Genomic DNA, 54,145 nt, shown 5'->3' on the forward strand with positions numbered 1-54,145 from the left:
CGGCAGGCCGTCGGGTTCGAGCACCGCCTCGGCCGAGGCAACGTCGAAAGCGTCGGGCGATTCCGCTGCGTCGGCATGGGAGGCCGCCGACGCCAGGGCGAGCCACAGGCACAAGGCGGCGAGCAGCAGGCGGCAGAGGCCGCCGGCGGTTACGCTAGGGAAGCCAGCCGAGGTTGCGGGCCTCGAACACAGCTTCCGATTTGTTGTGCACATCCAGCTTGCCGTAGATATTGCGGATATGGGTTTGGACAGTCGAGGCCGAGACTCCCATCTGCACACCGACTTCGACATAGGTGAAACCACGAGAGACCAGGTCGAGCACCTCGAACTCGCGCGGCGACAGGCGCTCGGGCACGACCGTCGGCGTGCCAGCCGCCTTGGCCGCGGCCTGTTCCCTGGGCGCGCCGCCCGAGTGCGCCTGCCAGCGGCGCAGCAGCTTGCGCGCGATGACCGGCGACATCGGCGAGCCGCCGGCGCGCAGGTGGCGGATGTGGGTGGCGAGGTCGGCCTCGGTGCCGTCCTTCAGCAGGTAGCCGCTGGCGCCGGCCTCGAAGGCCTGGACCATGTTGGCCTCGTCGCCGAAGATCGAAAGCACCATCACCGCGCAGGCCGGCTGCATGTTGCGGCACTGGCTGATCACCTGCAGCCCGGGGCGGTCGGGCAGGCCGAGGTCCACCAGCAGCACGTCGATCGGGTTGTCGACCAGCCAGCGCAGGATGTCGCTGGCGTTGGAGGCGCTGTAGGCCAGGCTCAGGGACGGGTCTGCGTCGACCACGCGCGAGATGCGCTCGCGCATGCCGGTGTCGTCTTCGACGAGGGCGACCTGTGTTTCCGCAGTCATGCGTGGACCGGGCCCGGAAAGAAGCTGCATGCGCTCATGCATGGCGTGGTGACAGGGCGCATGGGGGAAAAGACCTGGGTTGCTGATGCCGCAAAGGGTAGGGGGCTGCCCGCTCGCTGCCCATCCTATATACGGGGGAGGCGGCCTACCGCTTTCGGTGGCCTATGGGATGTCTTGCCGGTTGCCGCCCTGGCCAGCCGCCCTGCCACGAGCGCGATGTGCCCGACCAGCTCCAGAGGCGACTCGACCTCGAAATCGTGCGGCAGGCAGCCCAGCCACACGGCCAGCGCATCGAGCGAATTGGCCGCGGTGGCGATGCGGGTGGAACCGTCGCCGACAGCCTGCGGCGTGCCGCCGACCCAGCCGAGATAGGGCTCCAGCGCCTCGACGGGTGCATGCACCACGATCTGCGCATGGTGCAGGTAGGGCGACACCTTCAGTGCGTGCTCCATGTAGGCGGCCACGTCGCCATGGGGCAGCCGGCGCGGCGTGAAGCGCTCGCCGGTGGGCACGGGCTCGACGATGCGGTCGAGGCGGAAGGTGCGCCAGTCCTCGCGCGCCACGTCCCACGCTAGCAGGTACCAGCGCCGGCCCGTCTGCACCACGCGATGCGGCTGCGCCGTGCGCTCGGTGAGGGCGTCGTGGTGGTCGCGGTAGCCGAAGCGCAGTTCGAGCCGGTCGGTGCAGGCTTCGGCGAGGAAGGACACGGCCTTCAGGCGCACGGGCGATTTGTCGTGCATCACCGGCACCACCGATGAGCGGACGCTGTCGAGCCGGCGGCGCAGGCGCGGCGGCATCAGCTGTTCGAGCTTGGCCAGCGCGCGCATCGAGGCGTTCTCGATGTCGCCCGAGGCGCCCACCGGGTTGCCCAGGCCGAGCGCGACGGCGATGGCTTCTTCGTCCTCGAGCAGCAGCGGCGGCATCGCGGTGCCAGCGCCGAGCCGGTAGCCGCCGGCCACGCCCGAGGTGGAATCGACCGTGTACCCCAGGCTGCGCAGGCGGTCGACGTCGCGGCGCAGGGTGCGCTCGGTGATCTCGAGCCGGGCGGCGAGGTCGGCGCCCGTCCAGGAGCGTTGCGCCTGGAACAGGGAGAGAAGCCGGATCAGGCGTGCGGTGGCGGAAAGCATGCGCGCATCATGCCTTTGATCGAGGACAGAATCTGTCCGCAATGGGTCGTAGCCTCGGTTCTTCTCTCAACCACCTCCGCACCGCGGAACACAGGACGAAGACCCATGAAGAAGACGTACAACGGCAGCTGCCATTGCGGCAAGGTCCGCTTCCAGGCCCTGATCGATCTCGCCGAAGGCACGGGCAAGTGCAATTGCTCGATCTGCACCAAGACCCGCGCATGGGGCGCGATCGTGAAGCCGGATGCCTTCACGCTGCTTTCGGGGGAGGAGGACCTGTCGCTGTACCAGTTCAACTCGCACAGCACCGAGTGGCTGTTCTGCAGGAACTGCGGCGTGCGTTCGTTCGGGCGCGGCAACGTGCCCGAGATCGGTGGCGCCTATGTGAGCGTCGCGGTGAACTGCCTGGACGACGTGACGCTGGAGGAACTGTCGACGGCGCCCGTCCGGTACATGGACGGGCGCAACAACAACTGGTTCGAGGCGCCGGCCGAGACGCGCTACCTCTGAGCGAGGCGGGTCGGCCGGCGGGTTGCTGCCTTCTTACTTGCGGCGGCGGGTTGCCGGCGCGGCGCCCGGTGCCGAGGTCTGCGAGGGAGCGGCACCGCCGTCCACGCCCAGACGACCGCCGCCGCCCAGGCCCTGGCCGCGCACCGTCTGCGCCTTGTAGTTGCGCAGCGAGCGGACCATCTGGTTGAAGGCGTCCATGAAGGCCGCCGCGATCACCTTGCCCTGCGGCGTGCGGGTGTAGCCGCCGATGCCACCGGCGGCGGAGAGGCCGCCCAGGCCGGCGAAGCCCGCGAAGTCGGTCTTGGAAGCACTGCCTTCGGCGGCTGCGACCTGCACGCCCGAACGGTTGTCGATCAGCGTCAGGAGGGCGCTGGCTTCCTTGGTCTGCAGGCTCGCGCCGAGGCTGGCGATGGCGCGGCCGCGGCCGCCGCCCACCAGGCCGCCGAGCGCGCCGCCCAGGCCGCCGGCATCGCTGTTGCTGAACACGATCTCGGGCGACAGGCCGTAGTCGGAAGCGACCATCTGGCCGCGGCCGAAGTTGCTGCCGCCGCGCATTTCGCCCGACTGCATCAGCGCGCGCTCGCGCGTCATCGCGTTCATGCCGGCTGCGCTGCGCTCGACCACCACGAAGCAGTTCGACTGCTGCACCAGCAGGCGCAGCAGGTTGGCCGTGGGAGGCAGCTTGTACTCGCCGGTGAGGATGGTGTACCAGCCCGCGTTCACGTTCTCGATCAGCGAGACCGTGCCCAGCGGCGAATCGCAGCGCTCGAGCTGGCTGCTTTCGCCGGAGGTCGCGGCGCCGGCGGCGCTGCCGGTGGCCACGGTCTTGGCCGACTGGCTACCCATTTGCATGTCCATGGTCTGGCAACCCGAAAGGGCCAGCAGGCCGGCGAGTGCGCTTGCGAGAGAAAGTTTAGAAAAAGCCATGTCCCGATCTGTCAAGTGAAAAGAATGCGGCGCCCGTTGCGGACGTCACTTGTCAAGATCGAAGATGGATCTGCCCTGGCCTGTATGACCTCCCGATTCGACGCGCCGCCGGCGACCGCGCGACGATACGACCCAAGATTCAGGCACGCCAGTGCCGAAAGTCATGTGCATTCACGCGCGGCCCGGCCGTGTGTTTTCCACCGCGCGGGCGGCGGCGTATCGGCCGGACTCCGAAGTGTGGGAGGTGCGGGCCGCAGCAGCCCCTGTCCTCGATCGCCCGGCCGCGACGTCGGGCAGGCGCACTGCGCTTGGGGGACGGGCGGGTGGGGCGCGGCGATTCTATTACTCTGGAAACTTTTAGGAACACCGTGAAACAACGAGAGCTTCCGTACCAATGGCTCAGGAGGGAAAAGCCGCGGGATGCGCTGTCCCGAAAGTTACATTCGGGCCTTCACTTCCAGGAGTTTCAGATGGCGACCAAGAAGAACATCGTTGGAGAAGCAGCCGCGGAACTGACCCGCCAGCAGGTGCAACAGGCCCTGGCCATTGCGGGAGCTTCGAACTTCAGCGCAGCGGCCGACCCGGCTTTCGTCGGCTCCATCCTGGTGGCCCTGGCAGTCAACACGAACTCGGTGAGCGCGACCATCGACAGCGCCAAGGACCGGACCAGCGCGGTGATCAAGCACTGAAAGAAACGGCCTGCCTCAGCGCGTGTAGTCGCCGCTGGCCTCGGGCTGGAAGAGCACTGCGGTCACACGTGCAGAGCGCTCGATGCCGTTGGGCATGCGCCAGCAGGCGAGCGCCCCGGTCTTCACCCCCAGCAGGCCGATGCCGACGGGCGACAGCACCGATACGAAGCCAGCGCCCGGCTGCGAGTCGCCGGGATAGCACAGCGTGATCTGCTGGCGCTGGCCCGTGGCCGGGTCCTCGATCTCGACCTGGGAATTCATCGTCACGAGGTCCGGCGGGACTTCGCGCGATGGCAGCACGTCCGCCGCGTCGAGCAGTTCGGCGAGTGCCGGTGGGAACTGGTGATCCGCCAGTTTGCCGAGGCGGACGAAGTCGAGTTCGGTGAGCGTGCGCTCCCCGTGAATGGTGGCAAGCATGAAGCACTCCAGTTGAGTGCGGCGCCGTCAGGAACGAAGGAAATGAACGGCGACGCGGCCGCGCGGCGGGTGCCCGGCGGTCAATGGTTCGCGCATCAGAAGGAAGGGTAGCGGACCGCCGGGCTCAGGAAAGTGCGCAGGTGCGTCGGTAGGCCGCCATCGTCGCCACGGCACCGGTACGCGCTGCTTCGAGCGCAGCGTGCTTGCGGGAGTGGAACGAACGGGCCATCCGCACGAGTGTAGGGATGCACCACGAGCCCATCAAGCAATGGCCCCGCATGTACTGCCGTTAAGCGCGGCGGACATGGGCTCATCGCGTTCCAGCCGCGCTAGCCGGTTTCACGGCGTGCCTGTGCGGCGGATCGGAATCAGCAGGTCGGTGCGAAGCTCGGCCTGCGAGACCTGCCGCGGCGAGTTCAGGTAGTGCTCCAGTGTTGGCCGGTCGTCGGGCTCGTAGCCGCTGGCGGGCAGCCAGCGGATGTAGAGGGCGCGCACGGCAGCGTTGATCTGCGAGTACGGGCCCGCGAGCCGATGCGCCGCGTAGCAGCCGCCGGGAATGTCGAGCATCTCGACTTCGGGGACTTCCGGCCAGGCATCGGGAGAGTCGACGGCGGCGTAGTACCTGAAGCCGATGCTGCCCTCCGGCTCGTCGAAAGACGCTCCCCAGCGGTCCGTGATGCGGGCCGTGCCGGCGTGCTGGCGCAACCGCCGATGAGTGTGAGGGATGGTCGAGAACGGCCCCTGGTGCCGCAGCGCATGCAGCCGTCGCGTCGGGTGTTCGACGATGCGCACGGCTGGCGCGGCGACGCCGTCATCGGGTTGAGGCAACGCATCGACATCGAGAATCGCCCGCACCATCTTTTGCTGGAATGCGCGCGGCGACTGTCCGGTGAACTGGCCGAAGGCGCGCGTGAAGGCCTGCGGGCTTTCGTAGCCCACGGCCAGCGCGACCTGCGTGATGCTCTGGTCGCCGGCTTCCAGCAGCCGGGTGGCGAGCGCCAGTCGTACGCGCCGCACTGTGGCCGCCACGGTTTCTCCGGCCACGCTCGCATAGACGCGGTGGAAGTGGAAGGGCGAGAAGTGCGCGAGCCGCGCGAGGTCTTCGAGCCGGTGCTCGGCCATCGGATCGGCAACGATGGCCGCGACGGCGCGCGCCACGCGGGCGCGGTAGTCCTGCTCGATCCGGCGGCTGCTTTCCATGCGCGCGAGTGTGCGCCTTTCGTGCGAGGGGCACTTAGCCGACTTTGCTCACATGGGTCAGCGGAGCAACCAAAGAAAAAGCCCGCTGTCCGTAAAGACAGCGGGCTCTTCAGAGGCCTTGCGGCTTGATGGTGGCTCCTCGACCTGGGCTCGAACCAGGGACCTACGGATTAACAGTCCGGCGCTCTACCGACTGAGCTATCGAGGAACAAGCCTTAAATTATATGCAATGGATTTGCCGATCTCGGCGCTTCGACTGCATTTTTTGCATCGATGCGACGATTGCCTGCAAGAAACACCGCGCACCACTTCAAATGAAATGCCCCGCTACCTTGTGGGTAGCGGGGCATCCAGAGGCCTTGCGGCTTTGTGGTGGCTCCTCGACCTGGGCTCGAACCAGGGACCTACGGATTAACAGTCCGGCGCTCTACCGACTGAGCTATCGAGGAACAAGCCTTAGATTATAGCGTCATTTTTCATGACTTTCGGCAACGCGTTCAAAGTGCAACGCTCAGCCCCAGACGCAGCGTGCGCGGCGCGCCAGGGAACAGGTAGACATGCCCGAACTGGTAGGGCGATTCCTTCCAGTAGCGGCGATCGAACAGGTTGTCGACCGACAGCGTCCAGCTCGCGTTCGCGCCGCGCAGCTTCGTGTCGTAGCGCAGCACGGCATCGACGCGCGTCCACGAGGGCAGCGTGATCGAGCCATCAGGCAGCACGTTGCGGCGGCCTTCGTACGAGAGCTGTCCCGCAACCTCGAGGCCCGGCACCGATGCGAAGCGGTAGGCGGTCTGCGCGCGCAGCACCTGCTTGGGCACGTTCGTGGGCGACTCGCCGTTGAGCGCCGGATTGGCCGTGCTCCCGCGCCGCTTCGCATCGATCAGCGTCACGCTGCCACCGATGCGCCAAGGCCCCTGGTTCCACTGCGCACCCGCTTCGAGACCACGATGCACCGCCTTGCCGTCGTTGCGCACCTCGCACAAGCCGCTGCACAGGTCCATGTTGGTCAGCGGCCGCGAGATGTCGAACCATGCGAGCTGCCAGTTGAAGGCGTCGTTGCCGCCCTTGAGGCCAAGCTCCCACTGACGCGAGCGCAGCGCGGGCAGGGCCTGCCCCGCGTTGCTGTACTGCGAGATCCTGTTCGGCACCACCTGCGACTCGACTCCCCGCCCCCAGCTCGCATAGGCCAGCAGCCCCGGCTGGAAAGCGTAGCTCGCCGCTATCCATGGCGTGGTCACGTCCTGCTTGTAGCCGGTCGGATTCGAGCCGTCGTTGCCGATGCTGCTGCGGTCGAGCCGCGTATGGCGCGCGCCGAGCCACGTGGTGAAGCGCTCGTTCCAGCGGATCGCGTCCTGCACCGAGAACTCGGTCGATCGCTCGTCCCGGTTGGTCTGCGGCGTGGTGGCATCCGGAGCCGGCGGCACGACGGCCGTGCCCCAGATGTTGCCGGTGCCCGCGTAGTTGTAGGCCTGGTTGTCGAAGCGATTGCGCACGCGGCTCTGCATCAGCCCGAAGCCGAGTTCGTGCCTCACGCTGCCCGTCGTCACGTTGCCTTTCAGATTGATGCTGCCGGCCGTCAGCGTGCGGCGCTCGTTGTCGCTGCGGAAGTCGTAGACGTCGAAGGTGCCATCGGAGCAGTAGCGGTCGTAGTTGCCTTCGGCGCCGCAGCCGAAGGCATAGGCCAGTCGGTCGTCGCTCTTCAGCCGCTGCTGGCCGATCTGCGCGCTCCAGCGCCAGTCGGCGTTCAGCGCCTGGCTGAAGCGCAGCGTGCCCGTCAGCGCCTTGAACACCGAGGGCTGCGACCACGGCTGGTTGTTGAGGTTGATGCGCGGATCCACCGGCGCCGGCAGCACGCTGCCCAGCAGGCTGTAGCCGTTCTGGCTGGGCTGCGTCTTGCGGCTTTGCTCGATCTCGAACTCCAGCACCGAGTCGCGCGTGATGCGCCAGTCGGCTGCGAGCGAGAACAGGTTGCGGTTGCCGTCGAGGTTGTGCGTCAGCGGCTTGAGGTTTTCGCTCGCCACGTTGATGCGGTAGCCGAACTGCCTGTTCTCGCCGAAGCGCCCCCCGAGGTCGATGGCGCCCAGCAGGCTGCCGCGGCTTGAAGTCTCGATGCGCACCGTGCGCAGGTCCTGCTCGGTGGGCCGCTTCACGACGTAGTTGACCAGCCCGCCCGGCGCGCTGGTGCCGGCCTGTATGCCGCTGGTGCCGCGCAGAATCTCGACGCGCTCCTTGTTGTCGAGCGGAATCGATGTCTCGGCGCTGATCGGCAGGCCCTCGCGCCGGTAGTTGAAGCGGTTGTCGAGCACGAAGCCGCGCACCGTGAGGTAGTCCCAGTAGCCCGCCGAGTTGTAGGCGTCGGTCACCGAGGCGTCGAATTGCGTGAGGTCAGCGAGCCGTCGCGCGCCGCTGGCCTGCAGTTGCTGGCTGTCGATCACCGTGGCCGAGATCGGCAGCTCGCGCAGCGGCACGTCGCCGAAGCCGCTCACGTCGGCCTGCGACGCGGCCGTGCCTTCGCTGACGGTGATCTCCGGCAGCGCGGATTGCTGCTGCGCATGCGCTGAACATGCCGCCGCAAAGAGCATGGCTGCCAGCGCACGCGAGACGGGAGACAGCCGATGCCGGCCGGAAGAATCGAAGGGAAGCTCTGTCTTTTTCATTCTGTTCATTTGCCCGCAGCGGCATCGATGGCGGCGATCCATTGTGCAGCCGTGGCTTCCGGGTCGTCGGCCGCGACGAGCGCGCGCACCACGGCGACGGAGCCCACGCCGGTCGCCAGCACCTCCGGCAGCCGCACCGCATCGATGCCGCCGATGCCGACCTGCGGATAGCCGCGCAGCAGCCGCGCATAGGCGCCCAGCCGCGCCACGCCCTGCGGCGCGGTCGCCATCTTCTTGAGCGTGGTCGGGTACACCGCGCCCATGGCGATGTAGCTCGGGCTTACCTTGTCGGCGCGCACCATCTCCGCATAGCCGTGGGTGCTGACGCCAAGACGCAGGCCGGAGGCGCGCAGCCGGTCGAGGTCTTCGGGCGAGAGCGCGTCGAGATCCTCCTGGCCCAGATGGATGCCATAGGCGCCGGCCGCGATGGCCACCTGCCAGTGGTCATTGATGAAGAGCAGCGCGCCGGTACCTCGCACCGCCTCGACGGCCGCCTGCACCTCGCGTTCGATGGCGGCGCCGTCGTCCGACTTGAATCGCAGCTGCACCGTCGGCACACCCGCGCGCGCCATGCGGCCGACCCATTGGGCATCGGGCAGCACGGCATAGAGGCCGAGCCGCTCGGGGCAGGGCGGAAACGCGTCGTCGCGCGCGGTGGGCGGAAAGGGGCGCATGCCGAAGTCCTCCGGCGCGTCGGGCCACAACGCAGCATCGAAGCTGCTCAGGCGCTTTGTCTGCGCGGTCCATGCGAGGGCCAGGCATTCGGCGTCGATCTCGATGAAGCCGAGTGCGGAACACGCGCGCTTGGCGCCGCGATACACCGGATCGTCGGAAGAGAAGCTGGGCGCGCTCACCGGCGCCGACGTGATCGCGCCGAAGCGCAATCCGTGCGCAGCGACGATGGCCTGCGCGATGGCGCCGGAGTCGAATGTGGTGCTCATGATTCGTGGTGCCAGAAAGGCGTGCCGAGCACGGGCGTGCTGGGTTGCGCGGCCTCCTGCGCGGCCATGGCGCCGGCGCGATGCGCGCTGCGCCCGGCCTGCACCGCGTCGGCGAAGGCGCCGGCCATCGCGACCGGGTCCTGCGCCAGCGCGACGGCGGTGTTGAGCAGCACGCCGTCGTATCCCCACTCCATCACCTGGCAGGCGTGCGAAGGCAGGCCCAGGCCAGCATCCACCAGCATCGGCACCTTGAGGCGGTCGCGCAGCACCTGCAGCGCGTAGGGGTTGACCGGTCCGCGGCCGGTGCCGATGGGCGCGGCCCAAGGCATCACCGCCTGGCAGCCGACGTCGACCAGGCGCTGGCACAGCACGAGGTCCTCGGTGCAGTAGGGCAGTACCTTGAAGCCCTCGCGGATCAACTGCGAGGCCGCGTCGACCAGGTTCAGCGTGTCGGGCTGCAGCGTGTAGTCGTCGCCGATCAGCTCCAGCTTGATCCACGGCGTGTCGAACAGCTCGCGCGCCATCTGCGCGGTGGCGACCACCTCCTGAATGCTGTGGCAGCCGGCGGTGTTGGGCAATACCGACACCGCGAGCTTGCGCAGCAGCTCCCAGAAGCCGTTGCCGAGCTCGCTGTTGCCCGAGCCCTGGCTGGCCGTCTGCCGGCGCAGCGAGGCAGTGAGCATCGCAGGCTTCGCGCGCTTCACGGCGGCTTCGAGCAGGTCGGGCGAGGGGTAGCGCGCGGTGCCCAGCAGCAGGCGGCTGTGGAAGGTCTCGCCGTAGAGCACCAAGGGGTCGTTCGGGGTCGTCATTTCTGTTGTCTCCATCAATCAGCCGCCCGTCACGGGGCGGATCACTTCGACGCGGTCTTCGGGTTTCAGCGCGCGCGTGGCGTAGGCCGAGCGCGGCACGAATTCGCGGTTCACGGCCACCGCGAAGGGCGGCGTGGCCTGCAGCGCGGCCAGCGCGTCGGTCAGCATCGCCTGGTCGGGCAGGGTGAAGGGCTTGTCGTTGATCAGGATGTTCATCGTCATGTGTCTCGGGTCTCCATGCCGAAGCTCTCCGCAAGAGGCGAGCGGCCCTGCGTCAGAACCTCCATCGCCGCGTCGAGCATCGCGGGCGCGATCATGAAACCGTGGCGGTACAGGCCGTTGATCTGCAGCACGCGCGGTTGCGGCAGGCGCAGGGCAGGGAGGTTGTCGGGCAGCGTGGGCCGGCACTGCGTCGCGATCTCGACGATGCGCGCCTCGGCGAAGCCGCTGTGCACCGCATACGCGGCACTCAGCAGTTCGAGCGTGGAGCGCACGCTGGCGGGCGACATGTCGTCCGACTCGATCTCGGTCGCGCCGATCACGAACAGGTTGCCCGGCTTGGGCGCGATGTAGAGCGGGTAGCGCGGATGCACGAGGCGCGTCGGTCGCTTCAGGCTCACCTCGGGCGCATGCACGCGGATCACCTCGCCGCGCACACCACGAAGAGCATTCCACTGCGGACGGGCGCCGAGGCCGCGGCAGTCGATTACCCAGTCGGGCTGGCCTGTCGTTCCGGGCGAGAAGTCCGAAGGCGTACGCGGCGATTGCCAGTGCAGCGTGACGAGAGGGCTGCTCTCGAGCGTGGCGAGCAGCGAGGCCAGCAGCGCGCGGTTGTCGAGCTGGCCTTCGCCCGGAAGGAACAGGCCCTGAGCGAAGCGCTGGCCCAGCGAGGGCTCCAGCGTGGCGATCGCGCGGGCGTCGACGGATTGCATCGGCGCCAGCTCGGGCACCTGCGCACCGGTGTTCGCGAGCACGCGGGCGAGCCGCGTTGCTTCGGCCGCGTCCTGCCGATGCCAGAGCACCAGCGTGCCTTCGCGCTGGAAGAACACGGGCTGTGCCAGCGGCGCGAGCAGCTCCGGCCAGCGCGCGAGCGCGTGCTGCCCCATGCGCACGACAGACACCGGTGCGACGGCCGATTCGGCCAGCGGCGCCAGCATCGCGGCGGCCACGCGCGCGGCAGCGCCTTCGGCCTCGGCGCTGCCGGCCTCGAACACATCGACCTTGCACCCGGTCTGCGCCAGCGTCACCGCCATCAGCCGGCCCATGAGGCCTGCGCCGAGGATGGCGACCGAGTCGAAAGGAAGGCTCATGCCAGGGCTCCTTCGCGTCGCCGATAATTTTCGGCATGACCCAAGAGCCCACTCAGCGCTACGCACGCGTGCTTTCCGTCGCCGGTTCCGACAGCGGTGGCGGCGCCGGCATCCAGGCCGATCTCAAGACCTTCGCCGCCCTGGGCTGCTACGGCATGACGGCCATCACCGCGCTCACCGCGCAGAACACACTGGGCGTCTCGGGTATCCACGGCGTGCCGCCCGATTTCCTCAGGGCGCAGATCCAGGCCGTGGTCGAAGACATCGGTGTCGATGCCGTCAAGCTCGGCATGTTGCATGCGCCCGAGGTGGTCGAAGTGGTGGCCTGGGCCATCGACCGCTACCAGCTGAAGAACGTGGTGCTCGACCCCGTGATGGTCGCCACCAGCGGCGACCGCCTGATCGCTGCCGAGACGGTGCAGGTGCTGGTGCGTGAGCTGTTCCCGCGCGCCGTGGTCGTCACGCCCAATCTCGACGAAGCCGCCTTGCTGGTCGGCCGTGCCATCGAAGGCGTGGATGCACTCGACGGCGCGGCCGACGAACTGCTGGCGCTCGGCGCGAAGGCCGTGCTGCTCAAAGGCGGCCATCTGCCGGGCAACGAAGTGGTCGACGTGCTGCTGCAGGCCGGCGGCGAACGCAAGCGACTGGCCTCCGGCCGCATCGAAAGCCGCAACCTGCACGGCACCGGATGCACGCTGTCGTCTGCCATTGCCGCGCACCTTGCGCTGGGCGCGACGCTGCCCGAGGCGGTCGAGAGGGCGCGCGCCTACATCCTCGGCGCGATGGCTGCAGGTGCAGACGTGAAGATCGGCGCGGGTCATGGCCCGCTCAACCACGGCTTTGCGCCAGTGCCGACGCACCGGCTGCCGTTGAAGGCCGGCTGAGCCAGGCCAGCGCGAAAGTCGCGGCCAGTGTCGGCAGCGCGGAGCCGAACTGCGGCGCCCACTTGGCAAGCGCGTGATATGCGGCGATGCCCGCGATCCAGATCAGTGCCGCGCCGAAGTCGATCTTGCGCCGCGCGCCTTGCGGCGATACCGCCTCGCCGCTGCCCAGCCGGCCGATGATCACCCCATACAGCGGCACGAATACCGAGCTCAACAGCAGCAGGAAGGGCTCCAGCGTGTGCATCGGCAGCACCAGCGCCAGCGCGATGCACAGGGCAGCCAGCAGCAGGCCCCAGCGCTTCACGCTCCAGCGCGGCAGCAGGCTGTGCGTGGAGACCGAGCCCGAGTAGACGTCGCCGTACGCGTTGTCTAGCTCGTCGATGAGGATGAGGCCCAGCGCCACCAGGCCGCCCTGGGCCAGCAGTAGCGCGGTGACGAGGCCCGTGCCCGGTTCGGCCACGCTCACCACCATCACGCCCAGCGCATAGCACCAGACGTTCGCGACCGCGTAGCCGATCCAGGTGCCGCCGAATGCGCCGCCGAGGCCGCCGGAGCTGCGCTTGCCGTGCCGCGCATAGTCCGCCACCAGCGGCAGCCACGACACCGGCATCGCGATCACCAGGTCGAGCGCACTGAACATGCCCATCGTGCCGTCGCCGGGGCGCGCCCAGAAGGCGTCCAGCCCCTTGGCCTGCAGTTGCGCCGCGAACTGCCACGTGAGCCACAGCAGCGACAGCACCACCAGCGGCAGCCCGAACCGGCTCACGAAGCGCCGCACCAGCTTCACCATCGAGCCGGCGAGCAGCGCCAGCAGCACCGCGCCCCACAGCAACGTCGTCAGCACGCCGCCCCAGAAGCTGCCCAGCGCCGGCCCCACCACCGTCTGGCCGATGGCCTGCGTGCCTTCGCGCATCACCACGAGTTCGAAGGTGGTCCAGCCCACCAGCTGCACGATGTTGAGCAGCACCGGCAGCCGCGCGAAGGCACTGCCGTAGGTGGCGTGCATGAGGCCGGCGCTCGCCAGGCCGCTCTGGCAGCCCAGCCGCGCGGTCCAGGCCAGCAGGCCCGCGCCGATGCAGGAGCCGAGCACGATGGCGATCGCTGCGTCGCGCGTGCCCGCGGCCGGCACCAGGTAGGCGCCGATCTGCATCACAAGCAGGCCCACGCCGAGGCTGAACCAGAGTGAGGCATGGTCCTGCCAGCCGAACACGCGCCGCGAGGCGGGCAGAGGCGTCAGCGCCTCGTTCGAGACGCCAGCGGCATCGTTGTTCTTGTCGTCGTGTGCCATCCGTTTGCTCCAGTGCAAAAGGTTTGGCAGGTGGGCGAGGCCCCAGTGGCGCGGCTTTCACGCGAGAAGGCGCGAGAGGCCACCGGACCAGCTTCCCTGCGCGAGGATTACCTCAATCAGGTTCAAAGGGACTTTCTCAGCCGGACGGCAAGCCGCCCAACACCCCTAGCAAGTACGCCGCGGCAAACCCGTGGCGCGGAGCCGATTTTATGCGGGGCCGGGAAGCCGCGACGCCAGGCATGCCTTTGCGGGCAGGGAAAACCCTCGGCATGCGGATGCGCGGCGCGAGAATCGACCGCCGAGGAAAACGACGGCAGAAGAAACGGGAGCGCATGCCGATAAGCGTGCAGAAACAAGAAATGAAGAGGAGCTTGCATGGTCGATGAGGATTTCAAGGGCACCCGCCTCAGGCGGTTCAGGGTCGACGTGGGGACCATCATCTGCGCGGTGGCGCTGGTGCAGTCGCTGCTCCTGGTGGCCTTCGGCTACTGGGCCGCCGAGAGGCTGGTGTCGAGGCTCGGCACCGCCGCGCACAAGATCAACCACGACCGGGTCGAGGACAGCGTGCTTGCCTTCCTCGCGAAGACCGAGGCGGCGATCCGTGCGATCGCCGATTCACCCAGCGTCCACGTGTGCGGGGAGGACGGCGAGCAGACCGCCGAGATGCTCTGGACGCTGCTGGAGCAGACGCCGGAAATCGACAGCATCAACGTGGCCACCGACCACGGCCACGTGCTGATGGCGGTGCGCTACCCGGTGCCGGCCATCCGCCAGGTGCTGCGCGCCGACGGATTCAGCACCGAGACCTGGCACTACAAGGACTCGCCGGACCGGGACGGCGGCGACGCGAAGCAGCGTTTTGCGACAACATCGATCTCGGCCTACCGCAGCGACTTCGATCCCGAGAAGCGCACCTGGTACCTGGAGGCCATGAAGGCGAAAGGACCGGTGTGGACCCAGCCATTCATGATGAGCGACTCGCAGGAACTGGCCGTCGGGCACGCGCGGCCTTCGGCGCGCGCCGACGACGAAGGGCACACGCGGGGACTCGTGGTCGATGCCAACGTGTCGCTGGGGCATCTGTCCAGGCTCGTGGGCGCCTTCGGTGCGCAGGGCCATGGCGAGAGCGCCCTGATGAGTTCGGACCACCATGTGATCGCGCGCAGCGACCATCCCGATCCGGTGCGCGAGCTGGAATCGCCAGACAGCGGCGTGCTCGGCGCCATCCATGCGCACATGCTCTCGGTCAGCACGGCAGGCGGGGCCGACGACCAGGCCTTCTCCATCGAGCACGAAGGCAGTCGCTACCTCGTGCAGACCTCGCACCTGCCGCACACCCGGTGGCAGCTCGTGAGCTGGGAGCCCGAGGAGCTGCTGCTCGGTGGCCTGCAGCGCTCGGTGCTCTGGTCGCTGGCGCTGACGGTCAGCTTCCTGGCGCTGGCGCTCATCATTTCGCTGCGGTTGTCGAAGCTGGTGACCGGGCCCATAGAGAACCTCTCGCGCGTCGCGCGCCGCATCGGGCGGCTGGAACTCGACGATCTGCCGATCGAGCCGAGCCGGGTGCTCGAGGTGCAGCACCTCAACCAGGCGCTGGACGAATCCGCGCGCAGCCTCAAGGCCTTCAGCAAGTTCGTGCCGGTGGACATCATCCGGCAACTCGTCGCGGAAGGGCACGCGCTGGGGCCGAGCGGCTCGCCGAAGCGCATCACCGCGATGTTCACCGACGTGGAGGGCTTCACCAGCATCTCGGAGTCGATGCCGGCCGAGGTGCTCGTGCGCCAGCTCACCGAGTACTTCAATCTCGCCGCCGGCATCTTCGCGCGTCACGGCGGCGTGATCGACAAGTTCATGGGCGACGGCATCATGGTGCTGTGGGGCGCACCCACCGAACTCGAGGATGCTGAGTACCGCGCCTGCCTGGCGGCGATCGAGCTGCATGCCGAGATGAACGCGCTCAACGAGAAGTGGCGCGCCGAGGGTCTGCAGGAGTTCCGCACGCGCGTGGGCATCCACACCGGCCATGTGATCGCGGGCGTGCTCGGCTCGAGCAACCGCCTGTCGTACACCGCCATCGGCGACGCGATCAATGCGGCGAGCCGCATCGAGGGCGCCAACAAGGAGCTGGGCACGCGCACGCTGATCTCCGAAGCCACCTTCGAGGGGCTGGGCGGCCGGCTCGCCACGCGCCGTATCGAAGAGCTCGCGGAGCTGCGCGGGCGGCAGACGCGGATGGCGCTGTACGAGGTGCTGGGACCTAAACCTTCCTGATCCGGCGCGCGAAGGCTTCGAGCCCGTCGATGGTGATCTGGATATGGCGCTCGAAGCTGCTGTCCAGCGGCACCGTCGTGCCGTTGTCCCAGCGCAGGATGAAGGCCTTGTTGGCCAGCTGCGCGAGGTTGCGCGTGAGCACCGGGTGGTCGAGCGGGCGGATCGTGTGCACGCGTTCGCGCAGCTCCTCGGCCCAGGCCTGGGTGTTGTCGGCGGGCAGGGGCGAGAACTCCATCGTCAGGAAGCCCAGCATCGCGGCGACCACGCAGTTGTAGGCCTCCAGCAGCGCTTCGTCTTCGAAGCCGGCGTCGGCCAGCGTGGCGAGGATGCCTTCGACCAGCTCCATCGGCAGGCTGCCGTTGGACACCAGCTGCGCGCCCAGCAGCTGCGCCACGTTCGGATGGCGCCGTACGGTGGCGCGGCAGCGGCGGAAGAGTTCGGCGATCCAGTCCTTCCAGACGAGCTTGCCGGGCGGCGGCGCGACCTCGGCCATGACCAGCGCCGCCACTTCGGCCAGCAGTGCCTCGCGCGTGCTCACGTGCCAGTGCACCGTGGCCGGGTAGACGTCGAGCCGGGCCGCCACCTCGCGCATGCTGAAGGCGCCCAGGCCGAATTCGTCGATCTGCGCGAGCGCCTCCTCGGCGATGCGCTGCTTCGTCAGGCCACCGCCGCCGGAGGGGCGGCCGGCCGTGCGGGGTTTCGGTGACTTGGGGGGCGATTGCTTCGTCATGGTTGCAGCCATTGTGCGGCAGTCGGGTTGACTGTATAAACAAAATAAATTGAGCATCGAACAATAAATCGCGCTGCATGCGACGGGCGCACACCCTACGAAGGACATTGCCATGGCGCACGCCGACATCGACCAGGCCCTCGCAGCAGCGCACCTGCGCTTCACCGAAGGCAATCCCGCCAGCATGCGCCAGTTCGAGGAACAGGCGCGCTACATGCCCGGTGCCAACAGCCGCTCGGTGCTGTTCTACGCGCCGTTCCCGCTGACCATCGCGAAAGGCGAGGGCGCGACGCTGTGGGACGCCGACGGCCACCGCTATGCCGACTTCATCGCCGAGTACACGGCCGGCGTCTACGGCCATTCGGCGCCAGAGATCCGGGAGGCCGTCGCCGAGGCGATGAACAGCGGCATCAACCTCACAGGCCACAACCTGCTCGAAGGCCGGCTCGCCAGGCTCATCTGCGAGCGCTTTCCGCAGATCGAGCAACTGCGCTTCACCAACTCCGGCACCGAGGCGAACCTGATGGCGCTGACGGCGGCGCTGCACTTCACCGGCCGCCGCAAGCTCGTCGTGTTTTCGGGCGGCTATCACGGCGGCGTGCTTGGCTTCGGCGCCAAGCCGCTGCCGACGACCGTGCCCTTCGACTTCCTGGTGCTGCCCTACAACGACGAGCGGACCGCGCGCGAGCAGATCGACAGGCACGGCCCCGAGATCGCCGCCGTGTTGCTGGAGCCGATGCAGGGCGCGAGCGGATGCATTCCGGGCCGGCTGGAGTTCCTGCAGGCGCTGCGCGAATCAGCCACCCGCGTCGGCGCGCTGCTGATCTTCGACGAGGTGATGACTTCGCGCCTCGCGCCGCACGGGCTGGCGAACAAGCTGGGCATCCGCTCCGACCTGACCACGCTGGGCAAGTACATCGGCGGCGGCATGTCCTTCGGCGCCTTCGGCGGACGTGCCGACGTGATGGCGCTGTTCGATCCGCGCACCGGGCCGCTGGCCCATTCGGGCACCTTCAACAACAACGTGCTGACGATGGCGGCCGGCCATGCGGGGCTCACGAAGCTGTTCACGCCGGAGGCCGCGGGCGCACTGGCAGCGCGTGGCGATGCGATGCGGCAGCGGCTGAACACGCTGTGCGCAAGCGAGGGCGTCGCGATGCAGTTCACCGGCATCGGCTCGCTGATGAACGCGCATTTCGTGGGCGGCGAGGTGCGCAGCACCGACGACCTGGCACCGGTCGACGCCCGCCTGCGGCAACTGCTCTTCTTCCACCTGCTGAGCGAGGGCATCTACACCTCGCCGCGCGGCTTCGTCGTGCTGTCGCTGCCGCTGACCGATGCGGACATCGACCGCTACGTGGCCGCCATCGGCAGCTTCATCGGCGAATACCGGGTGCTGCTGCCCGGTGCCGCCAGGAACTAGCGGGAGCCGGCCACGCCCAGCAGCTCGTGCAGGCGGGTGCTGGTGGTCGTGTACTGCAGCGGAACGGCCTTGCCGGGGAACACGATGGCCGTGGCACCCCAGGCGGCCAGCGTGGCTTCATGGAAGCCGCAGACGATGAGTTTCTTCTTGCCCGGATAGGTGTTGATGTCGCCCACCGCGAACACGCCGCGTTCGCGGGTTTCGTACTTCTCTGTGTCCACTGGCACCTGCTTGCGCTCCAGCTCCAGCCCCCAGTCGGCGATGGGGCCGAGGCGCGGCGAGATGCCCAGGCAGGCGACCAGCGCGTCCAGCGGCAGTTCAAGCGTGGTCGCGTCGGGCGTGGTGATCTGGAGCTGCTTGCCGTCGAAGGCCGTGGGCTGGCCGACCTGGAAGGCCATCTTGCTCGCGGCCACGAGGGCGCGCATGGCCGAAACGGTGGCTTCCTCTGCCTGGAAGCCGTCGCGCCGGTGCACCAGCGTGACCTGCTTGGCGATGGCGGTGAGCGCGATGGCGGTTTCGAGCGCGATGTCGTCGCCACCGTTGACCACCACCGTCTGCCCGGCGAAGCGGTCCAGCGAATCGGGGTGATAGAAGAGCGAGGAGCCCTCGAATTGCGCGATGCCTTCGACCGCGATGCGCTTGGGCACGAAGGCGCCGACACCGGCCGCGATGAACACCGTTTTGGCGAGGAATGATTTGCCCGCCGAAGTGGTGAGAAGCAGCCGCCCATCGGCCTCGCGCGCCAGGGTGGAAACCTGTTCGCCGAAATGGAATTGCGGCTTGAACGGTGACACCTGCTGCAGCAGCGACTGCGCCAGGTCGCGCCCGCTGGTCACGGGCGTGCCGGGGATGTCGTAGATGGGCTTGTCGCCATACAGCGCCACGCACTGGCCGCCGGCGGCGGGCAGTGCATCGACGATGTGGCAGGAGATTTCGAGCAGGCCCAGCTGGAAGGCCTGGAACAGCCCCACGGGGCCGGCGCCGACGATCAGCGCGTCGGTCTCGATCGGGGAAACGGCAGGGGCGGCGGGCTGGTTCAGCGCACCAGCTCCCCGATCTTGTCCGTCTTGTCCTTCCACTCCTCGGCGTCGGGCAGGGCGGGCTTGCGCTTGGTGATGCTCTTCCAGCCGTCGGCCTGGGCCAGCTCGGCGTTGATCTTGATGAAGGCGATCTGGTTGGCCGGCAGGTCTTCCTCGGCGTAGATCGCGTTGACCGGGCACTCGGGGATGCAGACCGCGCAGTCGATGCACTCGTCCGGGTCGATCACCAGCATGTTGGGACCTTCGCGGAAGCAGTCGACGGGGCAAACGTCCACGCAGTCGGTGTATTTGCAACGGATGCAGGCTTCGGAGACGACGTGGGTCATTTGTTTTCTGGCGTCAGTGGTGAGGTCGGGGGAAACCCGGGATTTTAGGCCTTTGCGGCGGAGGGCTGCACGAGCACGGCAGCGGCGGTCTTGTGGGAGGCCGTATCGACCAGCACCAGCGAGCCCAGGGCGCGCGATTGCGTGAAGGGCAGCACCGCCAGCGGCTGCTGCAGCGCCAGCACCACGTCGCCGATGGCGTTGGCCTCGATCTGCGTCGCGGGCTCCGATTCGAGCGTGGTGATGTTCACGCGGTCGACGATGCGCGCGACCTTGGCCTTCACCCAGCGGTGGCCCTGCAGCGCCCAGTAGACGCGTCCCGCGACCAGCGGCTCGTCGTCGAGCCAGGCCACGGTGGCGGTGATCTCGCGCACCGGCTCGAAGGCGCTGGGCGCCAGCAGCCAGTCGCCGCGCGAGACGTCGACCTCGCGGTCCAGCACGATGCCGGCGCTGTGGCCCGCATGCACCGCCTTCGGCTGGCGCGTGTGGCTCAGTACTTGGGCGACGGTGGCGGTCTGGTTGCTCGGCAGCACGGTCACGCGCTGGCCCGGCTCCACGTGGCCCGAGGCGACTCGGCCCCAGAACACGCGGCGGCCCTGCGAGGTGTCGGCCGACGACGAGAACTTCTCGACCCACTGCACCGGGAAGGCGAAGGGCACGGCCTCGTCCTGCGCCGTCACCGGCAGCTCTTCGAGCAGCTCGAGCAGGCTGGGGCCTTCGTAGCCGACCCAGTCGGCATGGCGCGTGGCCACGTTCCAGCCCTTGAGCGCGGAGATCGGCACGATGGCCGCGACTTTCACGCCGGCCGCTTCGGCAAAGGCGTTCAGCGCGGTCGAGATGCGTTCGAAGGCCAGGCCTGCATCGCCGATGGCGTCCAGCTTGTTGATGGCGAACACGATCGACTGCACGCGCAGCAGGTTGCACAGCAGCGTGTGGCGGCGCGTCTGCGGCAGCAGCTCGCGCTTGACCACGGTGCCGTCTTCCACCTCGGCGGCCCAGGCCAGCTTGGTCGCGTCGACCAGCACCACCGCGGCGTCGGCGGCGGAGGCGGCCGTGACCATGTTGCGCGTGTACTGCTCATGGCCGGGCGCGTCGCCGATGATGAACTTGCGCCTGGCGGTCGAGAAGTAGCGGTACGCCACGTCGATGGTGATACCCTGTTCGCGCTCGGCCGAAAGGCCGTCTGTCAGCAGGGCCAGGTCCGTCTCGCCGCCGCGCTGCACGCCGGCGAGCTGGTCCTGCAGCACGGTCTTGCTGTCGACCAGCAGGCGGCCGATCAGCGTGCTCTTGCCATCGTCGACGGAGCCGCAGGTGATGAAGCGCAGGGCGGTGCCGGTGTCGCCGTGGACTTCGGCGGGCGAGGCGTTTGAAATGACAGCAGCATTCATTGAGTGATTCTCCAATTCGTGGAACACCGCGGAACCGGCTCTGCCGGGCCGCTGGTGTTGCCCCCTTCGAGGGGGTGGGCGTAGCGACACGAAGTGCGCGAAGCCTGGGGGTGGGTCAGAAGTACCCGTCTTTCTTGCGCTTCTCCATGGAAGCTTCCGAAGTCATGTCGTCCATGCGGGTGGCGCCGCGCTCGCTCACGTCGACCGACAGCGTCTCGAGCACCACGTCGCTCGCGTCGGCCGCCAGGCTTTCCACCGGGCAGGTGGTGGTGATGTCGCCCACGGTGCGGAAGCGGACGTCGCGCACCTGCACCGTCTCGCCGTCGCGAGCGGGGGTCAGCCCGGTCACCGGCACCAGCAGGCCGCGGCGCTCCACCACTTCGCGCTTGTGCGTGTAGTAGATCGAGGGCAGGCCGACTTCCTCGCGGGCGATGTACTGCCACACGTCGAGTTCGGTCCAGTTCGAGATCGGGAACACGCGGAAGTGCTCGCCCGGGGCCAGGCGCGTGTTGAACAGCGTCCACAGCTCGGGGCGCTGGTCCTTGGGCTGCCACTGGCCGAAGCTGTCGCGGTGCGAGAAGATGCGCTCCTTGGCGCGCGCCTTTTCCTCGTCGCGGCGGGCGCCGCCGATCAGCGCGTCGAAGCGGAATTCTTCGATGGCTTCGAGCAACGTCACCGACTGGTGCGCGTTGCGCGATTCGCCCGGGTGGGCCAGGCGCACGGTGCCGCGCTTCATCGAGTCTTCGACGCTGCGCACGATGAGTTCTGCGCCCAGTTCCTTCGCGCGGCGGTCGCGGTACTCCGTGACCTCGGGGAAGTTGTGGCCGGTGTCGATCATCAGCAGCGGGTAGGGAATGCGGCCGACGCCGAAAGCCTTCTCCGCGCACTTCAGCAGCACCAGCGAGTCCTTGCCGCCCGAAAACAGCAGGGTGGGGCGCTCGAAGGCGGCCGCCACTTCGCGCAGGATGAAGATGGTTTCTTCCTCCAGCGCGTCGAGGTGCGTGTTGGACAGGTGCGCCGGCGGCAGCAGCAGTTCGGTTTCGGTACGTGCGTTCATCGGAGATGGGGCTGAATGCGGTAGGTCGGTGCGGTGCAGGGGCTCAGTGCGCGAGATGCAGTCCGCACTCGCGGTTGTCTTCGCCCTTGGTCGGGTCGACGTAGTCGAAGTTGTTGGGCAGGCCGTGCTTCACGCAGTACTCGTGCAGGTCCTTGGAAGACCAGTGCAGCAGCGGCGCGACCTTGATCAGGCCGTCGGGGTTGATGCTGACCGGGTCCATCTGCGCACGCACGGCTGTGTCGGTGGCGCGCAACGCGGTGAACCACACCTTCGGCGCCGTCTCGCGCAGGGCGCGCGCGAAGGGCTCCAGCTTCACCTCTTCGGTGAAGGCGGCGTGGCGCGGGTCGTCCAGCGCGGGTGTCGGGCCTTCCACCGCCTCGCGATGGGCGCGCGAGCGGCGCGGCAGGTAGATGTGCAGGTCCAGGCCCAGCTGCTTCGTCACTTCGTCGGCGAAGCGGTAGGTGGCCTCGGTGTTGTAGCCGTTGTCCATCCACACCACCGGCACGTCGCGCTTCACCTGCGTGACCAGGTGCAGGATCACCGCCTCGAAGGGCCGGAAGTTGGTGGTGACGATGGCCGGCTGGCCCAGGCCGAGTGCCCAGTCCACCAAGCCCTGCGCGTTGCGGCCGAGTTCGGCGTTGATGCGTTCGATGTCGATGCTCATGTGCGGTGCTTTCCTGCGCTCTCAGTTGCCGGCCGCGAAGTGCGGCGCGGTCTTTACCGCGTCGCCCTGGTAGAAGGAAGCGAAGCGGTCGAACTGGCGCTGCGCGTCGGTGGCGTCCACGCCTTCCTTGAGCACGGCGCTGGAGAAGCCGGTGCGCTCCATCTGCACGAGCTGGTCGATCAGCACGTCGCCGGTGGCGCGGATGTCGCCGGTGAAGCCCAGGCGGCGGCGCAGCAGGAAGGCCTGGCTGTAGGCGCGGCCGTCGGTGAACTTCGGAAAGTGCAGGTCGATGCGCTCGATGTCGGCCAGGCACTCCTCGATGGCGAGCGGGTCGGCGTCGTTGGCCAGCTGCAGCACCTTCGGGTCGCCGTCGTCGACGTGCTCTTCCGCCGAGAGAATGTTCAGGGTCTTCTTCATGCTGCTTCCTCCACCTTGAAACGTGCACCGTTGGCGGCGGCCTTGAACGCGTCGTGGCCGACGCGGCGCAGCGTGTCGATGAAGTTCTCGCCGCTTTCGCGGGTGTCGCGGTAGGTGTTGAGCACGGCCTCGATCACGCCGGGCACTTCTGCCGCCGAGAACGAGGGGCCGACCACCTTGCCGGCCTGCGGCGTGCCGCTGAGTGCGGAGCCGTCGGAGCCGCCGAGGGTGACCTGGTACCACTCCTTGCCGTCCTTGTCGACGCCGAGGATGCCGATGTGGCCGCTGTGGTGGTGGCCGCACGAGTTGATGCAGCCGCTGATGTGCAGGTCGATCTCGCCCAGGTCGTCGAGCTCGTCGAGGTCCTGGTAGCGCTCGGTGATGGCTTCGGCCACCGGAATGGAGCGTGCGTTGGCCAGCGCGCAGAAGTCGCCGCCGGGGCAGGCGATCATGTCCGTCAGCAGGTGCACATTGGCGCTGGCGAAGCCAGCGGCGCGGGCTGCGATCCACAGCGCGTGCAGGTCTTCGGCATGCACCCAGGGCAGCAGCACGTTCTGGTCGTGCGTCACGCGGGCTTCGCCGGCCGAGAAGCGGTCGGCGAGCTCGGCGATGGTGTCGAGCTGGTCGGCCGAGGCGTCGCCCGGCGCCTGCTTCAGGCGCTTGAACGACAGCGTCACGGCGCGCAGGGCCGGGTTCTTGTGCGGCGCCACGTTGCGCGCCAGCCAGCGGGCGAACTGCACGTCGTCGGCGGCGTGGTGGCGCAGCTCGGCGTCGGTCTTCTCGGCGCTCTGCAGCACGCGGGTGGCGAGCGCGGGCGGCACGAAGGATGCGGCCACGCGGTCGTACTCTTCCTGCGTGATGGTGTGCGGCGCGCCGTCGTGCTCGAGGATCTGCTTGTACTCGGCCTCGACATCGTCGATGTAGCGCTGCCCCTCGGCCTTCACCAGGATCTTGATGCGAGCCTTGTAGATGTTGTCGCGCCGGCCGTAGCGGTTGTAGACGCGGATCACGGCCTCGAGGTAGTTCATGATCTGCTGCCACGGCAGGAACTCGCGCAGCACCGTGCCCACGATGGGCGTGCGGCCCATGCCGCCGCCCACCTGCACGCGGAAACCGATCTCGCCGGCTTCATTCTTCACCACGTGCAGGCCCACGTCGTGCCAGCCGGTGGCGGCGCGGTCCTCGGTGGCGCCGGTGATGGCGATCTTGAACTTGCGCGGCAGGAACGCGAACTCGGGGTGCAGCGTGCTCCACTGGCGCATGATTTCCGCGAAGGGGCGCGGATCGGCCACCTCGTCGACGGCGATGCCGGCGCGCTCGTCGCTCGTGATGTTGCGGATGCAGTTGCCGCTGGTCTGGATGCCGTGCATGTCGACCGAAGCCAGCAAGTCCATCACGTCGGCCGACTTGGCCAGCGGAATCCAGTTGTACTGGACGTTCTGGCGGGTCGTGAAGTGGGCGTAGTGGGTGGGCAGCTTGTGGCTGCCGAGCAGGCCCTGCGTCTCGATGGCCTTCTTGTAGACCTCCGCCTCGGGCTCGTCGTATTCGCGGGCGATGCGGGCCAGCACGCGCAGCTGGCGGCTCGACAGTTCGCCGTAGGGCACGGCCACGCGCAGCATCGGCGCGTAGCGCTGCACGTACCAGCCGTTTTGCAGGCGCAGGGGGCGGAACTCGTCTTCGGCGAGCTTGCCCTTCTGCCAGCGCTCGAGCTGGTCGCGGAATTGGGCAGCCCGCTGGTGGACGAACTGGCGGTCGAATTCTGTGTATTGGTACATCGTGCGTTTGTCTTGAGGGAAGTGCGGTGCCGCGCGCGTAGCGGGTACCCCAGCAAGAAGGCGCGATTGTCCAAGCGCTCCTTATGGAACCAAACTATTTTTTGGTTCGCGCTTTATGCGGATAAGCTTATTCGCCAGTGCCCATGCGGGTTTCCGGACGGTTTGATGCTTATTCCGGATAAGGCGAGGCAGCCGGAGCGAAGAGTCCGGCAAGGCGTTTCCGGGCACGCGCCTGCCCGGTGGCGGAAAGACGGAGGGCCGGGCAGCGCCGGCCGTCATCCGCTCAATCCAGCGGCAGATCGGCCTTCTTCGCCAGCGTCTGCCAGCGCTGGAGTTCCTGCACCACGAAGGCCGTGGTCTGCTCCGCCGTGGCGGGAGCCGGCGTCACGCCCGCGGCCGCGTAGCCCGACTGCACCTCGGGCTTCTGCAGCGCCTGCGCAATCGCCGCGTTGAGCGCGCGCACCCGCTCGGCCGGCACGCCCGCGGGCGCGGCCACCACGAACCACTGGTCCGCGTCGAAACCGGGCAGGCCGGCTTCGCGCAGCGTGGGCACATCGGGCAGCGCAGGCGAGCGCGTGGCAGTGGTCACGCCGTACGCATGCAGCTTGCCCGACTTGATGTGCGGCAGCACCGGCGTGATGCCGAGCATGCCCAGTTGCACCTGCCCGCCGACCACATCGGTGACGGCCTGGCTGCCGCCCTTGTAGGGCACGTGGACGATCCGCGTGCCGGCGATCTGGTTCATCAGCTCGCCGGCCAGGTGCTGGCTGGTCCCGTTGCCGGACGATGCGAAGCTGAAGGCCTTCGGGTCCTTGCCGGCGGCGAGCAGCGCGGCCAGCGTGGGCGGCATCGGGCTGGCCGTGGTGCCCACCAGCACCATCGGCCCCTTGGCCAGCGTGGCCACGCCGGTCAGTTCCTTGCCGATCCGGGGCACGGGCATGCTGGTCAGGATCGGCCCGGGAATGGTGACGACCGTCAGCCCGTCATGCGGTGCCCGTGCGGCCGCCTGCAGAGCGATGGCGCCTGCGGCGCCGGGCCGGTTGTCGACTACCACCGGCTGGCCGAGCGCCTGCTCGACGTGGCGCGCCACGAGGCGGGTCAGGATGTCCACGCTGCCGCCGGCCGGCTGGCCGACCAGCCAGGTCAGCGGGCGGGCACCTTGGGCAAAGAGGCGGGGAGAGGCCGCGAGCGCGACGGCGCCACCCAGGGCGGCCATTGCATGACGACGGGAGACGGAAGGCATCTTGTTCATGGGAGCTCGCTGTTCATCAGGTTAGTCGTCAAGCTGGCCGGGCGGCGTGTTCGGATGCCGCGCGAAGCTGTCCTGGAACGCCTTCACCAGCTTGAGCACCGGCCCCAGCACCCAGGTGTTGTAGACCAGCACGTCGGTCGTCTCCTTCGGGTCGCGGGTGGTGTTGAAGAGGTAAGGCGACTCCAGCTTGCCCTTGCCTTCGTTGACCTCGGGCTCCCAGTAGAAGTGCAGCTTCCAGTCGCGCCATTTCACTGCCCGCAGCTCGTTCTTTATGTAGAAGGGAAAGCCCTCGCGGGCCGACTTCTCCTGCTCGCCCAGCAGGAAGGGCAGTTGGTCCACGCCGTCGATAGGCCTGTCCTGCGGCAGCTCGGCACCGGCCACGCCCGCCAGGGTGGTGAAGAGGTCGGTCACGTGCACGATCTCGTTGCTCACCCGGCCGGGTGCGATGCGGCCCGGCCAGCGCGCGATGAAGGGCACCCGCAGGCTGCCTTCCATGGCGGTGTGATAGGTGCCGCTCCAGGGGCCGGCCGTGCCCCGGTAGGGAGCGCGGAACTCGGGGCCGTTGTCGCTGCAGAAGATCAGCAGCGTGTCCTCGGCCGCGCCCATCTCGTCGAGCGCGCGCACCACCTGGCCCACGCGGTGGTCCATTTCCACCATCGAATCGGCGAAGTCGCCTGCACCCGTGCGGCCGGCGAACTCGGGGTGCGGCAGCGTCGGGAAATGCAGATGCACCAGCGGCAGGTAGAGAAAGAAGGGCTTGCCGGCCTCGCGCTGGCGCCGCATGAAGCCGATGGACATGTCGACCAGGTCGGCGTCGATCTGCCGCCGCGCTTCCAGGTCGTACACCTTCACGCCTTCCGAGGGCTCGCCGCTGCGGCCGCGCATGATCCAGGGCAGCTCCACCACGCTGGGGTCGAAGCCCACCGTCGAGGTGAACTGGCTCTCGTCCGTGGTGCGCGGAATGCCGTACCACTCGTCGAAGCCGCGGTCCGACGGAAAGCGCCCCGGCACGTCGCCCAGGTGCCACTTGCCGTAGTGCGCGGTGGCATAGCCCCGAGCAGAGAGCAGCTGGGCCAGCGTGATCTCGCGCCGCGTCAGCCCCTGCGGAAGGCCCGGCGGCACCGACTGCAGGCAGCCGGTGCGGATCGGGTGGCGCCCGCTCATCAGCGCGGAGCGGGTCGGCACGCAGTCGCTCTCCACATTGAAGTTCTGCAGCAGCAGGCCCTGCTTTGCGAGGGCGTCGATGTTCGGCGTGGGTGCGCCGCGCAGCGCGCCGCCGCCGTAGCAGCCCAGCTCGCCCCAGCCGAGGTTGTCGGCGACGATGAGCACGATGTTGGGAGAGGAGGAGGGTGAGGGCATGGCGATGGGCTCCGGGATTGGCGTTTTCGGAATCTAAGTGCCGGTGCTTCCCAGGCTCATTCCCAAGTCATCACTGAGTCATAAAATCGGGGAATGTCCCTGTCGATGCGCGATGTCCAGTATTTCCTCGCCGTGGCCAAGACCGGCCTGCTTTCCGCCGCGGCCGACGAGCAGGGCGTGACCCAGCCCGCCTTGACCAAGGCCGTGCGCCGGGTCGAGGGCGAGTTCGGGCTGCAGCTGTTCGAGCGCAGCGCGCGCGGCATGGTGCTGACTTCGGCCGGGCAGCGGGTCGCCGAACAGGTGCGGCGCCTGCAGGCCGACTACGCCGACACCGTGTTGCTGGCCAACGAGATGCGGGCGCAGCAGGCCGGGCTGCTGCGCGTAGGCGTTACCGACACCACCTCGGGCAACCGCGTCGCCGCTGCGTTGGGCACGCTGCTGAACCAACGCCCGGGGCTGCGGGTGCGCCTGCGCGTCGACCGCTCCGACACGCTGGCCACACTCGTGCGCGAAGGCGAGCTCGACCTGGCGCTGGTGCCCGCTTACGAGGGCCAGCCGCTGGACGCCGAGCGCACCAAGGTCGACAACGACCCGATGCTGCCGCTGGTGCGAACCGGCCATCCGCTGACGCAGCGCTCGCGCGTCTCGCTGGCCGATGTCACGGCCTACGGATGGATCTCGGGGCCGGCCACGTCGGCGGCCTTCAAGGCGATCACCGACATCTTCGCGCGCAACAACCTCGCTGCGCCCCGGGTCGTGATGGAAGTGCCGTTCGCGTCCGAGCTGAACCTGTCGGTACTGGCCGGGACCGATCTGGTCACGCTGGTGCCGCGCTCTTTCATGCGGCATGCCGACGACAGCCGCTTCGCAGTGCTGCCGGTGCCGGCACTGCGCGTGCCGCGCGCGGTTGTGCTGCTTTCGCGCCCGGGCTCGTCGTGGTCGCCGCTGATGCAGGCGCTGCGCGACAGCCTGCTGGCGCTCAAGGCCGCGTCGGCCTGAGTTGTTTGGATGGGGTCGTCGCGCCTCAGCGCAGCATCGACGACATCGCCGAGCAGCAGTTCAGCATGCGCACGGCCGCCTCCACCGTCGGCGCGGTGAAGCGCAGGGTGACGCCGTCCACGCGCTCGAAGCTCGGCCACTGGCAGAACAGGTCGGCCAGCGCGGAGGTCTGGGCGCGCAGCGTCACCGTCTGCGGCCCTTCGAAGACGAGCGGCTTGGCATTCGCGCGGGCCGCCAGTGCTTCTTCCACGCCCGCACGGATCGCCCGGCGCGACTGCTCGGGCGAGAGCGAAACGCCGCTGGTGCAGCCCGTGGCCTTCTTCGTCTCGACGAAGGTGGCGTGCGGGAAGAGCGGGCGGTTCTCGGCGATGAACACGTCGTCGCCGCTGGCCATCACCACCGGCACGCCGTATTCGCCGGCCAGCGCGCCGTAGAGCCCTGCCTCGCCCAGTTCTTCGCCGCCGAGCGAGATGCCCGCGAACGCGAAGCTGTTGATGGTGTGCGCGAGAATGCCGCGCCCCTGCGCGCGCGAGTGGTAGCCGACCATGCAGACGGCGTCCACGCCGCCTTCTTCCACGCCCGCCACCATGCTCAGGTAGCGCGGCTTGCCCTGGATCACGCGGGCGCGCGCGTCGAGCAAATCCGGCGGCATGTTGCGGAAGCCGCCGTGCGAATCGTTCACCAGCACCTCGGTCGCGCCCGCGTCGAAGGCGCCGGCGATGGCGGCGTTGGCCTCGTGCGTCATCAGCAGCCGCGCGCGCTCGTATTCGGGGTTGCCCGCGCGCACCTGCTCGGAGTGATAGACGCCGGCGACGCCTTCGATGTCGGTGGAGATCAGGACTTTCATGGGTGAAGGCTCGCGCTCAGGCGTGGTTTGAGAAGAGGGTGGAGGCGGGCAGCACGTCGGCCAGCGAGGCGCGGTGGTTGCCGTCGCGGCCGGTGACGGCGGTGGCGCGCCAGAGGGCATGGATGATCGCCTGCTCGGTGCTGTCGGCCGCGGCCTGGAACAGGCCGTCGAGCAAGCCGTCGTGCAGCATCGCCACGGCGGGCATCGGCCGCTCGACGCTGTCGGGCACGGTGTAGGCGGTGGAGAAGGCCAGCACGATGTCGCCGCTGCCGTGCCCGAAGACCGAGCCCGTGCGGGCCAGCCCGGCGCCGGCGCGCAGCGCGAGGCGGCGCAGCTGGCGCGCGTCCAGCGGCGCGTCGGTGGCCACCACGATGATGATCGAGCCCTTCTCGGCCTCGTTCACCGCCGGCAGGCTGCGTTCGGCCTGCAGCGCGGCGAGCCGTTCGCCCACGGCGTGGCCGGCCAGCAGCAGCTGCGGCTGGCGCCCGTAGTTCGCCAGCACCAGCGCGCCGACCGTGTGGCACAGGCCCTCGCGCGCCGACACCCGCCGCGAGGCGCTGCCGATGCCGCCCTTGAGCTGGAAACTCGACATGCCGCGCCCCGCGCCGACCGAGCCCTGCTCGAAGTCGGGTCCGGCATCGGCCAGCGCGTGCAGGTAGTCGGCCTCGCTCACGGCCATGCGCTGGATGTCGTTGAGAAAACCGTCGTTGCACTCGAACACCAGCGGATTGACCGTGGGCAGCGTGCGTCCGCATTCGGGGTTGTCGGCCACGCAGCGGCGGATCTGCGCCGCCGCCACCGCGCCGACCGAGAAGGTGTTGGTCAGCGCGATGGGCGTTTCGAGCACGCCCAGTTCTTCGACCTGCAGCAGGCCGACGCTCTTGCCGAAGCCGTTGAGCACGGCTACGGCGGCCGGCACCTTGTCGCGGAAGAGATCGCCCGCGTGCGGACGGATGACGGTCACGCCCGTCTGCACGGGGCCGTCGGCCAGCGTGCGGTGGCCCACGGTGACGCCCGCGACGTCGGTGATGGCGTTGCGTTCGCCCTGGAGCAGGCTGCCGATGAAGGGAAGGGAGGCCTGCTGCTTGCTGGAAGACATGAAGAAGGAGAACCGGATTTACTGGCGGTCGATCTTCGGATCGAGCGCGTCGCGCAGTGCATCGCCCAGCAGGTTGAAGGCGAGCACGGTGAAGAAGATGGCCAGGCTGGGGAAGAGTGCCACGTGCGGCGAGGTCACCATGTCGGCGCGGGCTTCGCTGAGCATCGCGCCCCATTCGGGCGTCGGCGGCTGCGCGCCCATGCCCAGGAACGAGAGGCTGGCGGCCGTGATGATCGAGGTGCCCACGCGCATCGAGAAATACACCACGATCGACGAGATGGTGCCCGGCAGGATGTGCCGCACGATGATGGTCCAGTCCGAGGCGCCGATGCTGCGCTCGGCCTCGATGTAGGTCTGCTGCTTCAGCACCAGCGTGTTGCCGCGCACGAGGCGCGCGAAGGCCGGCACGCTGAACACCGACACAGCCACCACCACGTTGGTCATGCTGCTGCCCAGGATGGCCACCACGCCCAGCGCCAGCAGGATGCCGGGGAAGGCGAAGAGCACGTCCGAGATGCGCATCACGATGCGGTCCCACCAGCCTTCGTAGTAGCCCGCCAGCAGGCCGAAGGCGGTGCCGACGATGCCGCCCAGCACCACCGACAGGAAGCCCGCCATCAGCGAGATGCGCGCGCCCATCAGGATGCGGCTGAAGATGTCGCGGCCCAGCGGGTCGACGCCGAACCAGTGCGCGGCCGAAGGGCCGGTGTTCAGCATGTCGTAGTCGAAGAAGTTCTCCGGATCGAAGGGCACGATCCACGGCGCGAACACCGCGACGAACACCAGCAGCAGCACGAAGAGCGCGGCGACGATGCCCACCGGCTGCTTCTTGAAGCGGCGCCAGCACTCGCCCCAGGGCGTGCGGACCTTGCCGGCGGTTTGAACGGCCACGACCGGTGGCGCGATGGTTTCGGCAGGCACGCCGGAAGCTTGTTGCGTCATGGCTGCTTGCTCACTTGTATCGAATAGTCGGGTTGATGTAGCCATAGAGCACATCCACCACCAGGTTGATCAGGATGAATTCGAGCGAGAACAGCAGCACCAGCGTCTGGATCACGGGGTAGTCGCGCATCTGCACCGCGTCGACCAGCAGGCGGCCGAGGCCGGGCCAGTTGAACACCGCCTCCACAAGAATGGAGCCGCCCAGCAGGAAGCCGAACTGCAGGCCCATCATCGTCACCACCGGAATGAGCGCGTTGCGCAGGCAGTGCTTGATGATCACGGCGCGCTCGCGCACGCCCTTGGCGCGTGCCGTGCGCACGAAGTCTTCCTGGATCACCTCGACGAAGGAGGCCCGCGTGAAGCGCGCCATCACGGCCGCCACGGCCGCGCCCAGGGTGATGGAGGGCAGGATGTAGTGCTTCCAGCTGCTGGCGCCCACCGTGGGCAGCCATCCGAGCTGGACCGAGAAGATCTGCATCAGCAGCATGCCGAGTGCAAATGCGGGAAAGGAGATGCCCGAAACCGCGAGCGTCATGCCCAGCCGGTCGGGCCACTTGTTGCGGTACACGGCCGAGACGATGCCGATGGCCATGCCGAAGATCACCGCCCACACCATGCTGGTGATGGTCAGCATCACCGTCGGGAAGAAGCGCTCGCCGATCTCGGTCGCCACCGGCCGCCGCGTGCGGATGGAGGTGCCGAAGTCGCCCTGCAGCATGTGGGTGAAGAAGTTCACGAACTGCTGCGGCAGCGGCTTGTCCAGCCCGAGCTCCGCGCGGACCATGGCCACGGTCTGCTCGTCGGCGTCCTGGCCGGCGGCGAGACGCGCCGGATCGCCGGGCAGCATGTGGACGAACAGGAACACCAGCACCGCCACGATGAGCAGCGTGGGGATCAGGCCCAACAGTCGTTTGAGGAAGTAATTCAGCATGGGGTGCGGTTGCCGCGATCGGGCGATGGCGGCATGCCATCGCCCGTCGGGCAGTCAGTCAGGAAACGAGGAGCCGGGATCAGTTCGACGTGGCGATGGCGTCGATGTTGATGTTGCCGTCAGGCATCACGAACACGCCCGACAGACGCTTGGCGTGCGCCGACAGGTTCTGCTCGGTGATCATCGGCACGCGCGGCAGGTCCTTGCGGATCTCTTCCTGCGCGGTCTTGTACAGCGCGGCGCGTTCCTTCTCGTCGGTGGTCACCAGCGCCTTGGCCAGCGAGCTGTCGACCACCTCGCTCTTGTAGAACGACATGTTGTTCAGCTTCGGAGCCCAGGCTTCCGAGGCGAACAGCGGGCGCAGGCCCCAGTCGGCCTCGCCGGTCGACGACGACCAGCCGGTGTAGTACATGCGGACCTTGGCCGTCTTCGGATCGGGCCATGCATCCACCTGCTCGGTGCGCTGGCCCACTTCGAGCGCCTGCACCTGCAGCTTGATGCCGATCTGCGCGAGCTGCTGCTGCACGAACTGGATCGTCTTCTGCGAGGTCGTGTTGTTGTAGGCGCTCCACAGCACCGACTCGAAGCCGTCGGGGTAGCCGGCTTCCTTCATCAGCTCCTTGGCCTTCTTCAGGTCGTAGGGAATGGGAGCCATCTTCTCGGCGTACTTCACGCCCTGGGGCAGCACGCCCTGCGCCGGGAAGGCATAGCCGCCGAACGCCACCTTGGCCAGCGCCTCCTTGTTGATGGCGTAGCCGATGGCCTCGCGCACCTTCGGGTTGTCGTAGGGCTTCTGCAGCATGTTGAATGCCAGGAAGCGCGTGATGATCGAGGGCGTTGCCACCACTTCGAGCTTGTCGCTCTTCTTCAGCAGCTCGGCCTGCTCATAGGGAATGGGGAATGCGAAATCGGCCTCGCCGGTCTGCAGCATCGCGGCGCGGGTGTTGTTCTCGAGCACCGGCTTCCACGACACGTTGTCGACCTTCGGGTAGCCCTTCTTCCAGTAGCCGTCGAACTTCTTGGCCTTGACGGCTTCGGTCTGCTTCCACTCGACGAACTCGAAGGGGCCCGTGCCCACGGGGTGGAAGGCGATGTCCTTGTTGCCCCACTTCTTCAGCGCGGTGGGCGAGATCATGGCGGCCGATGCGTGGGCCAGCGAGTTGATGAAGGGGCCGAAGGGCTCCTTCAGCGTGATGCGCACGGTGCTCGGGTTCACCACCTCGACCTTGCTCACGCGGTTGAACTGGTTGTAGCGCAGCAGCTTGTTGTCCTGGTTCAGCACGCGGTCGAGCGTGAACTTCACGGCGTCGGCGTTGAAGTCGGTGCCGTCGTGGAACTTCACGCCGGTGCGCAGCTTGATGGTGTAGACCAGACCGTCCTTCGACACTTCGTAGCCCTCGGCGAGCACGTTCTGCACCTTCAGGTCCTTGTCGAACTGGAACAGGCCTTCATAGAAGGTCTTGGTCACGGCCGTGGTGATGGTGGTGTTGGTGTTGTACGGGTCCAGCGTTTCCGGCTGGTAGCCGATGGACAGCACCACGTCTTTAGCGGCCAGTGCCGTGCCCGAGGCGGCCAGCGCGGCCAGGCCCAGCAGTGCGGATGCCCATCGCAGGGAAGAGGAAGCTTGTTGCGTCATGGAAGAACTCCAGTCGGTTCGTGGAAAAAGCAGGAGGGCCTGCGGGTTGAGAAAAAGAAAAGGCAGTTGAAGATGTGGCGTTCAGAACGCACCGCCGATGGCGTGCTGCGCGACGAAGTGGCCCGGCGCGACCTGCACCAGCGGCGGCACCACGGGCTCGTCGCCCACGGCGCGGATCGGGCTGGGAATCTCGCCTTCGAGCAGCGCGCGCGGCTTGTGGCGGCGCGACGGGTCGGCCACCGGCACCGCGGCCATCAGCTTGCGCGTGTAGGGGTGCTGCGGCGCCTCGAACACCGCGCGGCGCGGGCCGATCTCGACGATCTGGCCCAGGTACATCACGGCCACGCGGTGGCTGATGCGCTCCACCACCGCCATGTCGTGCGAGATGAAGAGGAAGGCCACGCCCAGCTCGCGCTGCAGGTCGAGCATCAGGTTGACGATCTGCGCCTGGATCGACACGTCCAGCGCCGACACCGATTCGTCGGCCACCACCACCTTGGGGTTGAGCGCCAGTGCCCGCGCGATGGCAATGCGCTGGCGCTGGCCGCCGGAGAACTCGTGCGGATAGCGCTGCGCCGCCTCGGGCGGCAGGCCCACCTTCTGCAGCAGCCAGTCGACGCGCTGCTGCGCCTCGGCGCCCTTGGCGATGTTGTGGATGAGCAGCGGCTCCATGATCGAGAAGCCCACCGTCACGCGCGGATCGAGCGAGGCGAACGGGTCCTGGAAGATGAACTGGATGTTGCGGCGAAGCGCCTGCAGCTCGCGCGTGGGCAGCTCGCGGATGTTCTTGCCGCCGAACTCGATCGCGCCGCTCTGGCTCTCGACCAGGCGCAGCAGCGAGCGGCCGGTGGTCGACTTGCCGCAGCCCGATTCGCCCACCAGCGCCAGCGTTTCGCCGGGGTACAGGTCGAAGCTGATCTTCTCCACCGCATGCACGCGGCGCTTCACGCGGCCGAAGAGGCCGCTGCGCACGTCGAAGCGGGTGACGAGGTCGCGCACGCGTAGGATCGGGCCGGCGTCGGCGCGCACCGTGTCCTGCGGGGTGGCCTGATGGGGCGCCGCGGTGTCGGCGCTGGCCTCGGTGCGCAGCAGTTCGAACTTGGCCGGCAGGTCGGTGCCCTGCATCGCGCCCAGTTTCGGCACGGCCGACAGCAGCGCGCGGGTGTAGGGGTGCCGAGGCGCTGCGAACACGTCGTCGGAGACGCCTTCTTCCACCTTGTCGCCGCGGAACATCACCAGCACGCGGTCGGCGATCTCGGCCACCACGCCCATGTCGTGCGTGATGAACAGCACGCCCATGTGCATCTCCTTCTGCAGCTCGCGGATGAGCTGGAGGATCTGCGCCTGGATCGTCACGTCCAGCGCGGTGGTCGGTTCGTCGGCGATCAGCAGCTGCGGCTTGCACGACAGCGCCATCGCGATCATCACGCGCTGGCGCATGCCGCCCGAGAGCTGGTGCGGGAAGCGGTCGAGCACGTTGCGCGCCTCGGGAATGCGCACCAGCTCCAGCATGCGCAGCGCCTCGGCGCGCGCTGCCGCGTCGCTCTTGCCCTGGTGGATGCGGATGGCCTCGGCGATCTGGTCGCCGGCCGTGAACACCGGGTTCAGCGATGTCATCGGCTCCTGGAAGATCATCGCGATGTCCGCACCGCGGATGTTGCGCATGGCGCTGTCGCGCGCCTGCGCCAGGTCGAGCACCTCGCCGTTGCGGCGGCGGAACATCATGCTGCCGTTCAGGATGCGGCCACCGCCGTGCTCCACCAGGCGCATCAGCGCCAGCGAGGTCACCGACTTGCCCGAACCAGATTCGCCCACCACCGCGAGCGTTTCGCCGTGGTCGACGTGGAATGACAGCTTCTTCACGGCATCGACCGTGCGCTCGGAAGTCGAGAAGCGAACGGTGAGGTCGTCGACGGCGAGAACGCGGCCGTCCGGCAGGGCGAGGGAAGGGGTGGACATGGGAGTGCGAGGAAAAGAGGGGGCTGCGAGCGCGTACGGCGTCAGGCGAAGATGGCCGTGAGGGGCGCTTTGTTGCCGCGCGCGTGGCCGCGGTACATGCCTTCGCTGTTGAAGGCCAGGCTCAGGTTGCCGTGGCGGTCCACGGCGATCAGCCCGCCGGAGCCGCCGATGGCCGGCAGCGACTGCTGCACCACGGCGTGCGTGGCGGCTTCGAGCGTCGCGCCGCCGTAAGCCATGCGCGCGCAGACGTCGTAGGCGGCGGCGACGCGGATGAACATCTCGCCGCTGCCGGTGCACGACACGGCGGCCGTGCGGTCGTCGGCATAGGTGCCGGCGCCGATGAGCGGCGAATCGCCGATGCGGCCGACGCGCTTGTTGGTCATACCGCCGGTGGAGGTGGCGGCGGCCAGATGGCCATGCATGTCGAGCGCGACCGCGCCGACGGTGCCGAACTTCTTGTCCTCGTCGAGCGGGGACGGAGTTGCTGCTGCAGCCGCCGCCATCGTCGCGCCTTCATGGTCCGTCACCACGCGGCCCGTGCCGCGCACGCGGTAGAGCTGCTGGCGGCGCGCCTCGGTGGAGAAGAACGAAGGCTCGACCATCTCCAGCCCGCGTTCGCGCGCGAATGTCTCGGCGCCGGCACCGGCCAGCAGCACATGGGCGCCGTCTTCGAGCACGGCGCGCGCGGCGCGCACCGGGCGGCGGATGTGGCACACGCCCGCGATCGCGCCGGCGGCGAGCGTGGCGCCGTCCATCACGGCGGCGTCGAGCTCATGGGTTTCGTCGTGCGTGAACACCGCGCCGTGGCCGGCGTTGAAGAGCGGACACTCCTCGAGCATCTCCACCGCGAGGCAGGTGGCATCGAGCGCGGAGGCGCCCTTGAGCAGCATCGCCTGCGCGGCGGCCACGATGTTCTTCAAAGCATCGTGATAGGCCTGCGCCTGTTCCGCGCTCGTCGTCGCGGCGCTGATGGTGCCGGCGCCGCCATGGATGGCGATCACGGGCACATGGGTCTGGGTCATCGGGAAGCTTTCTTCTTCTTGCTGCCCGCGCCGCTGGGGGCGGGGGCATCGGGTGTCTGGGCTGCTGCCGCGGCGGTTCCGCTGATGCGCTGCAGGCCGTTGGCGCCATGCAGCCAGGGGCGCACAGCCTGCAGGATGCGGCCGGCCGACTGCACAGGGTCGGGCGCGCGCAGCGACACCGCGCTGGTCAGCGCCTCGATCAGCGCGAGCACGCTGGTCTCGCAGTTCGGGCGGTAGCTGGTTTCGGTCTGGCAGAACAGCGCCACGTCGGCCAAGGGGGCCAGCGGCGAGCTGGGCCGGTCGGTGAGGGCGATGACGGCGCAGCCCTGGCTGCGCGCGAGCTGCGCCAGCGCGATGGTGTCCGTCAGGTAGCGCGGAAAGGTCAGGCCGATGAACACGTCCTGCGGCCCAGCGTGCATCAGCGTGCGCGCCGCATGCGTGACGCCGCTCACGCTGGAGAGCATGCGCACGTCGCTGCAGCTGCCGTCCAGCCCGTGCTGCAGCAGCCCCGCGAGCCACGCGCTCGCGCCGAAGCCGCCGATATAGACCGAGCGCGCCTTGCCGATGCGTTCCACCGCGGCTTCGCAGGCGGCGTAGTCCAGCGTCTGGCGCGTCGCGTCGATGTTGCGGCGGCTCTCGTCGAGCGCCGTGGCGAACACCTCGGCCACCGTGGTCGGCCGCTCCAGGTTGCCGCGCAGCCGCTCCACCGGCGCCACCAGCGGCTCGAAGCCGCGCACGAGCTCGGCGCGGAAGGTGGCGTAACCGTCGAAGTCGAGCGCCCGAGCGAAGCGGTTGGCCGTGGCCACCGACACGCCCACCACCGCAGCCAGCTCGTCGATGGGCAGCGTCGCCACCTGCAGCGGGTGCTCCAGCACGTAGTCGGCCACCTGCCGGTGCGAGCGCGACAGCCGCGGCAAGGCCTGCGCGATGCGCTGTGCCACGGTGGTGCCTGGGGTATCGAAAGGTGTGCTCATGAAGGGTGCGTTGCGCCCGAAAGTGTGCGTTTTTTGAAAACCAGTTTACAAATATAAGTCAGATAAGAAAATTTTCTGTCATTTTTGATCACGATCGCAAGTAGCGGGCCAGGGGTGAAGGGGGATTCAGTAGGGGGAGGCGCGTGCTGTTTCCCTCTTGCAGGGAACGCCCGGGCCGGTGAAGGCCTGGTTTCTAGGTGTTTCCCCTGATGTCGCTGATTTGCGCCGGCCAGGCGGCTGAGCCGTCGGCATCACATGCGCGTGCTTGCAATTGGAGAAGGAAATTGCCGAGTCCGTTTGTCGCGGCCTCGACCGAGAGCGTGATCTGGCTCGGAATGCGGCTTTGAGTTCGCTTCGACGAGTTCTTCATCCGGGCGATAAACTGCCCCCCCGCACGTCGAAAGCTCGGCGTGCTCGGGATTGGCGTCTCGAAGCATCTCTGCGTTTTTACCGGAGGCCATTCATGGCTGCTTCTACTCGCTCGCGTACGCCATCCGCATCAACCCGCTTCGACGCTGCCGAAGCCCTCGCTCTTCAAGCCTGCGACGACACCGACAGTCTTCGCGAAGTGCTCTGCGCCTATACATGCCTTGAAAAGCTCATCGCGCCGCTGGAGGTGGGCGATACAGAACAACTCGGTCCCACGCGCACCGAACTCGGCTCCTTGGTGCGTCTGGTCAATGAGGAAATGAGCCGTCGCATCGAAGCTGCCGACAGCGCGACCCGCGCGATGCGTGCGGCGTTGTCGGGGCCGGAGGCAGGCTGAGCGCAGCGCGGCCTTGGTGCGGATCAGGCGCTGACCGGATTCATCGGCGATGGAGGCTGCGGCCTCTCAGCCCGCGACTTCCTTTTGCATGAACACGCTCAGCGGATCGTCCGGGTACGTGCCGAACGGTCCGCGTCGGGTGTAGCCCGCGCGCGCATAGAACGAGAGCGCCTCCGGCTGGCTCACGCCCGTTTCGAGCCTGAACATCGCGCAGCCGCGCGCCTTCGCTTCGCCCTCGAGGAAACCCAGCACTTTCGCTGCGACGCCTTGCCCCCGGTTCTCCGGCCGGACGTACATGCGCTTGAGTTCGCCGAACTCCGGCTCCATCACGATGGCCCCGCAGCCGACGGCCGTGCCTTCGCCATCGCGGGCGACCGCGAACAGCACGTTCGGCGCAGACAGCGCCGCAATGTCGATGCCGTAGTGGCACTCGGGTGGATACAGCGGCTTCTGGTAGGCGTCGAGGTCGTCGATGAGCTGGATGACGTCGGGCTGGGCGGGGCTTTCGAGGGAGATTCGCATCGGGTGATGGTAGCCAGCCAGCAGGGCCCTCGATTGAGAGGGCGGATCAAAAGAAAACCCGCCGAAGCGGGTTGGGTGAGGGCGGTCAGCGGGCGGCTCGCAGGGCTTTCAGCCGGCGCTCGGCTTCGCCGGGAAGGATCTTTCCCTCCGCCTCGAGCTTCCTGAGCCTTCGCTCATCGGCTCGATCCAGTGCATCTTTCAGCAGCGCCGTCTTGCGGTCCCTGCAGGGAGCGCATTCGTAGAAGCTTTCCGGGGCCTTGGTGGGCTCAAGCTTCGCGTCCGCCTCGAAGATGTTGATTCGTCCTGTGGGTTCGATTCCGATGACGATGATCTTTCCATTCTTGAAGGCGACCGATGCACCGCCCGAGCAGCCCGTTCTTTCGGTGTACTCGCTGAAGTAGGTCTCCCGGGAGACTCTGCGGATGTGCTGCAGCGCGTAGCGCACGTCCTCCTCGGTCAGGACGACATCCGAGCAATCCAGGAAGTCCTTGTTTTCCCAGGCAGTTGCGCTGGAGGCTTCGACGATCTCGATCCTGCTTACGGAACTGACTGGATATCGTTTGTCGGCGGCTTGGACCGGGGTAGCGATCACTGCTGCGGCCAGTGCCGTCAAAAGGGTGCTGATTCTGATCATGGTGTCGGTGCAGCCAGATTCCAGTTGGCGCCTTGAGCCTCGGTAGGGTTCTTCCTGCTGACCTCAGGATGATGAAAGACCTCGCTTGATTCAACCCGTATCGAATCCCGGAGCACACCGACAAGCCATGACAGAGACTGGTTCTGGGCGGCAGTCGGTGTCGGGAAAATTGCGGATTCCCCACGTATCTCCTCAGGATTCAGGTTCCTCTTCTTTTGTTGGAGGGTAGGTTTGAACCCTTCCGGCAGCCTGGCCCTGCCAACCATCTCGATCCCGATGGCCTCCATGTTGCCCGGATAGCGATCACCGGGCGCTTTCTGCATCTCGATCCGATGCATCGCCGCTACTCCTCCGTTCTTCGGGAAGTCCTGCGGCTTGCAAGTCTTCATCACCAGGCATCTCGCCTTCAACGGCCCCACATGATTCGTCCTCTGATAAATCGCCGCCGTCTGATAGATCGTCCCATCCTTGTCGATGAGAAAGTGCGCTCCATTCGCCTTGGGTTTTCTGTAGCTATTCAACGAAGATGCTGAAGTATCGGCGTCCGTCTGATGCACGACGATGCCTGTGATGGCACCGACGCGTTTCCCTCGTTCGATCTGCGGACTGCGCGCATGCCGCACGCGCGCGTGACTGATCATTCCGTGTTCGTCGATTTCGACAAGCATGGGTTTTCCTCCCTGAAGAATTTGTTGGTTATCGACTCTCTGCAGAAGCCAGGCCTCGCGCATCGGATGAGCGCGAGGTCACGACCTCGCGGCGCTTGCTAAAGGCTTAAAAAGTGAACTGGTGATGACTTCGTCAACCACTTGTGACCCGCTGCGCAAAGCCCATTCGTCCGCAGGGTTGAACGCGCCAACCAACAATGGCCGCGCGGCAGTCCGACCGGTCTGTCGGCCACCTTTCTTCATCCCGAATCCGCAAGCACCAAGGAGCACCACTTTGGAATACCGTCATCTGGGCAAATCCGGCCTCAAGGTCCCCGTACTGAGTTTTGGCACCGGCACCTTCGGGGGCAAGGGCGAGTTCTTCAGTGCATGGGGCAGCACCGACGTGGCCGAGGCGCGCAAGCTCATCGACATCTGTCTCGAAGCCGGCGTGAACATGTTCGACAGCGCCGACATCTATTCGTCCGGCGCGGCCGAGTCGGTGCTCGGCGAGGCGATCAAGGGGCGGCCGCGCGACAGGCTGTTGATCTCGACAAAGGCCACCTTCCGCAGCGGCGAGGGGCCGAACGACGTGGGCTCTTCGCGTCACCACCTCGTGCAGGCGGTCGATGGTTCGCTCAAGCGGCTGGGCACCGACTACATCGACCTGTTCCAGCTGCATGGCTTCGACGCGAGCACGCCGGTGGAAGAGACGCTCTCCACGCTCGACAACCTGGTGCGCGCGGGCAAGCTGCGCTACATCGGCGTGTCGAACTTCTCGGGCTGGCACCTGATGAAGTCGCTGGCCGTGTCGGAGCGCCATGGCCTCGCGCGCTATGTCGCGAACCAGGCCTACTACTCGCTGGTCGGCCGCGACTACGAATGGGAGCTGATGCCGCTGGGCATCGACCAGGGCATCGGCGCCGTGGTGTGGAGCCCGCTGGGCTGGGGCCGGCTCACGGGCAAGATCCGCCGCGGCCAGCCGCTGCCCGCCAACAGCCGGCTGCATGCGACGGCCGACATGGGCCCGCCGGTGCCCGACGAGTTGCTGTACCGCGTGGTCGATGCGCTGGAAAAGATCGGCGCCGAAGTCGGCAAGACGGTGCCGCAGGTGGCGCTCAACTGGCTGCTGCAGCGCCCCACGGTGTCCAGCGTGGTGGTCGGCGCGCGCGACGAGGCGCAGCTGCGGCAGAACCTCGGCGCGGTGGGCTGGAACCTCACGCCCGAACAGGTTGCCGAGCTCGACGCGGCCAGCGCGACGACGCGGGCCTATCCCTACTGGCACCAGCAGGGATTTCTCGAACGCAATCCGAACCCGGTCTAGCGTCCTTTTCTAGCCGGGCGTCAGCCCGAGCACCCAGCGCTTGAAGTCTTCCAGCGCCCCGGAGGCCGGCCGGCCTTCGGGGTACGCGAAGTAGTAGCCCTGGGGCACGTCGAGGTGCCGGTCGACCGGAATCACGAGTTCGCCCGTGCGCAGCTCGTGCTCGATCAGGATGCGCGGCGCCAGGCCCACGCCCATGCCGGCGGCCGTGGCCGCCACCACCATGGTGAAGAGTTCGTAGCGCGGCCCGCGCGAGGCATGCACCGTGTACTCCCAGCCCTGCTGTGCATACCAGTCGCGCCATGCATGGGCGCGCGTGCTCAGGTGCACGTGGCGGCAGCGCTCGAAACCGGCTTCGTCCCACGGCCCGTGCGCGTCGCGGAAAGCGGGGCTGCAGATGGGCACCATCTCTCCCTCGGAAAAGATCAGCCCGCCGCGCGTGTTGGGCCAGAACTGGTCGCCGAAGTAGATGGCCGCGTCGTAGGCGTTTTCCTGGAATGAAAAAGGCTGCGAGCGCGCCGACAGGTTCACCGTGATGTTCGGATGCAGCCGGCTGAACTCCGGCAGGCGCGGTATGAGCCACTGCGTGGCGAAGGTGGGCACGACGGCAAGCTCCAGCACGAAGCCCATCTCGTGGCCGGCGCTGATCTCCAGCGTGTCGCGGCGGATCTGGTCGAGGTGGCGGCGGATGCGCGCCGCGTATTCGCGCCCCGTGTCGGTAAGCGTGAGGCGGCGCCGCACGCGCGAGAACAATGGCACGCCCAGGCGCTGCTCCAGCATGGCCACCTGCCGGCCGACGGCGCTCTGCGTGAGCGCCAGTTCGCTCGCCGCGCGGGTGAAGCTGCCCAGCCGCGCAGAAGCCTCGAAGGCCTGCAGCGCGCCGAGGTTGGGAATGTCTTTTCTCATCGATCGATAGCCAGCAGTTGTCTCGTTGCCGGTGCCGAAGCACCGGTCGTGCCCGGGTCGGATTCCTTCCCGGCTCGCACAACGTTGTGAGTTTTTAGCGTTTGTTCCGTGTCCGCCCGCGACTCTATTCTGCGTGCCGACCCCTGCCAACGATACGAGGAGACTTCCGATGATTGTTTCGCGCACCCGTCGCAATGCCGCCGTTGGCATCGCGCTGGCTTCCGTCCTGGGCCTGCCCGCCGCCGCGTTCGCGCAGGCTGCCGCGGAGCAGACCGTCACCATCGGCCACGCGGGCCCGCTCACCGGCGGCGCGGCCCACTGGGGCAAGGACAACGACAACGGCGCGCGCCTCGCGGTCGAAGACCTGAACAAGCAGGGCCTCGTCATCGGCGGCAGGAAGATCAGGTTCGTGCTGCAGTCCGAGGACGACCAGGCCGACCCCAAGCAGGCCATGGTGGTCGCCAACAAGCTCACCGACATGGGCGTGAAGGGCATCCTGGGCCACTTCAACTCGGGCGCGGCCATTCCGGCCTCGGCGGTCTACAGCCGCGCGGGCCTGCCCGACGTGTCCACCGCCACCAACCCGAGCTTCACGAAGCAGGGCTACGACAACGTATTCCGCATCCTCGCGAGCGACGAGGACGTGGGCATGGCCATCGCCAGCTACACGGTGAAGGACCTGAAGGCGAAGAACATCGCAGTGATCGACGACCGCACCGCCTACGGCCAGGGCGCCGCCGAGGTGTTCACGCGCGGCGTGAAGGCGCTGGGCGGCAACGTCGTGGCGCAGGAGTACGGCAGCGACAAGGCCACCGACTTCATGGCCATCCTCACCACCATCAAGAGCAAACAGCCCGACGTGGTGTTCTACGGCGGCATGGACGCGCAGGGCGGTCTCATCGCGCGGCAGATGAAGCAGCTCGGCATCACGGCCAAGCTGCTGGGCACCGACGGGCTGTGCACCGACGAGGTCGCGAAGATCAGCGGCGGCGCGGTCGACGGGCTGCTGTACTGCACGCGCGGCGGCAAGGAGGTCGAGAAGACGTCCAGGGGCGCCGAGTTCGAGCAGCGCTACAAGGCCCGCTACGGCACCGAGGTGCTGACCTACGCGCCGTACCTCTACGACGCCATGATGGCGCTGGCCGCCGGCATGCGCGCCGCCAACTCGGTCGAGCCGCAGGCCTACCTGCCGGCCATGCGCAAGGTGAAGTTCGACGGCGTCACCGGCACCATCAGCTTCGACGCCAAAGGCAACCTGCAGAAGCCCGACTTCACCGTCTTCACCTACAAGGACGGCAAGCGCGTGCGCGTGGCGGGTTCCTGAAGAGGGTGGCCCGCATGCGCACGCTGGATGCCGCGCAGACCGCCGCCGCGCTTCCTTACGGCGCGCTGGTGAAGGCGCTGCTGCAGATGTTCGAGCGCGAGCGGCTTGGCGAGGCGCATGCATCGCCGCGCACCTGCGTGCAGCTCGCCGGAGGTGGCGTCATGCTGCTGATGCCGGCCGCCGACCGGCGCTTCGCCGCCCTGAAGACGGTGACCGTGCACGCCGCCAACGCGGAACTCGGCCTGCCCGTGGTGCAGTGCGATGTCACGCTGATGGATGCGGCCACCGGCACCCGGCTGCTGGCGATGGATGGCAACGTGCTCACGGCGCGCCGCACCGCGGCGCTGTCGCTGGCCGGAGCGGCGAGGGCGGGGCGCACGGAGGCGCGTCGCATGCTGCTGATCGGCGCCGGGGTGCAGGCTCGCGCGCATGCCGAGGCCTTTGCGGAGGTCTGGGGCGTGCGGCAGATGAAGATCCACGCGCGGACGCCCGAGCACGCCGAGGCGCTGGCCCGGCACATGCGCTCGCAGGGCGTCGATGCCGAAGCGATCGCCGACCCGGCTGCCGCGGCCGAGGAAGCAGATCTGATCGTCGCCGCGACCAATTCGCAGGAGCCCGTGGTGCCGCCAGGCGTGAGGCCGGACGCCACCCTCATCGCCGTGGGCGCCTATCGCCCCGACATGGCCGAGGTGCCGCCAGAACTCGTGCGCCGCTGCGCCGTGTTTGTGGATACGCTGGAGGGCGCGCGCAACGAGGCGGGCGACCTGATCCGCGCGGGCGTGGACTGGGCGGCGGTGCAGGCGTTCCGCGATGCATCGCCGGCGTCGCCGGGCCGCCCGGTGCTCCTCAAGACGGTGGGGCATGCACTGTGGGACCTCGCGGCGGCGCAACTGGCCCATGAAGGGCAGGGCTGAATCAATGAAGGCAGACAGCAGCAAGGAAGGCAATTCATGCGGCGTGTGGTGATCATCGGCGGCGGGGCCATCGGCTCCGCCATCGCCTACTTCCTGACCCGCGACTCCGACGGCGAGCGCTTCGAGGTCACGGTGGTCGAGCGCGACTTCTCTTACAAGCAGGCATCGTCGGCGCTGTCGGCCAGCTCCATCCGCCAGCAGTTCTCCACCGCCATCAACATCCGGATGTCGCTCTACGGCATCGACTTCTTCCGTAATCTCGGCGAGACCCTGCGCGTGGGCGACGAGGTGCCCGACATCGGCCTCGTCGAGCCCGGCTACCTGTACCTGGCCTCGCAGGCCGGCGTCGAGGTGCTGCGCGAGAACCACGCGATGCAGAAGGCGCACGCGGTGGACGTGGCGCTGCTCACGCCCGATGAACTGAAGGCGCGCTTTCCGTGGATCTCGACCGAAGGCGTCGAACTTGCCTCGCTCGGCCTCTCGGGCGAGGGCTGGTACGACGGCTACAGCCTGCTGCAGGCTTTCCGCAGGAAGGCGGTTTCGCAGGGCGTGCGCTACGTGCAGGCGCATGCGATAGGCCTGCGCCGACACGGCCGCACCGTGACCGGCGTGCAGTTCGACAGCGGCGAGACGCAGGAGGCCGACGTCGTCGTCAATGCCGCCGGCGCCTGGGCCGCGAAAGTGGCGCAATGGGCCGGCATCGACCTGCCGGTGCGCGGCCGCCGCCGCAGTGTCTTCAGCTTCTCCTGCCCCGAGACGCTGCCCGGCTGCCCGCTGGTGATCGACCCCTCCGGCATCTGGCTGCGCCCCGAGGGCCGCCAGTTCATCTGCGGCTTCGCGCCGCCGGAAGACCATGACCTGGATGACGCGCCGCTCGAGGTCGAGTACGAAGCCTTCGACAGCTTCATCTGGCCCTCGCTGGCCGGGCGCGTGCCCGCTTTCGAAGCCATCCGCATGACCGGCGCCTGGGCCGGCTACTACGAGATGAACGTGTTCGACCACAACGCCATCCTCGGCCTGCACCCCGACTGCGACAACCTCTACTTCGCCAACGGCTTCTCGGGCCACGGCCTGCAGCAGTGCCCGGCGGCGGGGCGCGGCGTGGCGGAGTTGATCCGCTTCGGCGAGTACCGCAGCCTCGATCTGTCGCCGGTGTCCTTCGCGCGGATTCTCGAGAACAGGCCCTTGTTCGAGACGAACGTGATCTAGGTCCTGTTTCGTCAGGGCGTCGCCAGCGCGGTGAACGGCCCTTGCTGGCCCAGTGCGGATTGGCCTTCATTGAGCACCGCGACCAGCCTGCCGTAGAAGAACGGAAGGCCGAAGTCGATCGCGCTGGTGCCCGAACTCGCGGCGGCGATGTTGTCGACCGCCACGACGCCCGGATTGCCGGTGAAGAGCGATTGCGCGCTCGCGATCGCGAAGCTCTGGCTCAGCGCCGGGCCCGTCGCAGCCGTGAAGCTGGCGCTGAGGGCCAGTGTGCTCGCAGGGCAGTAGAAGCCCTTGAACGTGCCATTGCTCGCGCACTGGGCGATCGTGGAATCGTTGAGAAAGAAGAAGTTCGACCCGCTGTCCAGGAAGCTGTCGGGAAAGCTGGTGTTCTTGTAGCTGACCGAAACGCTGAGCGTGCGCGAGTCGGTTTTCAGCACCGTCGCTCCGCTCATGGCGTTGTTGCCTTGCGTCGCCACGCCGAAGTAGAGCGTGCCGACGGTCACGCCTTGGCCGGCCGATGAGATCGCCGGCAGGCCGAGCACGACGCCGTTGTTGTCCTGCGCGAAATTGGCGACCACGTTCTGGGCCTGCATCGCGAGCGGAACCGTGGTTCCCTGGCAGGATGCGCCGGCGGCGCAGGTGTAGTAGGTGGCCGGAATGGCCTGCTGCGCGCATGCCGCGCCGCAGTCCTGGAGAACCGCGGCGACGCCGATGATGCCGTTCGTACCGAGTTTGTCCGGAGTGTTCTCGGGCTGCAGCGTGTTGTTGTCCGAGCATGCGGCGGGCACGTTGCCGGAGTTCGGATCGCCCACGATCTGCAGCGGCTGCGCGCTGGCGGACTTCGGCCCGAGCGTGACGTCGGCGACGCGCATCGTTCCCCATGTGTAGCCGTCGAGGAACTGGGCGCAGGCGTTCAGCGGCGCTCCGTTCACGGCTTCCTGGGGCAGGGCCGACTTCATCGCCGAGTTCAGGGCGTCGGCGGCGATGCGGATGCCGGTGGAGCCGGTGTCGACCAGCACGTTGTCGATGGTCTGGCAGGTGCCGGTTCCCGGTGCGCAGAGCCTGATGCTCACCTGCGGCAGGTTGACGCCGCTCGAGTCGGTGCCGTTGGACACGGTGAGCGGCATCGAATTCTGCGAACTCGACGCGGCGGTGGCGGGGGGAGTACTGGGCGCCGGAGCAGGCGCCGGCGCGGAGCTGCCCGCGGCCGGCGTCGAAGTGGGCAGGAGCCCGATCGGCAATGCGCCACCACCGCCTCCGCCGCCGCCGCCACCGCAGGCAGCAAGGCCCAGCAGGCTCGCGGCACAAGCCACGGCGCGGAAAAGGTTCATGGCACCGGCTGCGCGCCGGTTGCCTGCTTGTCGTGAGTCCATGGGCACGAAGGGCGAAGATGGGTTGAAACGATCAGGAGCCTTGCGCAATGGCCAGCGAGTCGGGGTCCACTCCATCAGGCAGCATCCGCGGCAGCCAGGCGACGCCGGCCGACAGCCGCTGGTGCGACGAGGCATGGACCGCGAAGTCCTCGTCGTGCTGCGAGGTCGAGGCGTGGGAGCCCCTGCCAAGCTGGCGCTGCGCCCGGGCGTTGTCGGCCATCTGCCTGGCGTAGCGCGTGCCCAGCAGCACCGAGAGTTCCGGCCGGCGCGGGCCGCGCCACGCGACGGCGAACACCGTGCCGTCGGCCGTCAGGTACTCGCGCTGGACCAGGCCATCGTCGGACGTGCTTTCCCGTGTGCTCCAGCCGGTGGCGGATTCCGTCTTGGCTGCGGCACCGGTCGCTTCGGCAGCGGCCGCCTTGCGCGACACCATGTCGATCCGCTGGCCCGGCGCCAGCGTGGGCGCGCCGCCTAATTCGGCGAACGCGAAAGGCGTGGCGAACAAGGACGCAGCCAGCGTCAGGGCCGCCCACATCGATGCCCTTCGGGCGCCGCGCGCATCGCACTCTCGTGACCCACGTTCCATTCAGTTTCCTTTCCGTCCCGACCGCGCGCAGATTACTGCCGGCCAGCGTCGGCTTGATAAAGACCCGGCGGGCCGCACAGGCAGGAGCGCCAAGTCGGCCAGCGATCAGGTTCGCGGTGTTAACGAGTGAGCGGCACGGACGTACCATGCCCGCCAGAGAGGTGCCCCGCATGACCGAACGAACACTGATCGACATCGCCCGCGCGCTCGTCGCGGACGACAAGGGCCTGCTCGCGATGGACGAGAGCAACGCCACCTGCAACAAGCGCTTCGCCGCACTCGGCATACCGCAGACGGAGGCTGCGAGGCGCGACTGGCGCGAGCTGATCGTCACCGCGCCGGGCCTGGCCGACAGCATCTCTGGCGCGATCCTTTTCGACGAGACGATCCGGCAGAAGACCAATGCAGGCCAGCCCTTCGCGAAGGCGCTGGCCGACGCCGGCATCATTCCCGGCATCAAGGTCGACACGGGCGCCAAGCCGCTGGCCGGGCACCCGGGCGAGACCGTCACCGAAGGGCTCGATGGCCTGCGCGAGCGCCTTGCCGAATACGCCACGATGGGCGCGCGCTTCGCCAAGTGGCGCGGCGTGGTCGCCATCGGCGACGGCCTGCCGAGCCGCGCCTGCATACGCGTCAACGCACATGCACTGGCGCGCTATGCCGCGCTGTGCCAGGAGACCGCGCTGGTGCCCATCGTCGAGCCCGAGGTGCTGATGGACGGCGACCATTCGCTCGCGCGCTGCGCAGAGGTCACCGAGGAGGTTCTGCACCGCACCTTCGTTGAATTGCGCGCACAGGGCGTCCTGCTCGAAGGCATGCTGCTGAAGCCCAACATGGTGCTGCCGGGGTTGAAGGCTGCCGTGCAGGATTCCGTCGAGGCAGTGGCAGAGGCGACTGTGCAATGCCTGCTGCGCACCGTGCCGGCCGTGGTGCCCGGCGTGGCTTTTCTCTCGGGCGGCCAGCCGGCGCAGCTGGCGTCGGCGCGGCTCAACGAAATGAATCGCCGCTACAGGTCGCGCCTGCCATGGGCGCTGACCTTCTCGTTCTCCCGCGCGGTGCAGCAGCCAGCACTCGATGCATGGAAGGGCGATGCGGCCAATGTGGCGACTGCACAGCGGGCGCTGGTGGAGCGCACCAGCGCCAACCGGGCCGCGCGCCGCGGCGAATACAAGGAATAACCTGGCGCCCGCTCAGCCTGCCTTGGCCGCCTTCACCAGTGAAGGCGTGGCCTTGTAGCTCTCGGGGAAGAGCTTCTTCAGGTCGTCGATCTTCGGCATGTCGTTGATCGCGATGTAGGGCTGGCTCGGGTGCAGCGTCAGGTAGTCCTGGTGGTAGTCCTCGGCCGCGTAGAAGGGCTTCGACAGCTCGACCGTGGTGGCCAGCGGCTTGCCGAAGGTCTTCGCCTGGTTGAGCTGCGCGATGTAGGCGTTGGCGATGCGGGCCTGCTCGGCGTTCTCGGCGAACACGGTGGAGCGGTATTGGGTGCCGGTGTCCGGCCCCTGGCGGTTGAGCTCGGTGGGGTCGTGCGCCACCGAGAAGTAGATCTGCAGCAGCTTGCCGTAGCTGACCTGCTGCGGGTCGTAGGTGATGCGCACCGACTCGGCATGTCCCGTGCGGCCCGAGCCGACTTCATCGTAGCGGGCGGTCTTCGCCTCGCCGCCGGCATAGCCCGAGACGGCGTTGCTCACGCCCTTGACGCGCTGGAACACGCCCTGAACGCCCCAGAAGCAGCCGCCGGCGAACACGGCGGTTTCGGTCTTCGCGCCCGGTGCCGCGGCCAGGTCGGCGGTCGGCGCGGGCACGCGGCGGGCGGTTTCTGCGAAAGAGGGTGCCGCCTGCCAGACGAGGACTGCGGCAGCCAGCGTGCCGGCGGTGAGTGCGAAGGATTTCTTCATGGTGCGGATTCCTTGAGGGAGGTGACATTGACGCCGAATCGCCCCGGCGTCAATGGTGATGCGGTAGCGCTGTGGGGCGGCAGCGCGGCGGGGCGCCTACTTCTTCATCTCGTCCTTGCCCATGGCGTCCTTCTTCATGCCGTCCTTGGACATGGAGTCCTTCGCCATCGAGTCCTTCTTCATCGCGTCTTTCGACATGGAGTCCTTCGCCATCGAATCCTTCTTCATGCCGTCCTTGGACATCGAGTCCTTGGCCATGCCGTCCTTCGCCATTTCGTCGGCGGCAAAGGCCGAGGCGCCGGCGAAGGCCATGCAGGTGGCGAGAAGGGTTGCGGTGAGCTTGTTCATTTGGCGTCTTCCTGAGTGAGTTGAGGTTGGGTCTTCAATGTCGGCTCGGTCCCGGTGGAACTCCGCCTTTCGCTTTCTTCGGCAGTCGAGTGGCTGTCGGCCCCTCAGCTCCCTCCGAACCAGTTGTAGCCCTGGTCTTCCCAGTAGCCACCGGAATAGGTGTTGGTGACGAACATCGCCTTGATGTGCTTCGGGTTCTTGTAGCCAAGCTTGGTGGGCATGCGCAGCTTCATCGGAAAGCCGTACTTCGGCGGCAGCGGCTGCCCGTCGTAGCTCAGCGCGAGCAGCGTCTGCGGATGCAGGGCGGTGGGCATGTCGATGCTGGTGTAGTAGTCGTCGGCGCACTTGAAGCCGACGTACTTGGCCGTGAGGTCGGCGCCGATGTGGCGCAGGAAGTCGGCGAAGCGCACGCCGCCCCATCGGCCGATGGCGCTCCAGCCCTCCACGCAGATATGCCGCGTGATCTGCTCCTGCTGCGGCATGGCGCGCAGTTCGGCCAGCGTCCAGGCGTGCCTGTCGGCGACCATGCCGGTCACTTCCAGCCTGTAGCTGGCCTCGTCGACTTCGCGCACCTCGTCCTCGCCGTAGTAGGCGTTGAAGGGGAAGGGGCGGGTGATCTCGGCCTCCGTGTAGGTCGGCGCGAGCTGCGTGGGGCTGAAGATCAGGCCCTGCACCTTGTCGTTGAAGCGGGAGATCTTCGTGAGCGCGGCTTCCACCTGCGCGTTGTCGCTGATGCTGCAGCCGGTGAGCAGCGAAAGGCCGCCGAGGGTCAGCGAGCGCCGCAGGAAGACGCGGCGCGAGGGCTCGTCGAGCTTCTTCGAGATCAGCGTGCGGGCTTCGCGCAGCACGGCGTCGCCGTCGATGCCGCTCAGGGTGGGGGCTTTGAAGATTTTCATCGGGCTTCGGGCTTGCCGCCGCGGATCATGGTGAGGAGCGTGCGGGGCACCAGGGCCACCATCACGAGGTGCACAACGACGAAGGCGACGATCGCGGCCATGCCGAAGAAGTGCACGCGGCGCGCCGACTCGTAGCCGCCCATCAGCTCGCGCAGCACCGGGAACTGCACCGACTTCCACAGCACCAGGCCCGAGAGCACGATCACGATCAGGTCGAGCATCACGAACAGGTAGGCCAGCTTCTGCACGCTGTTGTAGTGGCGCGGGTCGGCGTGCGAGAGCCTGCCCTTGAGCGCGGCCAGTGCGTCGTGCAGCACGCCGCGCGGCGTCAGCGGAAAGAACTTCGTGGCCAGCCTGCCGGTGGCGATGTTCATGAACAGGTAGAACAGGCCGTTGGCCACCAGCAGCCACATCGCCGCAAAGTGCCATTGCAGGGCGCCGCCGAGCCAGCCGCCGAGCGTGACCACGGTCGGGATGGTGAAGGGGAAGAAAGGCGAGGCGTCGTAGATGCGCCAGCCGCTGGTCACCAGGATCACCACGGCCAGCGCGTTGAGCCAGTGCGAGATGCGCATCCACAGCGGATGTACCGGCCCGGCCGTGGCCGTGGCGGGGATGGGGGCGGTGGCTGTCGTGCTGTTCATGGGGCGGATTGTTCGGCGCACCCCATGGCCGATTCATCACGCAAAGTTCAATTAATCGTGATAACTCCGCCGGCCGGATGGCGGGACAATGGCGCCACCATGGACACTCCCAAGCGCGTGCTGATCGTCGAGGACGACGCCCACATTGCCGAACTGCTGCGCATGCACCTGCGCGACGAGGGCTACGCCATCGAGCACGCCGCCGACGGCCACGCCGGCCTGCGCGAGCTGGAGCGGGGCAACTGGGACGCGCTGGTGCTCGACCTGATGCTGCCCGGCATCGACGGCCTCGAAATCTGCCGCCGCGCCCGCGCGATGGCGCGCTACACGCCGATCATCATCATCAGCGCCCGCTCGAGCGAGGTGCACCGCATCCTCGGCCTGGAACTGGGGGCCGACGACTACCTGGCCAAGCCGTTCTCGGTGCTGGAGCTGGTGGCGCGCGTGAAGGCGCTGCTGCGGCGCACTGACGCGATGGCGCGCAATGCGCGCATGGAGTCGGGCAGCCTCACGCTGGGCAACCTCGACATCGAGCCGCTGGCGCGCGAGGTGCGGGTGGACGGCAAGCCGGTGGAGCTCACGCCGCGCGAGTTCGACCTGCTGTACTTCTTCGCGCGCAACCCTGGCAAAGTGTTCTCGCGGCTCGACCTGCTCAACCAGGTCTGGGGCTACCAGCACGACGGCTACGAGCACACCGTCAACACCCACATCAACCGGCTGCGCACCAAGGTGGAGGCCGACCCCACGCAGCCGAAGCGCATCCTCACCGTGTGGGGGCGCGGCTACAAGCTCTCGGCCACCGGCAGCGCGGAGGAGGCCGCATGACGATGGCCTGGGCCACGCTTTCGCGGCGGCTGTCGGCCGTGTTCGCAGTGCTGCTGCTGGTGTGCTGCGGCGCGTCGGTGTGGCTGCAGGTTCGCTCCAACGGCATGCACGAGCAGGAAGTGGTGCAGCGCCTCTCGCTCGGGCTGGCGGCGCACATCGCCGAAAACTCCGAACTCATGAAGCCCGGAGGGCTCGACCAGGCGGCGGTGAAGGACCTGTTCGACAAGCTGATGGCCGTCAACCCCAGCGTGGAGGTCTATTTGCTCGGGCTGGACGGCCGCATCGAGGCGCAGGCCGCGCCGCCGGGGCACCTGAAGCGCGACAGGGTCGACCTGGGGCCGGTCCGCAAGCTGCTCTCGGGCGCGCCGCTGCCCATCGCGGGGGACGACCCGCGCAGCCCGAGCGGCACCAAGGTGTTCAGCGCCGCGCCGCTGCAGATGGGCGGGCGCGACGCAGGTTATGTCTACGTGGTGCTGCAGGGCGAGGATCATGACGCGCTGGTCGCCAACGTGGCGGCCGACAACGTGCTGCGCACCACGCTGTGGGCGATGGGGCTGGTGGCGCTGCTCGGGCTGCTGGCGGGGCTGGCCGCATTCCGGCTCATCACGCGGCCGCTGCGCGAACTCACGGCGGCGGTGAAGCGCTTCGAGAGCGAAGGCATCGCGTCGCTCGAAGGCGAAGCGCCCACGCTGGAGCGGCTTTCGCGCGGCAGCGACGAGATCGCCCAGCTGGGCCAGGCCTTCGCGCAGATGACGCGGCGCATTGCCGAGCAGTGGCGCGAGCTGACGCTGCAGGACCAGCAGCGCCGCGAGCTCTTCGCCAACATCTCGCACGACCTGCGCACGCCGCTCACCTCGCTGCACGGGTATCTCGAAACGCTGCTTCTCAAGGCCGGCACGCTCGACGAGGCGGAGCGGCGCCGCTACCTCGAGATCGCGCTCGGCCAGAGCCGCAAGGTGGGCCGGCTGGCGCAGGAAGCCTTCGAGCTGGCGCGGCTCGAATACGGCGTGGTCAAGCCCGAAAAGGAAAGCTTCGCGCTGGCCGACCTAGTGCAGGACGTGTTCCAGAAGTTCGAGCTGGCGGCGGAAGCCAGGCACCAGCGCCTGAAGCCCGACATCGCGCCGGGCCTGCCGGTGGTGTCGGCCGACCTCGGCATGATCGAGCGCGTGCTGACCAACCTGCTGGACAACGCCATCCGCCATACGCCCGAGGGCGGAGAGATCGCGGTGCAGCTGCGCGCCGAGAACGGCGGCGTGACGGTGCAGGTGAGCGACACGGGGCCGGGCATTCCGGGCGAGCTGCAGAAGGCGATCTTCACGCGCCCGGTGTTCATGAGCGGCTCGCGCGCCGACGGCACGGCGAGCAGCGGCGGGCTGGGGCTGGTGATCGTCAAGCGCATCCTGCAGCTGCACGGCAGCGACATCCGGCTGGTGCAGCAGGCCGACAAGGGCGCGGTCTTCCGCTTCCAGCTGGGTGGGGCAACAGCGGGCTGAAGGCTCTTTCCGGGGCTGGGCGTGCGAGGCGGTCGATGCTAAAAAAGCAGCGCGACCGCCCCTCAACACAAGGAGACAGCCCGCCATGCCAGCCTTCGAAACCGTCCTGATCGACAAGGACCCGCAGCACCCGCGCATCG

The 54,145-nt window shown here is 67.9% G+C and carries 55 protein-coding genes, 2 tRNA genes and 1 riboswitch (2 of these 58 only partly in view); of the genes, 15 read left to right on the forward strand and 42 right to left on the reverse strand.

All coding sequences use genetic code 11. The annotated features are described in order from the left end of the window. The 3 genes from ABL843_RS14015 to ABL843_RS14025 form a co-directional block, all read right to left on the reverse strand. A protein-coding gene (locus ABL843_RS14015) for a sensor histidine kinase (RefSeq protein WP_418120240.1) crosses the window boundary here: on the reverse strand, positions 1-114 show its 5' portion. It extends 1,719 nt beyond the left edge of the window; 114 of the gene's 1,833 nt are visible here — the first part of the coding sequence; the start codon lies at positions 112-114; its stop codon lies beyond the left edge, outside the window. Positions 115-154: 40 nt separating this feature from the next. Continuing rightward, the gene (locus tag ABL843_RS14020; protein WP_126019195.1) at positions 155-841 is read right to left on the reverse strand and encodes a response regulator; all 687 of its coding nucleotides are present in this window, start codon (positions 839-841) and stop codon (positions 155-157) included. 125 nt (positions 842-966) lie between these two features. After that, positions 967-1,968, reverse strand: a complete 1,002-nt coding sequence (locus ABL843_RS14025) for a helix-turn-helix transcriptional regulator (RefSeq protein WP_418120241.1) — start codon at positions 1,966-1,968, stop codon at positions 967-969. Positions 1,969-2,073: 105 nt separating this feature from the next. Here ABL843_RS14025 and ABL843_RS14030 point away from each other — a divergent pair, with 105 nt between their 5' ends. Beyond that, positions 2,074-2,478: a GFA family protein gene (locus ABL843_RS14030; protein ID WP_418120242.1), complete on the forward strand. Its 405-nt coding sequence runs from the start codon at positions 2,074-2,076 to the stop codon at positions 2,476-2,478. A 33-nt stretch (positions 2,479-2,511) separates the two neighbouring features. Here the strand turns inward: ABL843_RS14030 and ABL843_RS14035 are convergent, their stop codons facing one another. Then, the gene (locus tag ABL843_RS14035) at positions 2,512-3,405 is read right to left on the reverse strand and encodes a CsgG/HfaB family protein (protein WP_126019203.1); all 894 of its coding nucleotides are present in this window, start codon (positions 3,403-3,405) and stop codon (positions 2,512-2,514) included. Between the two features lie 470 nt (positions 3,406-3,875). On the opposite strand from ABL843_RS14035, the gene ABL843_RS14040 reads away from it, so the two are divergent. Further along, positions 3,876-4,094 (forward strand): hypothetical protein, encoded by a 219-nt coding sequence (locus ABL843_RS14040; protein WP_126019206.1) that lies wholly within the window; start codon positions 3,876-3,878, stop codon positions 4,092-4,094. 15 nt (positions 4,095-4,109) lie between these two features. On the opposite strand, the gene ABL843_RS14045 is transcribed toward ABL843_RS14040, so the two are convergent. The 9 genes from ABL843_RS14045 to ABL843_RS14085 form a co-directional block, all read right to left on the reverse strand. Beyond that, entirely contained in the window at positions 4,110-4,511 is a 402-nt protein-coding gene (locus ABL843_RS14045) for a GreA/GreB family elongation factor (protein WP_418120243.1), read from the reverse strand. Between the two features lie 339 nt (positions 4,512-4,850). Continuing rightward, a complete protein-coding gene (locus ABL843_RS14050; protein ID WP_418120244.1) occupies positions 4,851-5,711 on the reverse strand; it encodes an AraC family transcriptional regulator in 861 nt (286 codons plus the stop codon). A 132-nt stretch (positions 5,712-5,843) separates the two neighbouring features. Beyond that, positions 5,844-5,919: transfer RNA gene (locus ABL843_RS14055), tRNA-Asn, on the reverse strand. 165 nt (positions 5,920-6,084) lie between these two features. Further along, positions 6,085-6,160 (reverse strand) — tRNA-Asn (locus ABL843_RS14060). Positions 6,161-6,208: 48 nt separating this feature from the next. Continuing rightward, complete coding sequence (locus ABL843_RS14065) at positions 6,209-8,368, reverse strand: TonB-dependent siderophore receptor (protein ID WP_418120245.1); 2,160 nt, start codon at positions 8,366-8,368, stop codon at positions 6,209-6,211. Between the two features lie 5 nt (positions 8,369-8,373). Beyond that, on the reverse strand, positions 8,374-9,309 hold the full coding sequence (locus tag ABL843_RS14070) for a thiamine phosphate synthase (RefSeq protein ID WP_418120246.1): 936 nt from the start codon (positions 9,307-9,309) through the stop codon (positions 8,374-8,376). Next, a complete protein-coding gene (locus tag ABL843_RS14075; RefSeq protein ID WP_418120247.1) occupies positions 9,306-10,118 on the reverse strand; it encodes a thiazole synthase in 813 nt (270 codons plus the stop codon). The genes ABL843_RS14070 and ABL843_RS14075 overlap by 4 nt, the downstream gene beginning before the upstream one ends. 18 nt (positions 10,119-10,136) lie before the next feature. Next, the gene (thiS, locus tag ABL843_RS14080; protein WP_418120248.1) at positions 10,137-10,340 is read right to left on the reverse strand and encodes a sulfur carrier protein ThiS; all 204 of its coding nucleotides are present in this window, start codon (positions 10,338-10,340) and stop codon (positions 10,137-10,139) included. Further along, positions 10,337-11,428 carry an FAD-dependent oxidoreductase gene (locus ABL843_RS14085; protein ID WP_418120249.1) on the reverse strand — a complete coding sequence of 364 codons (1,092 nt, stop codon included), beginning with the start codon at positions 11,426-11,428 and terminating at the stop codon, positions 10,337-10,339. Before ABL843_RS14085 ends, thiS begins: the two co-directional genes overlap by 4 nt. Positions 11,429-11,463: 35 nt before the next feature. On the opposite strand from ABL843_RS14085, the gene thiD reads away from it, so the two are divergent. Then, positions 11,464-12,312 carry a bifunctional hydroxymethylpyrimidine kinase/phosphomethylpyrimidine kinase gene (gene thiD, locus ABL843_RS14090; protein WP_418120250.1) on the forward strand — a complete coding sequence of 283 codons (849 nt, stop codon included), beginning with the start codon at positions 11,464-11,466 and terminating at the stop codon, positions 12,310-12,312. Here thiD and ABL843_RS14095 read toward each other — a convergent pair. Then, complete coding sequence (locus ABL843_RS14095) at positions 12,257-13,600, reverse strand: purine-cytosine permease family protein (RefSeq protein WP_418120251.1); 1,344 nt, start codon at positions 13,598-13,600, stop codon at positions 12,257-12,259. The genes thiD and ABL843_RS14095 overlap by 56 nt on opposite strands. A gap of 76 nt (positions 13,601-13,676) precedes the next feature. Next, positions 13,677-13,777, reverse strand: a riboswitch (TPP riboswitch). Between the two features lie 198 nt (positions 13,778-13,975). Between ABL843_RS14095 and ABL843_RS14100 the strand changes: the two genes are divergently transcribed. Next, the gene (locus tag ABL843_RS14100) at positions 13,976-15,868 is read left to right on the forward strand and encodes an adenylate/guanylate cyclase domain-containing protein (RefSeq protein WP_418120252.1); all 1,893 of its coding nucleotides are present in this window, start codon (positions 13,976-13,978) and stop codon (positions 15,866-15,868) included. On the opposite strand, the gene ABL843_RS14105 is transcribed toward ABL843_RS14100, so the two are convergent. Then, positions 15,855-16,598 (reverse strand): TetR/AcrR family transcriptional regulator, encoded by a 744-nt coding sequence (locus ABL843_RS14105; protein ID WP_418120253.1) that lies wholly within the window; start codon positions 16,596-16,598, stop codon positions 15,855-15,857. The genes ABL843_RS14100 and ABL843_RS14105 overlap by 14 nt on opposite strands. A gap of 112 nt (positions 16,599-16,710) precedes the next feature. Between ABL843_RS14105 and ABL843_RS14110 the strand changes: the two genes are divergently transcribed. Then, positions 16,711-18,021: an aspartate aminotransferase family protein gene (locus tag ABL843_RS14110; RefSeq protein WP_418120254.1), complete on the forward strand. Its 1,311-nt coding sequence runs from the start codon at positions 16,711-16,713 to the stop codon at positions 18,019-18,021. On the opposite strand, the gene ABL843_RS14115 is transcribed toward ABL843_RS14110, so the two are convergent. The 9 genes from ABL843_RS14115 to ABL843_RS14155 all read right to left on the reverse strand — a co-directional run bounded on the left by ABL843_RS14115 (position 18,018) and on the right by ABL843_RS14155 (position 27,296). Beyond that, positions 18,018-19,100, reverse strand: a complete 1,083-nt coding sequence (locus tag ABL843_RS14115; RefSeq protein WP_418120255.1) for an NAD(P)/FAD-dependent oxidoreductase — start codon at positions 19,098-19,100, stop codon at positions 18,018-18,020. The two genes, ABL843_RS14110 and ABL843_RS14115, sit on opposite strands and share 4 nt — an antisense overlap. Beyond that, positions 19,058-19,387 (reverse strand): ferredoxin FdxA, encoded by a 330-nt coding sequence (gene fdxA / locus ABL843_RS14120; RefSeq protein WP_126019243.1) that lies wholly within the window; start codon positions 19,385-19,387, stop codon positions 19,058-19,060. The genes ABL843_RS14115 and fdxA overlap by 43 nt, the downstream gene beginning before the upstream one ends. 44 nt (positions 19,388-19,431) lie before the next feature. Beyond that, complete coding sequence (locus ABL843_RS14125; protein ID WP_418120256.1) at positions 19,432-20,772, reverse strand: sulfate adenylyltransferase subunit 1; 1,341 nt, start codon at positions 20,770-20,772, stop codon at positions 19,432-19,434. A gap of 115 nt (positions 20,773-20,887) precedes the next feature. Beyond that, on the reverse strand, positions 20,888-21,829 hold the full coding sequence (cysD, locus tag ABL843_RS14130) for a sulfate adenylyltransferase subunit CysD (RefSeq protein ID WP_126019247.1): 942 nt from the start codon (positions 21,827-21,829) through the stop codon (positions 20,888-20,890). A gap of 43 nt (positions 21,830-21,872) precedes the next feature. Next, positions 21,873-22,493: a phosphoadenosine phosphosulfate reductase family protein gene (locus ABL843_RS14135; RefSeq protein WP_126019249.1), complete on the reverse strand. Its 621-nt coding sequence runs from the start codon at positions 22,491-22,493 to the stop codon at positions 21,873-21,875. A gap of 21 nt (positions 22,494-22,514) precedes the next feature. Next, positions 22,515-22,910 (reverse strand): DUF934 domain-containing protein, encoded by a 396-nt coding sequence (locus ABL843_RS14140; protein WP_126019251.1) that lies wholly within the window; start codon positions 22,908-22,910, stop codon positions 22,515-22,517. Beyond that, a complete protein-coding gene (locus ABL843_RS14145) occupies positions 22,907-24,685 on the reverse strand; it encodes a nitrite/sulfite reductase (RefSeq protein ID WP_126019253.1) in 1,779 nt (592 codons plus the stop codon). The genes ABL843_RS14140 and ABL843_RS14145 overlap by 4 nt, the downstream gene beginning before the upstream one ends. Before the next feature lie 283 nt (positions 24,686-24,968). Then, on the reverse strand, positions 24,969-25,937 hold the full coding sequence (locus tag ABL843_RS14150; protein ID WP_126019255.1) for a Bug family tripartite tricarboxylate transporter substrate binding protein: 969 nt from the start codon (positions 25,935-25,937) through the stop codon (positions 24,969-24,971). 21 nt (positions 25,938-25,958) lie between these two features. Next, complete coding sequence (locus tag ABL843_RS14155) at positions 25,959-27,296, reverse strand: arylsulfatase (protein WP_418120257.1); 1,338 nt, start codon at positions 27,294-27,296, stop codon at positions 25,959-25,961. Positions 27,297-27,389: 93 nt separating this feature from the next. Here ABL843_RS14155 and ABL843_RS14160 point away from each other — a divergent pair, with 93 nt between their 5' ends. Continuing rightward, on the forward strand, positions 27,390-28,295 hold the full coding sequence (locus tag ABL843_RS14160; protein ID WP_418120258.1) for a LysR family transcriptional regulator: 906 nt from the start codon (positions 27,390-27,392) through the stop codon (positions 28,293-28,295). Positions 28,296-28,320: 25 nt separating this feature from the next. Here ABL843_RS14160 and ABL843_RS14165 read toward each other — a convergent pair whose 3' ends face one another. From ABL843_RS14165 to ABL843_RS14200, 8 genes are all read right to left on the reverse strand, one after another. Further along, positions 28,321-29,142 (reverse strand): M55 family metallopeptidase, encoded by an 822-nt coding sequence (locus ABL843_RS14165; RefSeq protein ID WP_126019263.1) that lies wholly within the window; start codon positions 29,140-29,142, stop codon positions 28,321-28,323. 16 nt (positions 29,143-29,158) lie between these two features. Then, positions 29,159-30,241: a P1 family peptidase gene (locus ABL843_RS14170; RefSeq protein ID WP_418120259.1), complete on the reverse strand. Its 1,083-nt coding sequence runs from the start codon at positions 30,239-30,241 to the stop codon at positions 29,159-29,161. An 18-nt stretch (positions 30,242-30,259) separates the two neighbouring features. Continuing rightward, positions 30,260-31,183: a glutathione ABC transporter permease GsiD gene (gsiD, locus tag ABL843_RS14175; RefSeq protein WP_184638303.1), complete on the reverse strand. Its 924-nt coding sequence runs from the start codon at positions 31,181-31,183 to the stop codon at positions 30,260-30,262. A gap of 10 nt (positions 31,184-31,193) precedes the next feature. Beyond that, positions 31,194-32,114: a glutathione ABC transporter permease GsiC gene (gsiC, locus tag ABL843_RS14180; RefSeq protein ID WP_126019272.1), complete on the reverse strand. Its 921-nt coding sequence runs from the start codon at positions 32,112-32,114 to the stop codon at positions 31,194-31,196. Between the two features lie 79 nt (positions 32,115-32,193). Continuing rightward, positions 32,194-33,750: a glutathione ABC transporter substrate-binding protein GsiB gene (gsiB, locus tag ABL843_RS14185; protein ID WP_184638302.1), complete on the reverse strand. Its 1,557-nt coding sequence runs from the start codon at positions 33,748-33,750 to the stop codon at positions 32,194-32,196. Between the two features lie 81 nt (positions 33,751-33,831). After that, positions 33,832-35,709, reverse strand: a complete 1,878-nt coding sequence (locus tag ABL843_RS14190; protein WP_418120260.1) for a dipeptide ABC transporter ATP-binding protein — start codon at positions 35,707-35,709, stop codon at positions 33,832-33,834. 41 nt (positions 35,710-35,750) lie between these two features. Next, positions 35,751-36,731: an isoaspartyl peptidase/L-asparaginase family protein gene (locus ABL843_RS14195; protein ID WP_418120261.1), complete on the reverse strand. Its 981-nt coding sequence runs from the start codon at positions 36,729-36,731 to the stop codon at positions 35,751-35,753. Beyond that, positions 36,728-37,705, reverse strand: coding sequence for a MurR/RpiR family transcriptional regulator (locus ABL843_RS14200; RefSeq protein WP_418120262.1), 978 nt, complete (start codon positions 37,703-37,705; stop codon positions 36,728-36,730). The genes ABL843_RS14195 and ABL843_RS14200 overlap by 4 nt, the downstream gene beginning before the upstream one ends. A 463-nt stretch (positions 37,706-38,168) precedes the next feature. Here ABL843_RS14200 and ABL843_RS14205 point away from each other — a divergent pair, with 463 nt between their 5' ends. Continuing rightward, positions 38,169-38,471: a hypothetical protein gene (locus ABL843_RS14205; RefSeq protein ID WP_418120263.1), complete on the forward strand. Its 303-nt coding sequence runs from the start codon at positions 38,169-38,171 to the stop codon at positions 38,469-38,471. Positions 38,472-38,537: 66 nt separating this feature from the next. Here ABL843_RS14205 and ABL843_RS14210 read toward each other — a convergent pair whose 3' ends face one another. The 3 genes from ABL843_RS14210 to ABL843_RS14220 form a co-directional block, all read right to left on the reverse strand. Then, positions 38,538-38,993 (reverse strand): GNAT family N-acetyltransferase, encoded by a 456-nt coding sequence (locus ABL843_RS14210; protein WP_418120264.1) that lies wholly within the window; start codon positions 38,991-38,993, stop codon positions 38,538-38,540. Positions 38,994-39,078: 85 nt separating this feature from the next. Next, positions 39,079-39,627, reverse strand: a complete 549-nt coding sequence (locus ABL843_RS14215; protein WP_418120265.1) for a hypothetical protein — start codon at positions 39,625-39,627, stop codon at positions 39,079-39,081. Further along, the gene (locus ABL843_RS14220) at positions 39,624-40,295 is read right to left on the reverse strand and encodes an N-acetylmuramoyl-L-alanine amidase (RefSeq protein WP_418120266.1); all 672 of its coding nucleotides are present in this window, start codon (positions 40,293-40,295) and stop codon (positions 39,624-39,626) included. Before ABL843_RS14220 ends, ABL843_RS14215 begins: the two co-directional genes overlap by 4 nt. 274 nt (positions 40,296-40,569) lie before the next feature. Between ABL843_RS14220 and ABL843_RS14225 the strand changes: the two genes are divergently transcribed. Beyond that, positions 40,570-41,598 carry an aldo/keto reductase gene (locus ABL843_RS14225; protein WP_418120267.1) on the forward strand — a complete coding sequence of 343 codons (1,029 nt, stop codon included), beginning with the start codon at positions 40,570-40,572 and terminating at the stop codon, positions 41,596-41,598. 9 nt (positions 41,599-41,607) lie between these two features. On the opposite strand, the gene ABL843_RS14230 is transcribed toward ABL843_RS14225, so the two are convergent. Further along, on the reverse strand, positions 41,608-42,501 hold the full coding sequence (locus ABL843_RS14230) for a LysR substrate-binding domain-containing protein (protein ID WP_126019298.1): 894 nt from the start codon (positions 42,499-42,501) through the stop codon (positions 41,608-41,610). Between the two features lie 169 nt (positions 42,502-42,670). On the opposite strand from ABL843_RS14230, the gene ABL843_RS14235 reads away from it, so the two are divergent. The 3 genes from ABL843_RS14235 to ABL843_RS14245 are packed head-to-tail and all read left to right on the forward strand — an operon-like array spanning position 42,671 to position 45,948. Further along, complete coding sequence (locus tag ABL843_RS14235) at positions 42,671-43,825, forward strand: branched-chain amino acid ABC transporter substrate-binding protein (RefSeq protein WP_184638287.1); 1,155 nt, start codon at positions 42,671-42,673, stop codon at positions 43,823-43,825. Positions 43,826-43,839: 14 nt separating this feature from the next. Further along, the gene (locus ABL843_RS14240; protein ID WP_418120268.1) at positions 43,840-44,739 is read left to right on the forward strand and encodes a delta(1)-pyrroline-2-carboxylate reductase family protein; all 900 of its coding nucleotides are present in this window, start codon (positions 43,840-43,842) and stop codon (positions 44,737-44,739) included. A 36-nt stretch (positions 44,740-44,775) separates the two neighbouring features. Beyond that, positions 44,776-45,948: an NAD(P)/FAD-dependent oxidoreductase gene (locus ABL843_RS14245; RefSeq protein ID WP_418120269.1), complete on the forward strand. Its 1,173-nt coding sequence runs from the start codon at positions 44,776-44,778 to the stop codon at positions 45,946-45,948. Positions 45,949-45,959: 11 nt separating this feature from the next. Here ABL843_RS14245 and ABL843_RS14250 read toward each other — a convergent pair whose 3' ends face one another. Then, complete coding sequence (locus ABL843_RS14250) at positions 45,960-47,279, reverse strand: DUF3443 family protein (protein WP_418120270.1); 1,320 nt, start codon at positions 47,277-47,279, stop codon at positions 45,960-45,962. 73 nt (positions 47,280-47,352) lie between these two features. Next, positions 47,353-47,856: a DUF2844 domain-containing protein gene (locus ABL843_RS14255; protein WP_418120271.1), complete on the reverse strand. Its 504-nt coding sequence runs from the start codon at positions 47,854-47,856 to the stop codon at positions 47,353-47,355. A 221-nt stretch (positions 47,857-48,077) separates the two neighbouring features. Here ABL843_RS14255 and ABL843_RS14260 point away from each other — a divergent pair, with 221 nt between their 5' ends. Further along, positions 48,078-49,085: a class I fructose-bisphosphate aldolase gene (locus ABL843_RS14260; RefSeq protein ID WP_418120272.1), complete on the forward strand. Its 1,008-nt coding sequence runs from the start codon at positions 48,078-48,080 to the stop codon at positions 49,083-49,085. A gap of 12 nt (positions 49,086-49,097) precedes the next feature. Here ABL843_RS14260 and msrA read toward each other — a convergent pair whose 3' ends face one another. The 4 genes from msrA to ABL843_RS14280 all read right to left on the reverse strand — a co-directional run bounded on the left by msrA (position 49,098) and on the right by ABL843_RS14280 (position 51,687). Then, the gene (msrA, locus tag ABL843_RS14265) at positions 49,098-49,802 is read right to left on the reverse strand and encodes a peptide-methionine (S)-S-oxide reductase MsrA (RefSeq protein WP_418120273.1); all 705 of its coding nucleotides are present in this window, start codon (positions 49,800-49,802) and stop codon (positions 49,098-49,100) included. A 96-nt stretch (positions 49,803-49,898) separates the two neighbouring features. Continuing rightward, positions 49,899-50,150 carry a pentapeptide MXKDX repeat protein gene (locus ABL843_RS14270; RefSeq protein WP_184638273.1) on the reverse strand — a complete coding sequence of 84 codons (252 nt, stop codon included), beginning with the start codon at positions 50,148-50,150 and terminating at the stop codon, positions 49,899-49,901. A 104-nt stretch (positions 50,151-50,254) separates the two neighbouring features. Further along, entirely contained in the window at positions 50,255-51,046 is a 792-nt protein-coding gene (locus tag ABL843_RS14275; protein ID WP_369658277.1) for a molybdopterin-dependent oxidoreductase, read from the reverse strand. Continuing rightward, on the reverse strand, positions 51,043-51,687 hold the full coding sequence (locus ABL843_RS14280; protein ID WP_418120274.1) for a cytochrome b/b6 domain-containing protein: 645 nt from the start codon (positions 51,685-51,687) through the stop codon (positions 51,043-51,045). Before ABL843_RS14280 ends, ABL843_RS14275 begins: the two co-directional genes overlap by 4 nt. A 99-nt stretch (positions 51,688-51,786) precedes the next feature. On the opposite strand from ABL843_RS14280, the gene ABL843_RS14285 reads away from it, so the two are divergent. The 3 genes from ABL843_RS14285 to ABL843_RS14295 form a co-directional block, all read left to right on the forward strand. Next, a complete protein-coding gene (locus ABL843_RS14285; protein ID WP_418120275.1) occupies positions 51,787-52,512 on the forward strand; it encodes a response regulator transcription factor in 726 nt (241 codons plus the stop codon). Further along, a complete protein-coding gene (locus ABL843_RS14290; RefSeq protein WP_418120276.1) occupies positions 52,509-54,005 on the forward strand; it encodes an ATP-binding protein in 1,497 nt (498 codons plus the stop codon). Before ABL843_RS14285 ends, ABL843_RS14290 begins: the two co-directional genes overlap by 4 nt. Positions 54,006-54,090: 85 nt before the next feature. Continuing rightward, positions 54,091-54,145 carry the 5' end (the start) of a crotonase/enoyl-CoA hydratase family protein gene (locus ABL843_RS14295; RefSeq protein WP_418120277.1) on the forward strand. Its footprint extends 878 nt past the window's final position, so the window shows 55 of its 933 coding nt (coding positions 1-55); its start codon is at positions 54,091-54,093; the stop codon falls past the right edge of the window.

It is taken from the genome of Variovorax sp. 350MFTsu5.1 (assembly GCF_048302515.1).
Taxonomy (GTDB): domain Bacteria; phylum Pseudomonadota; class Gammaproteobacteria; order Burkholderiales; family Burkholderiaceae_C; genus Variovorax; species Variovorax guangxiensis.

Bases quoted from the DNA above. Each gene is read 5' to 3' on its own strand.
- ABL843_RS14135 (WP_126019249.1), bottom strand. From the start codon at position 22,493: ATGAGCATCGACATCGAACGCATCAACGCCGAACTCGGCCGCAACGCG.
- ABL843_RS14285 (WP_418120275.1), top strand. From the start codon at position 51,787: ATGGACACTCCCAAGCGCGTGCTGATCGTCGAGGACGACGCCCACATT.
- ABL843_RS14170 (WP_418120259.1), bottom strand. From the start codon at position 30,241: ATGTCTTCCAGCAAGCAGCAGGCCTCCCTTCCCTTCATCGGCAGCCTG.
- msrA (WP_418120273.1), bottom strand. From the start codon at position 49,802: ATGAAGAAATCCTTCGCACTCACCGCCGGCACGCTGGCTGCCGCAGTC.
- ABL843_RS14035 (WP_126019203.1), bottom strand. From the start codon at position 3,405: ATGGCTTTTTCTAAACTTTCTCTCGCAAGCGCACTCGCCGGCCTGCTG.
- ABL843_RS14030 (WP_418120242.1), top strand. From the start codon at position 2,074: ATGAAGAAGACGTACAACGGCAGCTGCCATTGCGGCAAGGTCCGCTTC.
- ABL843_RS14270 (WP_184638273.1), bottom strand. From the start codon at position 50,150: ATGAACAAGCTCACCGCAACCCTTCTCGCCACCTGCATGGCCTTCGCC.
- ABL843_RS14230 (WP_126019298.1), bottom strand. From the start codon at position 42,501: ATGAGAAAAGACATTCCCAACCTCGGCGCGCTGCAGGCCTTCGAGGCT.
- ABL843_RS14075 (WP_418120247.1), bottom strand. From the start codon at position 10,118: ATGACGACCCCGAACGACCCCTTGGTGCTCTACGGCGAGACCTTCCAC.
- ABL843_RS14240 (WP_418120268.1), top strand. From the start codon at position 43,840: ATGCGCACGCTGGATGCCGCGCAGACCGCCGCCGCGCTTCCTTACGGC.
- ABL843_RS14140 (WP_126019251.1), bottom strand. From the start codon at position 22,910: ATGAAGAAGACCCTGAACATTCTCTCGGCGGAAGAGCACGTCGACGAC.
- thiD (WP_418120250.1), top strand. From the start codon at position 11,464: ATGACCCAAGAGCCCACTCAGCGCTACGCACGCGTGCTTTCCGTCGCC.
- gsiD (WP_184638303.1), bottom strand. From the start codon at position 31,183: ATGACGCAACAAGCTTCCGGCGTGCCTGCCGAAACCATCGCGCCACCG.
- ABL843_RS14205 (WP_418120263.1), top strand. From the start codon at position 38,169: ATGGCTGCTTCTACTCGCTCGCGTACGCCATCCGCATCAACCCGCTTC.
- ABL843_RS14105 (WP_418120253.1), bottom strand. From the start codon at position 16,598: ATGACGAAGCAATCGCCCCCCAAGTCACCGAAACCCCGCACGGCCGGC.
- ABL843_RS14210 (WP_418120264.1), bottom strand. From the start codon at position 38,993: ATGCGAATCTCCCTCGAAAGCCCCGCCCAGCCCGACGTCATCCAGCTC.
- ABL843_RS14200 (WP_418120262.1), bottom strand. From the start codon at position 37,705: ATGAGCACACCTTTCGATACCCCAGGCACCACCGTGGCACAGCGCATC.
- ABL843_RS14260 (WP_418120272.1), top strand. From the start codon at position 48,078: ATGACCGAACGAACACTGATCGACATCGCCCGCGCGCTCGTCGCGGAC.
- ABL843_RS14155 (WP_418120257.1), bottom strand. From the start codon at position 27,296: ATGCCCTCACCCTCCTCCTCTCCCAACATCGTGCTCATCGTCGCCGAC.
- thiS (WP_418120248.1), bottom strand. From the start codon at position 10,340: ATGACGATGAACATCCTGATCAACGACAAGCCCTTCACCCTGCCCGAC.
- ABL843_RS14235 (WP_184638287.1), top strand. From the start codon at position 42,671: ATGATTGTTTCGCGCACCCGTCGCAATGCCGCCGTTGGCATCGCGCTG.
- ABL843_RS14245 (WP_418120269.1), top strand. From the start codon at position 44,776: ATGCGGCGTGTGGTGATCATCGGCGGCGGGGCCATCGGCTCCGCCATC.
- cysD (WP_126019247.1), bottom strand. From the start codon at position 21,829: ATGAACGCACGTACCGAAACCGAACTGCTGCTGCCGCCGGCGCACCTG.
- ABL843_RS14045 (WP_418120243.1), bottom strand. From the start codon at position 4,511: ATGCTTGCCACCATTCACGGGGAGCGCACGCTCACCGAACTCGACTTC.
- ABL843_RS14070 (WP_418120246.1), bottom strand. From the start codon at position 9,309: ATGAGCACCACATTCGACTCCGGCGCCATCGCGCAGGCCATCGTCGCT.
- ABL843_RS14290 (WP_418120276.1), top strand. From the start codon at position 52,509: ATGACGATGGCCTGGGCCACGCTTTCGCGGCGGCTGTCGGCCGTGTTC.
- ABL843_RS14125 (WP_418120256.1), bottom strand. From the start codon at position 20,772: ATGAATGCTGCTGTCATTTCAAACGCCTCGCCCGCCGAAGTCCACGGC.
- ABL843_RS14195 (WP_418120261.1), bottom strand. From the start codon at position 36,731: ATGACCCAGACCCATGTGCCCGTGATCGCCATCCATGGCGGCGCCGGC.
- ABL843_RS14145 (WP_126019253.1), bottom strand. From the start codon at position 24,685: ATGTACCAATACACAGAATTCGACCGCCAGTTCGTCCACCAGCGGGCT.
- ABL843_RS14220 (WP_418120266.1), bottom strand. From the start codon at position 40,295: ATGCTTGTCGAAATCGACGAACACGGAATGATCAGTCACGCGCGCGTG.
- ABL843_RS14040 (WP_126019206.1), top strand. From the start codon at position 3,876: ATGGCGACCAAGAAGAACATCGTTGGAGAAGCAGCCGCGGAACTGACC.
- gsiB (WP_184638302.1), bottom strand. From the start codon at position 33,750: ATGACGCAACAAGCTTCCTCTTCCCTGCGATGGGCATCCGCACTGCTG.
- ABL843_RS14215 (WP_418120265.1), bottom strand. From the start codon at position 39,627: ATGATCAGAATCAGCACCCTTTTGACGGCACTGGCCGCAGCAGTGATC.
- ABL843_RS14020 (WP_126019195.1), bottom strand. From the start codon at position 841: ATGACTGCGGAAACACAGGTCGCCCTCGTCGAAGACGACACCGGCATG.
- ABL843_RS14100 (WP_418120252.1), top strand. From the start codon at position 13,976: ATGGTCGATGAGGATTTCAAGGGCACCCGCCTCAGGCGGTTCAGGGTC.
- ABL843_RS14280 (WP_418120274.1), bottom strand. From the start codon at position 51,687: ATGAACAGCACGACAGCCACCGCCCCCATCCCCGCCACGGCCACGGCC.
- ABL843_RS14095 (WP_418120251.1), bottom strand. From the start codon at position 13,600: ATGGCACACGACGACAAGAACAACGATGCCGCTGGCGTCTCGAACGAG.
- ABL843_RS14065 (WP_418120245.1), bottom strand. From the start codon at position 8,368: ATGAAAAAGACAGAGCTTCCCTTCGATTCTTCCGGCCGGCATCGGCTG.
- ABL843_RS14165 (WP_126019263.1), bottom strand. From the start codon at position 29,142: ATGAAAGTCCTGATCTCCACCGACATCGAAGGCGTCGCCGGCGTCTAT.
- ABL843_RS14190 (WP_418120260.1), bottom strand. From the start codon at position 35,709: ATGTCCACCCCTTCCCTCGCCCTGCCGGACGGCCGCGTTCTCGCCGTC.
- ABL843_RS14085 (WP_418120249.1), bottom strand. From the start codon at position 11,428: ATGAGCCTTCCTTTCGACTCGGTCGCCATCCTCGGCGCAGGCCTCATG.
- ABL843_RS14025 (WP_418120241.1), bottom strand. From the start codon at position 1,968: ATGCTTTCCGCCACCGCACGCCTGATCCGGCTTCTCTCCCTGTTCCAG.
- ABL843_RS14275 (WP_369658277.1), bottom strand. From the start codon at position 51,046: ATGAAAATCTTCAAAGCCCCCACCCTGAGCGGCATCGACGGCGACGCC.
- ABL843_RS14050 (WP_418120244.1), bottom strand. From the start codon at position 5,711: ATGGAAAGCAGCCGCCGGATCGAGCAGGACTACCGCGCCCGCGTGGCG.
- gsiC (WP_126019272.1), bottom strand. From the start codon at position 32,114: ATGCTGAATTACTTCCTCAAACGACTGTTGGGCCTGATCCCCACGCTG.
- ABL843_RS14110 (WP_418120254.1), top strand. From the start codon at position 16,711: ATGGCGCACGCCGACATCGACCAGGCCCTCGCAGCAGCGCACCTGCGC.
- ABL843_RS14150 (WP_126019255.1), bottom strand. From the start codon at position 25,937: ATGAACAAGATGCCTTCCGTCTCCCGTCGTCATGCAATGGCCGCCCTG.
- ABL843_RS14250 (WP_418120270.1), bottom strand. From the start codon at position 47,279: ATGAACCTTTTCCGCGCCGTGGCTTGTGCCGCGAGCCTGCTGGGCCTT.
- ABL843_RS14160 (WP_418120258.1), top strand. From the start codon at position 27,390: ATGTCCCTGTCGATGCGCGATGTCCAGTATTTCCTCGCCGTGGCCAAG.
- ABL843_RS14255 (WP_418120271.1), bottom strand. From the start codon at position 47,856: ATGTGGGCGGCCCTGACGCTGGCTGCGTCCTTGTTCGCCACGCCTTTC.
- fdxA (WP_126019243.1), bottom strand. From the start codon at position 19,387: ATGACCCACGTCGTCTCCGAAGCCTGCATCCGTTGCAAATACACCGAC.